Raw genomic sequence first — 55,392 nt, 5'->3', positions numbered from 1 at the left:
GTGGATCTTGTCGTACATCTCGAGGAACCGGTCGGTGTACTCACCGGCCGCTGCGAACGGTGCTGCCACCGGCGCCGCGCCGCCGTCGTCACCGGAGGTGTCGACGGGTGGGCCGGCGCTCGCGGGAGCCATCATGCCGATCGTCGCCAGTGCCCCGACGGCGAGTGTCGCGACTGTCGCGACTGCTCGCCGCCGTCCTGGACTCCTCGGGGAGACCTGTGTCCTGTGCATGGGGGTCCGCCTTCCTTGGTCGGGCACCTGGCCGACTCCACGGCGGGCCGGCACGCACCATGACGGTCAGGCCGGAGAGCAGGGCCGGGCAACGAACCTAAAGGATTAACACGGCCCTCCGGGCGGGCTCGGCCGCCCTGGACGCCCACCCGGCCCACACCGCCGTCGATGCCGACGGGGGCGCTCATGTGTCGGGGCGGGCGGACCCCATGGTCCGCCCGCCCCGACCTGGAGCCGTCGTCCGGTTACGGGGTGTGGATGTCCGGCCAGGGGTAGCTCGTGACCTCGCTGCCGATGTGGAAGCTCGGGTGCGGCGGCTGGTTGTAGCCGGTGTTCTGCCAGGCGATGGCGACGCGGTACTGGACGTCGTGCATCAGCGTCGCGATGCGCAGGTTCGTCCTGTGCGGCGTGGCATAGATGCGCAGCGCTGAGGAGTCACTGGTCCGCCAGATCACCTCTTCGCGCCAGTCGCCGAACAGGTCCGCCGAGAGCGCCGGGTTCGACTTGGTGCCGTTGTTCGACGCCACGCCCGACCCGGTCAACGCCGTCCCGGAGGGATAGTCGGTGATCCGGGTGCCGTCGAGCAGCTCGCGCTCGCCGTCGCCGTCCCACCAGGCCAGGAAGTTCGCCGAGGCCGGCTTGGCGCCGACGGAGCTCCCTGACGCGTTCCGCAGGTCTGACACGTTCGAGGACCAGAACTCGCCCCCGGGATTGGCGGTCGTGACGTTCGCGGCGACGCCGCGGCCGTTGTCGCCGCTGGGGCTGGTCTGGAACAGGACCGAGCCGTTGGAGCCGATGAGGCTGGACGACGGGTCGCTGCTGCTCTCGTGCACCATGAACACCTCTTGACCAGCACGGCTGGGCACGAAGTCCGAGACGTGGAGCGCGTCGCCGTGACCCATGCGGGAGTTCCACAGCGCGTTGCCGTCCGAGCCGATCGCCATCGCCCCGTAGACGACGTCCTGGCGACCGTCGCCGTTCAGGTCGGCGATGGACAGGCTGTGCGCACCCTGGCCGCGGTACTGCGAGCCCTTGACGTCGGAGTCGAAGATCCACCGTGTCGAGAGGTTCTGGCCGTCGAAGTCCACGGCCCAGATCACCGAGCGCGTGTAGTAGCCGCGCGCGAAGATCATCGACGGCGTGGCGCCGTCGAGGTAGGCGGTGCCGGCCAGGAAGCGGTCGACCCGGTTGCCGTAGTTGTCGCCCCAGCTCGACACGTTGCCGCGCGGGGGCTGGTAGTCGACGGTGTCGATCGCGCCGCCGGTGCGGCCGTCGAAGATGGTCAGGTACTCCGGTCCCGTCAGGATGTAGCCGCTGCTGTTGCGGTGGTCCGCGCTCGCGTTGCCGATGACGACGCCGCGGCCGTCGCGCGTGCCGTCGGCGGTCTTCATGGCGATCTCGGCATCGCCGTCACCGTCGTAGTCGTACACCTGGAACTGGGTGTAATGGGCACCGGAGCGGATGTTGCGCCCCAGGTCGATCCGCCACAGGCGGGTCCCCTGGAGGGTGTAGGCGTCGATGAAGGTGTTGTCGGTGACGCCGGACTGCGCGTTGTCCTTGGCGTTGGCGGGGTACCACTTGACGATGTACTCGTAGTCACCGTCGCCGTCCAGGTCGGCGACGCTGGTGTCGTTGGCCTCGTGGCTGCTCGAGGGCCGGCTGATCGGGACGTCGAGGTAGCCACCGGAGCCGAACCTGGCCTCGGTGCCCGAGCGCGTCCCCTCGGAGCCGCCGGTGACGGCAGCGACCGTGTAGGTCCCGCTGCCGCTGCTGTCGAGGTAGTTCGTCGCGCCGGTGATCGGCGACGAGTTGAGCTTCTGCCCGTCGCGGTAGACGTTGAAGGCCACGTTCTGGCTGTCGGTGCCCAGCAGGCGCCAGCTGACGAGGTTGCCGCTCCCCGAAGGCACGACGGTCACTCCGCGGGTGAGCGCCTCGACCTCGTAGGCGCCGTCGCCACCGGGTCCCCCGGTGTCGCCGGTCGTGACGTCCAGGTAATCGATGTTCGCCAGGCCGGTCGCACCGGTGGCCTGCAGGCGGACCGTGTTGACGCCCGCGTTGAGCTGAGCGGTGACGGTCTCGGTCACCCAGCTCGTCCACGCGCCGGTGGCGCCGAACTGCGCGGTCCGTACCGCGGCGCCGTTCACGACGACCTCGCCCGGCCTGCCGGCCGTTCCGCCGTTGGCATAGCCGAACGCCAGGGTCACCGTGCCCGCGGCGGCGGCATCGACCTTGAACTCGAGCGCGACGCCGACGGCATTGTCGGTGTTGCAGAATCCGCTGCCCGAGTGCCCGGCGTGGTTGGCCTCGACCACGCCACCGCAGACGGCCGGGGCGGCCTCGGCCTCATGGCGGACCGTCGCTGCGGACGCGGTGTTCAGTGCGACGACGCTCGACGCGACGACGGCGAGGCCCGAGAGCCCGGCCACCAGCGCCACCCTTGTTCTTCCTCTTCTTCGTACGGACATTGTTTCGCTCCTCTTTGAGCTGGCTCGACTGTGCTGCGGCGCGGCCGTTTCGGGCACGGCCGGGGATCTGGCGAGGCGCGACGAGGGAGACGGGCTCCCTTGCCGCGATGTCATCCGACACCGAACTTGAATCGATCCAATCGGCGTGGACGACCGTAAGGTAAGCGTTTGCCCGGCGTCAACGGATGCCGCTTTGTTAATCGATTAGGGCTGAGCGCGGCAGGAGTCGTCGCGCGCTGTGCCGAGGAGCCGGAACGACGTCCCGCCTGTTCCGACGCGGAAGACACCGGAGCGGCCACGCTCAAGGGTGAGGGCCGCCGGGCACGCAGCGATGGCGCTTCGCGTGGACCGATCTGGGCACCGGGCCCGGGCGCCGGTTACCCTACGGGGTGCCAACGAACGCGGGGATCGACCCGGACGAGCTCGCCACCACCCTTCGGGTGCTGGGGAGCCTCAAGGACCTCGACCCCAACCATCCCGACGTCCAGACGGTCAAACGGGCGACCGGTTACATGTGGAAGCTGCTCAAGAAGTCCCGCAAGGCCGCGGTCCGCGAGGAGCTTCAGGCGCACGACCGGAGCGTCATCGAGAAGACGGCGACCGGTTCGGCGGCGCGGATCGACGACGAGACCGCAGGCATCCCGCTGGTCTCGACCGCGCCGGGGACGTTCGCCGGGGAGCTGCGCACCGCTCGTGGCTGCTACATCTGCAAGACGGACTACACGCTGGTCGACTCGTTCTACCACGACCTCTGCCCGGACTGTGCCGCGAAGAGCCGCGCACGGCGCGACCAGCGCACGGACCTGACCGGCCGCCGCGCCCTGCTCACCGGGGGCCGCGCGAAGATCGGCATGTACATCGCGTTGCGCCTGCTGCGCGACGGCGCGCACCTCACCATCACCACCCGCTTCCCGAAGGACGCGGTGCGCCGCTTCTCGGCGATGCCCGACGCTGCCGACTGGCTGCACCGGCTCAAGATCGTCGGCATCGACCTGCGCGACCCCACCCAGGTGATCGCCCTGGCCGACGACGTCGCCGCGGCGGGCCCGCTCGACATCCTGGTCAACAACGCCTGCCAGACGGTCCGCCGGTCCCCGGGGTCCTACTCGCAGCTCGTCACGGGCGAGTCGGCGCCGGTCGCCCCGCTCCCCCACGGGCTGGAAGCGCCGGAGATGGTCACGTTCGACCGCATCTCGGAGGCGCACCCGGCCGCGATCGCGGGGGCCCTGACCGGCTTGTCGGTCGCCCACCACGAGGGGCAGTCGCAGGCCGACGCCGTCGCGATGCACAGCGCGGCGTCCCTGACGGCACTGGCACTCCGGGCGGGCTCGGCCTCCCTGGACGCCCACCTGGCCGGCACGGCCGTCGACGCCGGAGGGCTTCTCCCCGACCTCCAGACGACCAACTCGTGGACCCAGGTCGTGGACGAGGTGGATCCGCTGGAGCTCCTGGAGGTCCAGCTCTGCAACGCGATCGCGCCGTTCCTGCTCATCTCCCGGCTGCGGCCCGCGATGCGTGCCGCGACGTCCAAGACGCGACGCGGGTACGTCGTCAACGTCTCGGCGATGGAGGGGCAGTTCTCCCGCCGGTACAAGTCCGCGGGACACCCGCACACCAACATGGCCAAGGCCGCCCTCAACATGCTGACCCGGACCTCCGCGGCGGAGATGTTCGAGAAGGACCGGATCCTGATGACCGCGGTGGACACCGGGTGGATCACGGACGAGCGCCCGCACCAGGAGAAGCTGCGGCTCGCCGCCGAGGGCTGGCACGCGCCCCTCGACCTGGTCGACGGCGCCGCCCGCGTCTATGACCCGATCGTCCAGGGTGAGGCCGGGACCGACCTGTACGGCTGCTTCCTCAAGGACTACGAGCCGTCACCCTGGTAGAGCGGCCGGGTCGACCGTCACAGGTCCACGACTCGCCGGACGGTCAGCGGTCGCCGCCGGACCTGACCCGATCGATGATCGCGTCGATCCTGCGGCGCACCTCTGACCGGTCCGCCACCAGCATGCAGGACGGGCCCTCGTCGGTGGCGCCCCACGGTACGAGCACGTCGAAGTCGATCTCGCGCACGAGCGCGAGGCTGTCGAGGTAGTCGCGGCGAAGCTCAGGGCTCAGGACCACCGCCTTCCACTCGCCGTGCTCGATCCAGACGAAATCGCCCGTGAAGAGGAAGCGGTGGGCGCCGTTGTCCCAGAGGTAGGAGGCGGTCCCCGCGGTATGGCCGGGGGTAGGGATCACCTCGAGGTCGTCGTCGATCATCTCCCGGCCGCCGAAGGTACCCGCCACGTCGAGCGATCTCGCCACCTTGGCATGGTCGTCCTCGTGGACCCAGACGGGCACGTCCAGGTCCGGCTGCCCGTACATCGCTTCGTGGCCGTGGTTCACCAGGAGACGAGCCGGGGTGCCGAGAGCGCGGATCGCGTCCGCCGACTCGCTCACGCCGGGCGAGTTGTACACGATCAGGTTGCCCTGCGGCCGCTGCAGCACGTACGAGCGCAGCAGCACGTTGTGCTGGTACGGGAGCCGCGACGTCGGTGTGGCGAGCAGCCCTTCGATCGGCGTGCCCAGAGGGCTGTCTCCCGCGGATGCCATGTGTTCCTCCGATGAGTGGTGCGCGATGCGGCCTCCCCGACGCTAGGACCTCAACCGGACTTAAGGTCAAGCCCGGCGTGCGCCGGGCACCTTGAGCCGGGGGCACAGCAGGTCGCGAAGGAGGTCGAGCGTCGCGGTGAGAACGGCGCGGCGAGACTTCTCGTTGCGCGCGCGGGGTCGGGATTCGGCATGCGGCCACTACATCAACGCGAGACGAGACGTTGCGTATTGCAAAACGAGAGCGCCACTGCTATGGTCCTCGCAACGAGACGAACCGTCTCGTCTCATATCTCTGGGAGTGGCGATGCGACAGAGTTCCCTATCACCCCGTACGTGGTTCATCACGGGCGCCAGCCGAGGCGTGGGGCGCGCGCTCGCCCTGGCGGCGCTCGAGCGCGGAGATCGCGTGGTTGCCGCGGCACGGACCGCGACGACCGACGACTTCGACGCACGTCACCGCGACCGCGTCCTCGCGCTGAAGCTCGACGTGACCGACAAGAACGCGGTCGAAGCCGCCGTGGCGGACGCCGTCGCGCGCTTCGGCCGACGTCAAGGTCACCATCGTGCCGCCCGGCGGCTACTGGACCAACCTCTACTCCGGCATGGTCTCGACGACACCATCCGACGCGTACGGCCCACTGCGGGCCGTGCTCGAGCAGCAGTGGGTGGAGGGCTCGGTCGACAGCGACCCGCAGCTCGCCGCTGAGGCGATGCTCACTCTTGTCGACAGCGACGAACCGCCGCTGAGGCTCCTGCTCGGCAGCATGGTCTACGACCTGGCGCACCAACTCTCGCGTCAGCGGATCGAGACCTGGTCGTCTTGGGAGCAGGTCAGCCGAGCCGCAGAGCACGCCGTGCCGAATCCTGAACTCGCGGTCGGCCGACCGTAAGCAAGTACCGCACACTCCCAGCCCAGATGAGAGGAACCACCATGCAGGTGCGCGCCACAGCCCTATCCCTCAATGTCGCTGACGAGGCGGCATCCGCCGAGTTCGCGAAGACCCATCTCGGCTTCACCGAGGCGATGTCCGCCGACGGCTTCGTCTCGCTGCAGCATCCCGACGCAGGAATCAACGTGATCTTCCTGCGCACAGGGCTCGGCACGTTCAAGCCCGCCGAGATCGCCAGCTCTGCAGGGCAGGGCATGCTGCTCGCCTTCGTCGTCGACGACATCGACGCCGAGTACGCGCGCATGACGGCAGCCGGCGCCCGGGTGATCAGCGCGCCAGCGACCGAGCCCTGGGGTGAGCGTTACTGCCAGTTCGCCGACCCCAACGGGATCGTCTGGCAGCTCGTCACGTGGGTCACCCGCGCTGACTCCGACTCGTCACAGACGATCCCCGACCACGTTTTCCGATCTTGAAGAAGGAGACATCATGACCTCTGCGACCGCCCGCATCGCGGCATGGACCGGCATGGTCCCGATCGACGACACGGCCCTTGCCGTCACAGACACCGGTGGTCCGGGCACCCCCGTTGTCTACCTGAACGGCTCATACGCCTCCAAGCGGCACTGGCGGCGCGTCATCGCCGAGCTCGGGCCGGGTTACCGCCACATCACCTTCGATGAACGGGCCCGCGGGAAGTCGAAGCTCGCGACCGACTACTCGTTCGAGGCCTGCATGCGCGACATCGACGCCGTCCTCGATGCGAGGGGCGTGGACCGTCCACTGCTGGTCGGTTGGTCGTACGGAGCCCTGCTCGGTGTGCACTGGGCGAGTCGAAACCCAGCCCGCGCGCTGGGTGTGGTCGGTGTCGATGGCCCGTATCCGGTCGGCTGGACCGACGAGGCCGGCCACGACGAGATCCGGAAGGTGTTCAAGCGAATGAGGCCGCTGATGCCACTGGTGCGCCCGTTGGGTCTGGCCGCGCGGTTCTCCGCCGAGACCCATGCGGATCTCGCCATCGAGTCCCACCTGCTCCATGCCGCCCTCGAGCCCGTGGTCGTCGGCATGGCCGTGCCCGTCCGGTACGTCGTCGCCTCCGGTGAAGCGGTCGGAAGCCGCGACGACTTGCAGGAGCAGATGCGCAAGTCCATCGACCCGCTGCTGGTCCGCAACCCGAACCTGAAGGTGAGCGCGAAGGTAGGAAGCAACCATGGAAGCGTCCTGCGAAAGGATTCCCGGGCCGTGGCCGTCGCCGTGCGCGAGGTCGCTGCCCTCGGACGGCCGGGCCGATAGGGCAACAGACGACACAAGGTGATTTGCAACCGAGGTCTTCTCACCTCGTTCCGCGGCGTGGTGTGGCGCCGGTGATGGCTGAGCTTCCTGCGCGCGTAACGCGAGGGCTCAGGACGGTCCGCTGCGGTCAGCGTCCCTCAGCGGACCGTGCTGGCTCTCCCTTCCGGGCGCGCACCAGGAGACAAAGAGGCCCCGCGGACACCAAGTCCGCGGGGCCTCTCCAGTTCCTTAGGGCAGAGCAACGCCCACAGGACAGAACGTCACCAGCCGCGCTCCGCCAGCCGCACCGGCGCCGGCTCCTCCTCGACGTTGATGCCGTGGTCCAAGATTGTCGCGCACCCGAGCAGACCTCAGGTCACCAGGGAATCCAGTTAGAGCTCCCACAGGGAGGCGATGGGCAACCCGACGAGCTTTTCGCCGAACCGCACACCCTGGTCCGCAGTGCCGAGCACGATTCCCCCCAGGAACCGGTCGCCCAGACGCTCGGCAAGCCGCTGCAGACCACGGAAGTGCTCGGGCTTGTAGGTCTGCTTCGCTTTCACCTCGAGGCCGAGGACCCGGCCGTCGTCGAGCTCAAGGAGGACGTCCACCTCCACACCCGACGTCTCGCGGTAGTGGAAGACGGAGAACCGGGTATCGCTCCAGGTCTGCTGCTTGCGCAGCTCGGAGACCACGAGACCTTCCAGCAGAGGACCCAGCAGCTCGCCGCCGCCGACGAGTGCAGCAGCACGGGCCGGTGTGACGCCCGAGAGATGCATGGCGAGCGCGGAATCGGTGACGAGCCCCTTGGCCTTGCCAGCCTGGCGGGTCGTGAGGTTCCCCGTCCACGGTCGAATCCTCTCGACGAGATACAGCGTCTCGACGAGATCGAGGTAAGCGGTCATGGTCGTCTCGGGGACATCGGCGTCTCGCGAGAGGCGGGCGCGGACCACCTCACCGGCTTGGTTCGCCGCGACCAGGCGCAGGACCGTCGCCAAGCGGTTCCCGTCGACGAGGCGCCGGACATCGCGGGCGTCGCGCTGGACGATGCGGTCGATGTATCCATCGAACCAGGCTGCACGCAGTCGCGGTGACCGCCGGAAGACCTCCGGATATCCGCCTGCTGCGAGGAGGTTCGCGTAGTCCTCACGCGAGACTGTCGAGCGGACGTCAAAGGGATCCACCCCGGCAACGAAGCGGGTCACGAAGTCGTCGAGACGACCGTTGATCTCCCCCTGACTCAAGGTCCGCAGCGGCAATGTGACCGCTCGGCCCGCGAGAGAGTCCGGCGTTCGTTCGAGCCGCAGGAGGTCGGCCGACCCGGTGAGAAGGAACCGGCCCGCGGTGCGGTGCCGGTCGATGGACGCCTTGATCGGCAGCAACAGTTCGGGGGCACGCTGGATCTCGTCGATGACGAGCATCCCGTCGGGGATCTGATTCACGAAGGCCTGCGGGTCGTTCTGCGCGGCGGCGCGCATGACGTCGTCGTCCAGGGTGAGGTAACGCGCAGGGCGCTCCGAGCCCTCGACAAGCATCGTCGCGAGTGTGCTCTTGCCCACCTGTCGCGCACCCTCGACGACGACAGCAGGGAAGGAATCGACGAGCTCCTTGGCCCACGGGAGGGCATGGCGAGACAGGATATCGTTCGAGGTCACGACACTATGACACCTCGTAAGTCGCTGTTCTGCAAGCGTCAACCCGCTGTTCTGCAGAGCCCAAGTCGCTGTTCTGCAAAGAAAAAGTCGCTGATCCGCACGATGCGGGTCGCAGTCGAGTGCGTTCGGTCCGCGAGCATCTCCATGCTCTTGAACCGCGCTGACCTACGCCACTTGGTGGCTGGATCAGATCCCACGGCATCCGGTAGCGATGCCCGCGGAGCCTCGCGGTCAGCCCTCGGATCGGATGAAGCCCGCCACCGCGTCCAGAGGAAGCGTCTGGATCACCGTGTCGTCGTACGCCTCGACGTAGTAGGCATTCTGGTACGACGCCACAGGCCCGGAGATCTCGAACGTGTAGCCGTCCGGCGCGCCGTTCTCGCCCCACCCATGAGGGAGGGGGATGCGGTGGATGGCGCCGTTCGCGTGCACGACCAGGTCGGCCTTGAACGTACAGTGCTTCGTCGCTGCTACGAAGCGCACCGAGACCGCCCGGGCGTCACCCTTTTCCAGCGCGAGCTGGCCGGTCCAAGGGTCTCCCAACTCCTTCAGCCCGTCCCGCTCGCGGGTGACCGGCCGCGGCGCCTCAACATCCACCCCAAGGAGGATGGGCGGCGCGTCTTCTCCGGGGCCGCCCACATTGGGCATACCAAGAAAAGTCCCGTCCAGGGGTTCGACACACGTCCGGTCGCGTACCTCGACACCTTGCACCAGGACCGTTCCGGACGCTGTCGCCTCGACAACGACGTCCGACTCCCATGCGCTCGTCGGTACCCATGCGATCGGACCGCTCGCGAGCCACCGGTAACCCGGCTCTTGCGCAGGTGCACTCGAGTCCCACGGCAACCCGCCGAGATCCAACAGCGCGTCGGGAAAGGCGTAGCCCTTCGGCCCCATCCAGAAGGGGTACCCGGCGGACAGGCGAACGGGCCCCTCGGCTACGGTCGTCGACTCCGCTGCCCGCTGGGCTTCCTCGCGTTGCCAGTCGGCCCGCTCTCGCTCGTTGGCCTCGGTCGCCAGCTCAATCTGCTCGCGGTTGGCCGCACGGCTGTCCAGCCACGTGAGCGCCCCGAAAAGGACACCAAGCGCCGTGAGCACCGTGACTGGCGCTCGCCAGGACCAGCCCGACTCAGGTTCGCGGGAACCGTCCGCACTGATCGGCTTTCGCGCAGTCCGACCCGTGAGGAACCATCGACCGAACGACCTTAGCGCCTTAACCACAGACTGCACCGAGCCTCCGTAGACGAGACAGCGAGGCCCTGCAGAGGTGAAGTCTGCAGGGCCTCTTCAACCGCATTAGGGCAGATCAACGCCCTGGGAACAGAGCGTCACCAGCCGCGCTCCGCCAGCCGCACCGGCGCCGGCTCCTCCTCGACGTTGATGCCGACCATCGCCTCGCCGAGACCACGCGAGACCTTGGCGATCACGTCGGCGTCGTCGAAGAACGTGGTGGCCTGGACGATCGCCTTGGCGCGCTGGGCCGGGTTGCCCGACTTGAAGATGCCGGAGCCGACGAACACGCCCTCGGCACCGAGCTGCATCATCATCGCGGCGTCCGCCGGCGTGGCGATGCCGCCCGCCGTGAACAGCACGACCGGGAGCTTGCCCGTGGTCGCGACCTCCTTGACCAGCTCGTACGGCGCCTGCAGCTCCTTGGCGGCGACGAAGAGCTCGTCCTCCGGGAGCGACGTGAGGCGGCGGATCTGCTGGCGGATCTGGCGCATGTGCGTGGTCGCGTTCGACACGTCGCCCGTGCCGGCCTCACCCTTCGAGCGGATCATCGCCGCACCCTCGGTGATGCGGCGCAGCGCCTCACCCAGGTTCGTCGCACCGCACACGAACGGCACGGTGAAGTTCCACTTCTCGATGTGGTTGGTGTAGTCCGCCGGCGTCAGCACCTCGGACTCGTCGATGTAGTCGACACCGAGCGACTGCAGCACCTGCGCCTCGACGAAGTGCCCGATGCGCGCCTTCGCCATCACGGGGATCGAGACGGCCTCGATGATGCCGTCGATCATGTCGGGGTCGCTCATGCGCGACACGCCGCCCTGCGCACGGATGTCAGCAGGCACCCGCTCCAGCGCCATGACGGCCACCGCACCCGCGTCCTCGGCGATCTTCGCCTGGTCGGGCGTGACGACGTCCATGATGACGCCGCCCTTGAGCATCTCGGCCATACCGCGCTTCACGCGCGCGGTGCCGACCGTACCCACGGTGTTCTCGCCGGTCACGGATTCAGTCACGGTTACCTCGCAAAGTTCTCGCCGATGGGATCGACGCCGGTCGTTCCGGGCGCGGTCGGCGCCCTGCCTAGATCTTATCGTCCGCCCCGGCCCGCCCCGTCCGCCGTTCGCGGGGCGGTCATCCGCCGTTGGGCTCCAGGGCGTGCGGCAGGGCATCGTCCAGCTCGACGGTGCGCGGCATCGGCGCCCGGCCCGCCAGGTGGAACAGCCGGACGTACCAGAGCTTGCGCACCCTCCGCGTCTGCGCGACCGCCTCGTTGTGGAACCGGCGCGCCAGCGTCGCGCGGTACCAGGCGGCGGCGAGCGCCGCCACGACCTCGCCCGACGGCCCCGCCTGCAGGAGCTGTATCGACTCCGGCGACCCCATGGCCTCGCGCAGGGTCGCCGTGAGCCCGGACTCGGCCCGCTCCCGCTCCGGTCCCAGCCCGTCCATCTTCAACGCGGCGGCGGGCGAGGTCACCGGTCCGGCGTCCGACGCCGTGTACGCGGCGTCCGCCACCAGGATCGCGCTCGCGGGGTCCAGCGCGCCCGAGGCCGCGAGCTCGACCGCCGTCGAAGCCCTGCGCACGAGCTGCGCGTCGAGCGCGATCCGCGACGCGGCGACCTTGCGGTGCAGCCGGTCCAGCCGGGAGGCGCCCCGCCAGGCGAGCAGCAGGCCGACCGCGAGCGCCCCCAGCGCGATGAGCGCGATCTCGGACCAGGTCATGCGTCGCCTCCCACACGGCGTGGGAACAGCCCCATGACCCGTCCGACGACGTCGCCGCCGATCGCGTTGTCGGCGGCGAGCGTCATGTCGTACACGGCGAGCACCTGCTCGGTGACGCCGGACCAGTCGAACCGCTGGACCCACTCGGCGGCGTGGGCGCGGTAGGCCTCGCGCCGCGCCGGGTCGGCCAGCAGCGACAGCACCGTGTCGGCGAGGTCGGCGGGGTCGCCGTTGCGGAACAGGGCGCCCGCCGCGCCGTCGTCCAGGACGCGCTGGAAGGCGCCCAGGTCGCTGGCCACCACCACGGCACCGGCGGCCATGGCCTCGACGAGCACGATGCCGAAGCTCTCCCCGCCGGTCTGCGGCGCCACGTAGAGGTCGGCGGAGGCGAGCAGCTGGGCCTTCTCGGCGTCGGTGACTCCGCCGAGGAACTCGACGGACGAGGCCTGCTCCCCCAGCAGCTCGCGGGTCTCGGCGACGATGCCGTCGCCGCGGCCCGCCACCAGGAACCGGGCGCCGGGAATGCCGGCGAGGATGGTGGGGACGGCCTGCACGAGGAGGCTCAGTCCCTTGCGCGGCTCGTCGAGGCGGCCGAGGAACGCGACGGTCGGCGCGTCGGGGGTCCCGGTCCACTCGGGGCGGCGTGGGCTGCTCGAGAACACCTCGGTGTAGACGCCGTTCGGGATCACGACGGCGTCGCCACCGAGGTGGTCCACGAGGGTGCGGCGGGCGTCCTCGGAGACGGCGATGCGGGCGGCGATCTTCTCCAGGGACTGGCGCACGAGCGGGTAGGCGACCTGGAGCGCTCGCGAGCGCACCTGCGAGGTGTGGAAGGTGGCGACCACCGGCTCGGTCGCCTGCCACAGCGCGAGCATCGACAACGACGGCACCATCGGCTCGTGCAGGTGGACGATGTCGAAGGGGTGGCCCTCGATGCCGCCCTCCAGCCAGCGGCGGACGCGGGTCGCGGTGAGCGGCCCGAAGGTGAGCCGTGCGACCGACCCGTTGTAGGGCACGGGGACGGCGCGGCCGGCGGCGGTGACGACCCCGGGCAGGTTGATGTCGTCGCTGGACGGGGCGAGCACCGACACCTCGTGGCCGGCGGCCTGCAGCGCCTCGGCGAGGTCGCGCACGTGGAACTGGACGCCGCCGGGGGCGTCGAAGGAGTAGGGGCAGACGATGCCGACCCGCAGCGCGCGGTGACTGCGGCGCCGGGCGCCTCTCATCCGGTCTCCCGCGGGCGGGCGGCCTTCTGCCGGGCGGGCCCGAGGTCGGCGACGAACACGCGCTGCAGCATGTGCCAGTCGTGGGTGTGCTCGACGACCGTCTCTGCGAGCTGGTCGACCCAGCCCTGGGTGAGCAGGCGTGACCGCTCGTCGCGGGGCAGCGCGGCGTCGGGCACGGGCAGGGGCGGGTAGAACCGGATGACGATCCCCCACGGCGTCCGGGCGGCCCGACGCCGGGCGCCGTGCAGCCGCTCGTACGTGATGCCCACCGCGTGCACGGGGACGCCGGCCTCCAGGCCGAGCAGGGCCGGCCCCGCGGCCACGCGGGCCCGGTGGCCGGCGAGGTCCACCTCGATACCGGTCGAGGTGAGGTCGCGGTCGCTGAGCAGCGGGATGAGCTTGCTGCCCTCCTTGGCGCCGCGGATCAGGGCGCCGAGCACGTCGCCGTTGCCGAGGGCCAGCACGTCGATGCCGAGCGAGCCGCGGAACCGCACGAACTCCTCGAACAGCTCGTCGGGCTTGAGCCGCTCGGCGACCGTGAGCACGCTCGCGAGGTACTGGGAGCCGTACGCGCCGGCCAGGTCCCAGTTGCCGAGGTGGCCCAGCGCCAGCGAGACCGCTCCCCCGTCGTCGACCACCGGCCGGACGTGCTCGTCGTAGCCCTCCACGCGGACGCGTGCCCGCAGCTGCTCGGGGGTGATGCCCTGCAGGGTGAACGCCTCGCGGAAGTACCGCATGTAGCTGCGCATCCCGGCGCGGGACAGGCGGCGAATCGCGGCAGCGTCGAGGTCCGGCCGGACGCGGGCGTAGTTCTGCTCCATGCGCCGCACGCTCTTGCCGTGCCGCAGCCAGGTGACGTCGGCCACCACGGTGAACAGGGCCCGCAGGACGGGCTCGGGGATCTTCGTGGCGTTCCGCCAGGCGAACGTGTACGCCGACGCGACGTTCATCAGGCCCCCTGCTCGGCTCGGCGGGTGAGCTGTGCGCGCACCGTGGCCATGCGCTGGAGCACGGTCACGAGGCTCGCCAGCGCCAGCAGCGTCAGGACGACCTCCAGCACCACCACCGGCAGGCCGACCTGCATGAACGTGAACGGGACGAGTGCCAGCAGGAGCCGGTCGGCGCGCTCGGCGATGCCGACCTGCGCGGTGGCCCCGACGCTCTCGGCCCGGGCCCGGGCGTACGGCACCACGCTGCCGAGCACCAGGCAGGCCAGCGCGACGGCGATGCCCCACATGCCGTGGTGCTCGTCGGGGTGCAGGACGAACCAGAGCATGATGCCGCCGAACACCGCGCCGTCGGCCACGCGGTCCAGCGTGGAGTCGAGGAACGCGCCCCACGGGCCGGAGCGTCCGGACATGCGCGCCATCACCCCGTCGAGCGAGTCGAACAGGACGAAGAACCCGACCAGGAGGCCGCCCACGAGCGTGTGCCCCAGGGGGAACAGCGTCAGTGAGATCGCCGAGACGATCAGCGTGCCGGCGACGGTCACGGCGTCCGGTGAGACCCGCAGCGCGAGCAGCAGCCGGGCCAGGGGCGTGAACACCGTCGTCATGAGGGAGCGCAGGCTCCGTAACATTCAGTTCTCCTCTTGGTTGCCGCCCCCTGCGGTCACCCACGCCTCCGCGAGCCGGCGGCGAGTCTCTCCCAGCAGCTCGGGCAACGCCTTGGTCTGGCCGACGACGGGCAGGAAGTTCGCGTCGCCCAGCCAGCGCGGCACCACGTGCTGGTGCAGGTGCGCCGCGATGCCCGCGCCCGCCACCTCGCCCTGGTTGATACCAAGATTGAAGCCTGCGGGCGCGTACACGGCGCGCGACACGCGCATGGCCTGCTGAGTCATCTGTGCCAGCTCGACCGTCTCGTCCGCGTCGAGGTCCGTGTAGTCCGAGACGTGCCGGTACGGGAGCACCATCAGGTGCCCGGAGTTGTACGGGTAGAGGTTCAGCACGACGTAGCACCGCTGCCCGCGGGCGACGACGAGCCCCTGCTCGTCGTCGCCCTGCGGGATGCGGCAGAACGGACACTGCCCGACCGTCGAGTCGGCTGGCTTGTCCTGGCCGCCGATGTAGACCATGCGGTGCGGCGTCCACAGCCGCTGCTGGCCGTCGTCGGGCGGGCCGAAGTCCGCGGCGTCCTGGACGGTGGGCTCCATCAGGCCTGCTGGGACCGCTCGGCCACGGCCGCCACGATGCGCTCGACGGCGTCCGCCACGGGCACGCCGTTCTCCTGCGTCCCGTCGCGGAACCGGAAGGACACAGCACCGGCCTCGACGTCCTCACCGCCGGCGATGAGCGTGAACGGCACCTTCTCCTTGGACGCGTTCCGGATCTTCTTGCCGAACCGGTCGTCCGACAGGTCCAGCTCGACGCGGACGCCACGGGCCGTCAGCTGCGCGGCGACGTCCTTCACGTAGTCGTCGAACGCCTCGGCGACCGGGACGAGCTTGACCTGCACGGGCGCGAGCCAGGCCGGGAAGGCGCCCGCGTAGTGCTCGATGAGCACACCCATGAACCGCTCGATGGAGCCGAACTTGGCCGAGTGGATCATCACGGGCTGCTGGCGGGTACCGTCGGCAGCGGTGTACTCCAGCCCGAAGCCCTTGGGCTGGTTGAAGTCGTACTGCACGGTGCCCATCTGCCAGGTCCGCCCGATGGCGTCCTTGGCCTGCACCGAGATCTTCGGACCGTAGAACGCGGCGCCGCCCGGGTCGGCCACGAGCTCCAGGCCGGTCTCGCGGCCCACCTCCTCGAGGATCTTCGTGGCGGCGGCCCAGTCCTCGTCGGAGCCGACGAACTTGTCCGGCTTCGAGTCGTCCCGCGTGGACAGCTCCAGGTAGAAGTCGTCGAGGCCGAAGTCGCGCAGCACGCTGAGCATGAAGTCCAGCAGGTGCTTGACCTCGGACGGCGCCTGCTCGGGCGTCACGTAGGAGTGCGAGTCGTCCTGGGTCAGCCCGCGGACGCGCGTCAGGCCCTGCACGACGCCGGACTTCTCGTACCGGTACACCGAGCCGAACTCGAACAGGCGCAGCGGCAGCTCACGGTACGAGCGCCCGCGCGAGGCGAAGATCAGGTTGTGCATCGGGCAGTTCATGGCCTTGAGCCGGTACTTGGACCCCTCGAGGTCCATCTCCGGGAACATGGTGTCCGAGTAGTACGGCAGGTGCCCCGAGGTGTGGAACAGCCCGTCCTTGGTGATGTGCGGCGTACCGACGTAGGAGAAGCCCTCCTCGATGTGCCGCTGGCGGACGTAGTCCTCCATGACGCGCTTGATCACGCCACCCTTGGGGTGGAACAGCGGCAGGCCGGAGCCGACCTCGTCGTGGAAGCTGAACAGGTCCATCTCGGCGCCGATGCGCCGGTGGTCGCGCCGCTCGGCCTCGGCCAGCCGCTCCAGGTGCGCCTTGAGCTCGTCCTTGGTGGGCCACGCCGTGCCGTAGACACGCTGCAGCATGGGGTTCTTCTCGCTGCCGCGCCAGTAGGCCGCGGCCGAGCGCATGAGCTGCACCCCGTTGCCGATCAGGCGCGTGTTCGGCAGGTGCGGGCCGCGGCACAGGTCGCTCCAGACCACGGCCTCGGTCTCGCGACCCGCGCCGCGGACGTTGTCGTAGATCGTGAGCTCGGCGCCGCCGACCTCGACGTTCTCGCCGTTGTCCTCGGCACCGTCCGCGTCGCCCGAGCCTCCCTTGAGGCCGATCAGCTCCAGCTTGTACGGCTCGTTCGCCAGCTCCGCGCGCGCCTCGTCCTCGGTGACCACACGACGACGGAACGTCTGGCCCTCCTTGATGATGCGGCCCATGATCTTGTCGAGAGCCTTGAGGTCCTCGGGCGTGAACGGCGTCTCGACGTCGAAGTCGTAGTAGAAGCCGTCCGTCACGGGCGGGCCGATGCCCAGCTTCGCGTCCGGGTTGACCTGCTGCACCGCCTGGGCGAGCACGTGCGCGGCGCTGTGCCGCAGCACGGCCAGGCCGTCCGGCTCGCCGACGGTCACCGGCTCGACCTTGTGACCGGCCGGGATCTCCCGGTCGAGGTCCCACAGCTCGCCGTCCACCCGCACCACGACCACGTCGCGGCGCGCGCCGTACAGCTCGACGCCGGTCGTCGTGGCGGTGGTCGTCGTCGCCTCCGTGCCGGTGTCAGCCGGGTTGATTGCGGCAGGGCTGGGCGGCGATACGACGTCGGACACAGGGGTGCTCCTTGGAAATGCGAGAAGAAACGGATCGAGGGGCACCGTCCGCGGACGGTGCCCCTCGATCGTACCGATACAGCGGCGGTCCCGTGCCTGCAGTCACGCCGCAGGCCGACCGGTGGGTCAGCTCTGGCCGTAGTCCTTGGCCTTGTCGCCCAGCTGGTCGATCAGGCCGTCCGCCTGGTCGGGCGTGACTTCCTTCAGCTTGTCGGTGGCGGCGTCGACGTTGCCGTCGTTGAGCTGCTCCTTCGCCTTCTCGATGTTGTCCGGGTCGGTCGCGAACTTCTTGGCCTTGTCAAAAAGCCCCATGTTCGAATCCTCTCGACACAGGCACACGACTGTGCGCCCCCTGCTCGGCGACGGGGTCCCGCCGCCTGTCGAGAACCTACGCGTACCGAAGGGCGCCCGCACGGGTGGGTGCGGCAGATCGGTTATTCCGGGCCCAGCGGTCGGCGGGTGTCCCCCGCGTCTCGTACCGTCGGGCCGTGGAGTACGTCGAGTACCTGACCATCGCCGTCGCCGCGGCGGCCCTCATCATCGCCGTCACCGCGCTCGCGCCCCGGGCCGGTGTCGCGTCGCCGCTGGTCCTGGTGGTGCTCGGCGCCGGTGTGAGCCTGCTGCCCTGGGTGCCCGCGATCGAGGTGCCGCCCGAGCTGATCCTCGGCGGCGTGCTGCCCCCGCTGCTGTACTCCGCGGCGGTCGGCCTGCCGTCGATGGACTTCCGGCGCGACTTCACGGCTATCGGCGGCCTGTCCGTCACTCTCGTGGTGATCAGCTCGGTGCTGCTCGGGCTGCTGTTCCGGTGGCTGATCCCGGACATCGACCTGGCCACGGCCATCGCCCTGGGCGCGATCGTCAGCCCGACCGACGCCGTGGCGACCACCATCGTGAAGCGGCTCGGGGCGTCCCCGCGCAGCGTCACGATGCTCGAGGGCGAGTCCCTGCTCAACGACGCCTCCGCGCTGGTGCTGCTCCGGTCGGCGATCGCGGCGACGGCGGCGTCCGTCAGCCTGTGGGAGGTGGTCGGCAGCTTCGTGTACGCGGCGGGTGTCGCCGTCGTGGTCGGGGTCCCCGTCGGCTGGGTCGGCCTGCGCATCCGCAAGCGCCTGCAGCACGCCGCCCTGAGCACGGCCATGTCGTTCGTCGTCCCGTTCCTCGCGTACCTGCCCGCGGAGGAGCTGGGCGCGTCGGGGCTGGTGGCGGTCGTCGCGGCGGGCCTGGTGACCGGCAACGGCTCCGCGCGGCACCTGCGCCCGCAGGACCGGATCGCGGAGCGGTCCAACTGGCACACCGTCGAGCTGCTGCTCGAGGGCGCGGTCTTCCTCGCGATGGGCATCCAGCTCTTCGACCTGATCGAGGACGCGGAGCACGGCAGCGGCTCGGTCCTGCAGGCCGCCGGGGTCGCCGCGGTCGCGGGCGCCGCCGTCCTGGTGGTGCGCGCGGCCTTCGTCACGCCGCTGATCGGTATCCAGGCCCGCCGGGCACGCCGCGGCCAGGCGGTCCGGGAGACGCTCACGGGATTCCAGGACCGCATCGACCTGCGGGTCGCCGCCACCCCGCCCGCGACCGCCGAGAGCACGGAGCACACGGGCCGGCACTCGACGACCGCCCGCCTGCGGCGGATCCAGGGCACGCTGCGCCGCCGCACCGCCGACATCGACTACGTCCTCGCCAAGCCGCTCGGCTGGCGCGAGGGCACCCTCCTGGTGTGGGCGGGCATGCGCGGCGTCGTGACGCTCGCCGCGGCGCAGACGCTGCCGGCGGAGACGCCCGGCCGGTCCTTCCTGGTCCTCGTCGCGTTCGGTGTCGCGTTCGGCACGCTGCTGGTCCAGGGCAGCACGCTCCCGTGGGTGACCCGCCGGCTGGGACTGGTCGGGCAGGACACCACGGGCGACCTGCCCGCCCTGCGCCGCGAGACCGAGCAGGCCGCTCGGGCGTTCCTCGCCGACCCCCGACGCCCGGACGGCACACCGTACGACGACGGTGTGGTCGCCCGCGTACGCAAGGACATGTTCCGGGAGCACGAGTCGCAGGACGAGGACGCGGTCCTCTCCACGGAGCGCTTCGTCCAGTACCGGGAGCTGCGGCTGGCCACCATCGCCGCCCAGCGCGAGGAGCTGCTCGCCGCCCGGTCCGCCGGCACGTACGACTCGGCCCAGCTCGGGAACGCCCTGGACCTGCTGGACGCCGAGCAGATCGCCGTCGAGATGCGCAAGGGCAAGATCCCGATAGGCGAGGACGAGCCGGAGCGCTAATCTCACCCGCGTGACGGACTACACACCGCTCCACCTCGACTGGCCCGGCTGCCTCAACGTGCGTGACCTCGGTGGACTCCCGCTCACGGGCGGGGGCACCGTCCGCGAGCGCACCCTGGTCCGCTCGGAGTCGCCCAGCTTCCTGACCGACGACGGCGTCGTCGCCGCCACCGCCTACGGCTTCTCGCGGATCATCGACCTGCGCCGCCCGGAGGAGATCGAGCAGTACCCCAGCAGGCTCGCCGAGCTCCCGGCGCACCTGCACGTTCCGGTGCAGGCGGCCGGCGACCCGGAGGAAGGGCCGTGGGTGCACCTGTACACCGGCCTGCTGGACCGGCGTCCTGAGCTGTTCGCGCGCGCCGTCGGTGCCGTCGCGGACGCGCCCGAGGGGCCGGTGCTGGTGCACTGCGCCGCGGGCAAGGACCGCACGGGACTCGTGGTGGCGCTCGCGCTCAGCCTCGTCGGGGCGGACCTCGACGCGCTGGCCGACGACTACGAGATCACCAACCAGCGACTCGCGCCGCGGTACGCCGCGCGGGCCGCCGACCGCGAGGTGCTGGCCGGCCGCGAGATCCCGCCCACCCGCCACGTCATCGTCGGGGCCATGGAGCACCTGCGCACGCAGCACGGCTCGGTGGAGGCCTATCTGTCCCGCGGCGGGCTCACCCCTGGTCACATCCGGGCGCTGCGCTCCCGGCTCATCGGCTGAGCCGGGCCGCCGTGAGCAGGTCCCGCGCGGTGGCGAGCGCGCGGACCGCCTCGGACGGGGCGATCCGCACGAGCGCGAACGCGGCGATCGAGAGCCCGGTGACCGCGTCGGCGAGGCGCTCCTGCTCGACCGGCGTGGCGGCGTCGAGGTAGGCGGCGGCCCCACGGCCGATCGCCGCACGCAGCTCCGCACGGTAGTCGGAGACGACTCGCGCGACATCGTCGTCGCGCACGACCGGCGCGGTCGCCGTGTTGATGAGCAGGCATCCGTTGGCCGCGGACATCGACCCGGCTCTCGTGAACGCGTCCCGCAGCCCGTCCAGGTACGTGAGCACCGCCTCCGGGGCGACGACCTCGTCCTTCAGGGGACGCAGCCTGGGCCGGATCACCTCGTCGAGATAGCTCTGCACCGCGGCGTCGAACAGCCCTCGCTTGGAGCCGAAGGTGTTGTAGATGCTCGACCGGCTCAGCCCTGTCGCTTCCTCCAGTGCTGGGACCGAGGCTCCCTCGAACCCGGCACGCCAGAACAGGGCGCGTGCCGCGCGCACCACCACTTCCCGGTCGAACGCTTGCGTCCGAGCCATCCTCGCCTCCTCGGTTTTCTGAAACGCTCTGTCCAGTATATATTGGAAGAGTCATTACAGAAACAGTGGGTCCGCCCGAGGGAGCACATCGATGTCCGAGTTCATGAGCACACAGATCCAGCTCGCCTCCCGCCCGAGCGGATGGCCCGCCCACGAGAACTTCCGCACCGCGACCGTCGCCTACGGCGACCTTCGGCCCGGCCAGGTGCGCGTGCGCAACGCGTTCGTCTCGGTCGACCCGTACATGCGCGGCCGGATGAACGACGTGCGCAGCTACGTCGCCCCCTTCGCGCTCGGCGAGACCATCTCGGGCGGAGCGATCGGCCACGTGGTCGAGTCCGCCGCCGACGAGGTCCCCGTCGGGGCGATCGTGCTGCACCAGCACGGCTGGTCCGACACCGTGCAGGACGACGCCTCGACCTTCCGCGTCGTCCCCGACGTGCCGGGCGTGCCGCTGTCGCTGCGCCTGCACGTGCTCGGCATGACCGGGCTGACCGCGTACGTCGGGCTCACCGCGATCGCCGGGATGCGGGAGGGCGACACCGTCTTCATCTCCGGAGCGGCCGGCGCCGTCGGCACCGCCGCCGGCCAGATCGCCAAGCTCCTGGGAGCCGAGCGCGTCATCGGATCGGCTGGTTCACCCGAGAAGGTCGCGCTGCTGACCGAGAAGTACGGCTACGACGCCGCCTTCAACTACAAGGACGGCGACGTGCGCGCCCAGCTGGCCGAGGCCGCACCCGACGGGATCGACGTGTTCTTCGACAACGTCGGCGGCGACCACCTCGAAGCAGCCATCGACGCGTTCAACGACGGCGGACGCGCCGCGCTCTGCGGCGCCATCGCCAGCTACAACACGACCGAGAAGACCCCCGGACCCGACAACATGGGCAACATCATCACGCGCGGGCTCACCCTGCAAGGGTTCACCCTCGGCTCCTACCTCCACCTCGCCCCCGAGTTCCAGGAGCAGATGACGGCCTGGTTCGCGGCGGGCAAGATCGCCTACGACGAGACGGTCGTCGACGGCATCGAGAACACCGTCGACGCGTTCCTCGACATGATGCGCGGCGCCAACACCGGCAAGATGCTCGTCCGCGTCTGAGACCGGCGGCCCGGGCGCCGGGCGGGCAGGCGTGCAAAAGGGCCCTCTGGCCAGCGTTTCCGCTGGCCAGAGGGCCCTTTTTGCTGGTGGGCGATACTGGGATCGAACCAGTGACCTCTTCCGTGTCAGGGAAGCGCGCTACCGCTGCGCCAATCGCCCGAGGTGGGTACGGGATTCGAACCCGTGTGTACGGCTTTGCAGGCCGCTGCCTCGCCTCTCGGCCAACCCACCGTGCTCCCCACCAAAAAAGCGGGTTCGAGCGGATGACGGGACTTGAACCCGCGACCCTCACCTTGGCAAGGTGATGCTCTACCACTGAGCTACATCCGCGTTGCCACCAGCTCGGACCCCTTCGGGCCCCTGTGGTGACGCTCCGGAAGAGTAGTTCACAAACGGTGTGCCGGTCCAATCGAAATGAGCGTGTCACCTGCGACGCGTCCCCTGGAGACCGGCCCGCGGCTATGTTCGGCGGTATGAGTGCGACCGACGTCATCCCCGCCCACCTGATCCCGCTCCTGGAGGCGCCGAACTACGCGTTCCTCGGCACCATCCGCCCGGACGACACGGTCCAGGTCAACCCGATGTGGTTCGACTTCGACGGCGAGACGCTGCGCTTCACGCACACCACGAAGCGCGCCAAGTACCGCAACCTGCAGCACAACCCGTCGATGAGCCTCGCGATCATCAACGACGACAACGTGCTGAGCTACGTCGAGGTCCGCGGGAAGCTGATCGAGGTGATCCCGGACCCGACCGGCGCGTTCTACGTCCACCTCGCCGAGCGGTACGGCGCCCCCGACCAGCCCCCGCCGCCGGACAGCGCCGACCGCGTCATCCTGGTGATGAGCATCGAGCACTACACGACGCAGTAGCCGGGCACTCCATGGCAGCCTGACCCCGTGACCACACCCCACGACCGGCCGCGTCCGACGGTCGCGGCGCTCGCCGCCGCGTTCCTCGTCGCGGTCGCGTCGACCGCGTGTGCCGCCGCCGAAGGCCCCGCCACGGGCGCATCCCCGTCGGCCCGGACCGCCACCCCGTCCGAGCCCGCGCCGCCCCGTGCCGACGTGACCCCGGAGGCACCAGCACCCGAGGCCGAACCGACGCCCGAACCGACGCCCGACCTGCGCCCGACCGAAGCACCGGCCCGCTCGGTGGCGGCGGGCACCGTGGCGGAGGGTGCGCCCGCCGCGGCGGAAGGGCGGGGCAGCGCCGAGGTCACCTTCGAGCGGGACGGCGAGTTCGCTGTCGTCGTCCACCTCGACTGCTCGGCCTGCTCGGGGGCGACCGTCCTCACGGGTCCCGACCGTGGCACACCGTTCGGCGCGGCCGACGGCGCCCTGGCCGGCGACTACCTCATGGACGTGTTCAAGGGTGGTGACCCCGAGCAGGCCGTCTGGCTTGCCGCCGAAGGACCGTGGAGCCTGCGGTTCGAGTCGTGGAACGATCTGGCTCCCGTGACCGGCGAGCAGTCCGGCGACGGCTCGAAGGTGCTGGCGTTCGGCGACACAGCGACACGCCTCGACGTGGAGTTCGCCCCGGCAGGGCCCGACGACTCGTTCGCCGGCCGCTACTTCAGCGTCTCGGGCAGCCCTCGGGTGTTCGGGGACAGCGTGGCGTTCACCGACTCCTACGACGTCTCGCTGCCCGGGGTGCTCGCCATCACGACGAACGGATCATGGACCGTGACGCCCGGGTCGTAACCTCCCCCGCTCCGACAGCAGACGCCCCTAGCCGCCCGTAGCCGACAGTTGAGCTCTTAGCCGCCTGGGCAGCCGTCGGAGCCGCTGTAGCACGGCTCGTAGCCAGGACCGTAAGACTGCTCGACCGGCGGTGGGTCGATCAATGAGCGGAAGTCGATCGAGGGCACGGCGAACAGGAGTACGGCGGCGATCGCGACGAAGGCTGTGATCGCATGGCCGAGGAAGAGCCAGCGGGCGCGACGTCGGAACGCCGCGACAAGCATCACGAGCAGCGCCGCCGCCGTCACCGGTGCCCAGGCACGGTACGCCGAGATGGTGTCGGGATGAGGCCCCTCACTGACGGGGACGATGAACCCGGTGGCTTCGATGTGGTTGACGAAAAGGACGAAGACACCGAGCCACACCGCGAGTCCACAGAGGATCTCGATTGCGAGCAACCACCCGTGGGCCGTCTCGTGACTGCGTGGACCTGGCATGGCGCGGGACCTCCGGTGGGCATCCTGTCCCTGGGAGAGTATGGAGCGACCCGGGATGCGTCGAGGAAACACCGACGGAAGACCGCGCGACACGTACCGAGCCCTGCGACGCTAGGAGGCGACTCATGATCGATGCCTCCGCACCCGCCTGGCGGCCCACCGGGCTTGTCTGGACCGAGGCCGGCGCCAGGCTGGAGTGGCTCTCGCCGACCGGTGACGTACGCGCCAGCGCGGTCGAACCCGGGGCACGCCTGTCGCTCAGGGTCGGGTCGGACCGGCGCTGTACCGGGCTGCGGTGGGACGGCCGCCGAGTGCCCTGCACCGCGGCCGCACCGATCGACGCGGGTGCGAAGTCCGGGCAGTGCGTCTCCTGCGCAGCGATCGCTCGCACCCGGTCGGTCGCGACCGACACCGCCCTGGACGATCCCCGCGAGTTCACCGTCTATCTCGCCCATCACGGCAGCATCATCAAGACCGGGATCACGGCGACCGAACGCGGGCAAGCCCGGCTGCTGGAACAGGGCGCGCTGTCCTCGATGGTCCTGTCGGCCGGGTCCCTGTTGTCCGCCAGGCGGTGCGAAGCACTGCTCACCACCGCGCTCGGTATACCCCAGCAGGTCCGCACCGCCCGAAAGCGCGGCGCCCGGCTGGCGCCCGGAACAGCTCTGACCCGCGCAGCAGAGCTCGTCGCGGTCGCGGAACACGCCGCGGGTCTGGACTGGCCGTCCGGTCAGACCCGCACCACTACCGACCCCGTGGATCACACCCCGACCTACGGGTTGCCCCACGGCGGAATTGCCCCTGACCAGCAGATCGACCCCCTGCATGCCGAAGCCACGATCAACGGTGAGGTCGTGTGTCGGATCGGACGCGACCTGTACCTCGCCACGTCGGCCGGGCTCATGCTGCTGGACACCGGTCTGCTCCAGGGCTGGGCCCTGAGCCGAGCCCACGACGACGAACCCTTCACCGCGGGAGCAACCCTCGTCACCAAGCCCAGAGCGACCACGGAGACCCAGCATGACGTCCTCTTTTGAGCCGCGGGCCCCAGACATACAAAAGACCCCCTGGCCAGCGTTTCCGCTGGTGAGGGGGCCTGCCGTGCTGGTGGGCGATACTGGGATCGAACCAGTGACCTCTTCCGTGTCAGGGAAGCGCGCTACCGCTGCGCCAATCGCCCGTGCTGCAATGCGAGGTGGGTACGGGATTCGAACCCGTGTATACGGCTTTGCAGGCCGCTGCCTCGCCACTCGGCCAACCCACCGCTGGGTCAAACCTACAACCTTGGGTGCTCTCATCAGCCGAAGATCTACGAGAGCGGCGTTTCCGAGCGGATGACGGGACTTGAACCCGCGACCCTCACCTTGGCAAGGTGATGCTCTACCACTGAGCTACATCCGCGAAGCCGGGCATCCTGGGGTTTCCCCCGGTGTTCCGGCGCGTTCTGAACATTAATCGAACAGAGGGCGAACCGTCCAATCGCGCGCGCCGCCGTACGGTTGTCCCGTGTCCCGCAGCTCGGCTCATCCGCCCGCAAACCGCACGATTCCACCGGTTCCGTCCCGGCGGGGTTCCGTGACTCCCCCGCCCGACGTGACCGGGAACACCGGCTGGGCACGCTTCGCCGGACGCGTCGCGACGGACGCCGTCGAATGCATAGACGTCCTGGCCGAGCCCGAACGGCTCGCGACCGGCACGTGGTTCGTCGTCGCCGACTTCGAGGCAGGCTCCGGGACCCGCGCCGGCGGCCGTGCCCGTGCGTGGCGGTTCGCCCAGGTGCAGGACGCCGGTACACACGACGCCGGAGCGCCCTCCCCCACCGCCTGGACCGGCCCGCCCTCCGACGCCTGGACCTCGTCCATGGACCAGGCCGGCTACGAGGCCGCCGTCGGCCGGGTCCGCGAGCACGTGCGCGACGGCGACGTCTACCAGGCGAACATCTGCCGCGTGCTGTCCGCGCCGCTCGCCGCCGGGCCTACCGGCACCGAGCCCGACGCCCGGGCGCTCGCCGCCCGGCTCGCGGCCGGGAACCCTGCTCCGCACGCCGCTGCCGTCCACGTCCCTGCTGCCAGCGGGCTGGACCCGGTGTGGGTGGTGAGCGCCTCCCCCGAGCTCTACCTGGCCGTGCGGGAGGAGCCGGGGACGGGCACCGTCGTCGAGTCCGGCCCGATCAAGGGCACGGCGCGCACGCCCGACGGGCTCACCGAGAAGGACCGCGCCGAGAACGTGATGATCACGGACCTCGTGCGCAATGACCTGCAGATCGTCTGCCGCCCGGGCACCGTCGAGGTCACCGGACTGCTGGCGGTCGAGGAGCATCCCGGCCTGGTGCACCTCGTCTCTCGCGTGCGCGGCACCCTGTCCGACGACGTCGTCCGCTCCGGCGAGCTGTGGCGCCGTCTGCTGGCCGGCACGTTCCCGCCGGGGTCGGTCTCGGGTGCCCCGAAGTCGAGCGCGCTGCGGATCATCGGTGAGCTGGAGCCCGTGCCCCGCGGCCCGTACTGCGGCGCGGTGGGGTGGGTGGCCGACGGCGAGGCGTCGCTCGCCGTCGGCATCCGCACGTTCTGGTGGGCCGACCACGGAACCGGCGGGGTGCTCCGGTTCGGCACCGGCGCCGGCATCACCTGGGGCTCCGACCCGACGGCGGAGTGGCACGAGACCGAGCTGAAGGCGGAGCGGCTGGTCGCGCTGGCGTCGGAGCCCCGGTGACGGACTGCTGCGGGCTGGTGACGGGAGTGCCGACCGGTCAGTACATGAGTGTGCCGAACCCGAGCTGGTCGAACCCGCCCGACCCCGTGCCGTAGTCGCCGCCACCGCCCTCAGGACGGATCGACTCGGCGATCTGCCGCACCCAGCGCGCCTCCAGACCCTTCCTCCCCGAGTAGTGCGCCAGGATCATCGCCCACACCGGCCGCGCCTGCCCGCGGGACGCCGCACTGATCTGGGTGTGGGTCTGCCACCCGACGTGCGGGGCGGTCGTGTTCGGACCGGACTGCCAGGTGTAGTCGGCAAACGGCACGGCGTTGCCCAGGTTGTACTTGGCGACGTACTGCGCGCCCTTGAGGAACCGGTTGCTGTCGTAGCCGTAGCAGTCGATTCCCTGGTTCCAGGCCATCTCGCAGAACGCGGCCATGAGGCCGACGCCCATGATCGTGTGCGCCTGGTCGCGGCCCGACTCCTGCCACTGCCCGAGGCCGCCGTCCTCGGCGTGCAGGAACGGCACCGCGTTCCTGATCGAGCCGTTCCCCGCGCCGTCCTCGAAGTAGTCGACGGCGCGCCCGACCAGGTCCGCGCGGTCGGCGAAGATCCCGATAGCGAGGATCGACGCCATGTTGCACAGGTCCCAGTTGGCCCAGTAGTTCGTGATCACCGCGTCGTTGTGGTTGGTCAGGAAGTGCTCGTTCATCGGGTGGAAGATGCCGAGCAGCATGTTCCGGAACCGCCCGAGGTCGAAGTCCGACCGGTCACGGACGAGCTCGGCGGCGTTGGCGAACTGGTACCCGTAGATGCCGGAGGCCAGGAACCGGTCGGCGTTACCGCCGAGCGACCGCAGGGTGCCGGACCAGGCGTTGAGGATGCGCACCGCGGCGGCCCCGTGCGCCTCGTCGCCCGACACGCGCCACCGCAGGGCGTTCTGGTAGGCGGCGTGGATGTCGAGGTACATCTGGGCGTAGTTCTGGCCGTCGCCGCCGCGGATCACGTCCGCGAGCGGGCGCGGCTGCCACGTCGCGGACGAGCGGCCGTTCGCGACGAGGCGGTCCCACCCGCCCTTCCACGGCTGGGTGCCGGCCGCTACCCGGCGGGCGGCGGCGTCGAGCTGGGCCGCCGTGTGCTGCATGCCGGGGTGGGCGTAGGCGAGGGCGGACGCGCGCCGCGCCGCGCCGCCCGCCGCACCGCCGAGCGGGGCACCGTGCGGGTTCGCCGGGGCAGCTGCCGCCGCCTGTGCGGCCAGGGCGCTGCCGGAGATCCCGGCCAGGAGGGCCAGGGACGATCCGGCGAGGAAGGCCCGGCGCGAGGCGCCGTCCCGGCCGGTGTTCGGGTGCTCTTCACGTGAAGTCATCGCAGCTTCCGTTCTGTCGTCATCGACACGGGCATGGAGAGCGGACATCAAAGAGACGGCCAGGCTTCAGGCCGCTTCGAGCGCGGCCACGGCCGCGGCGAGCTCGTCGGTGGCGGTGTCCACCTCCTCCTGGTCGGGGTCGGCGCCGTCGGCCCGGAGGGCGATCCCCGCCTCGCGCGCGGCGGCGAGGCGCTCCCAGGACGCGGTGGTCCAGTCGCTCGCGGCCAGCTCCGCGGTCTCCGCCAGGTACAGGTCGAGCCCTGTGCGGTCCACGGTGCTGGTGACGAGCGCGACCTCGGCCAGATTGGTGTTGCCCGAGGAGGCCAGCACCCGGATCGCTGCCGTCTCGACCGGCTCGGGCAGGTCGATCTGGTTCCAGCCCGCCGTCGCGCCACCGATCGTGGCGAAGGTTTGCCAGGTCTGCCCGCCGTCGTCGGATCGCTGGAGTTGGACGCCGTCGGCGCGGCTCACGTGGGTGGAACGGGGCAGGTACCGCACGGCCTCGACGTGGAAGGTGGTGTCGTCGTCGGGAACGACCTGGACCCAGCCGTTGGCCTGCTTCGTATCGGTGAAGGTGCCCGGGTCACCGTCGAACATCGCCCAGCCGTTGGCCGCGGCGTCCCGGCTGCCGTCCCACGACGGCGTGCTCGCGGTGACCCACGCGTGCGCGACGTCGGCGAGCTCGGGTGCCGGCCGTTCCAGCAGGTCCCAGGCGGCAAGGACGCGCTGTGCGAGCGCCTTCGTGTCCGCCCCCTCCTCAGCGGAGGCGGTGCGGACCGCCTCGATCTCCCTCGTGAACAGCACTACTGACCCCCGCGACCAGCCCGACAGGTCCGCCGCCTGCGCCTCGGCGAGCAGCAGGTCCAGGTCCGCCTCGATCCGTTCGCCGTCGATCCGGAAGTCCGCGAGGGTCCAGATGACGACAGGCGAGGCGGGATCGGTCGGCGCGCCGGGCTCGTCGATCTGGAGCTTGAGGTATCGGAACACGCTGTCCCGCTCCGCCGCGCGCACCGCCACCTGCTCGATCTCGGTGTCGTCGCCCACGTTGGGGTGCTCGGTCAGCAGCGTCCAGTCCTCGCCGTCGGACGACCCGTAGACGTTCGTGCCCTCGGCCCGGTTGGGGAACGTGTCCCGGGCGAGGAACCCGAAGCCGTCGGCCCGGACGCGGTAGCCCGGCCCGAGGTCGAGCACGACGCTCGGCACCCGCAGGTCTCCCCAGGTGGTCTGGCTGTCCCCGTCCGTGAGGGCCAGGAGGGTCGTCGGCGTGATCCGTTCCGAGGAGACGATGCGGGAGAAGTCGAGCGTGCCGTCAGGTAGGCGCGGGTCGAGCAGCTCCAGGTCGGCGACGGCGAGCCGCAGACGCTCCAGCAGGGCACCGAACTCCGCCGCGCCCGAGCCGTCCACGCCGTCCAGCGCGGCCGCCCGCGCGTCGGCGAACGACCGCCAGCTGGCGGTCGTGTACGCCTCCGGCGCCTCCAGCCCGGCCTGGAGCGCGTCCACCGCGGCGGTACGGTCCGGTGCGACGGTGAGGGACACGGGCAACGCGGTGTCGGCCCGGTCGTCCGAGGCGACGACGACGAGGTCCTCGACGTCACGCCTGCCGTCCGGCGTCCACGTGAACGTGCCGTCGGCCGAGACCGTCGCCCCGCGCGGCGCGTCCTGGAGCGCCAGCGTGAAGTCGCCGTCGGGGTCGGTCACCCCGAGGTCCCGCGCATAGGGCTCGCCGGCCACCGCCACGGCGTCCAGGGAGGCGCCGTCACTGAACGTCGGCGGGGCGAGGGTCCCGTTGGCGTCGGCGAGCACGCTCTCGACGTCCACGTGGGTCCTGCCGCCGGTCGCACCGAGCACCACCAGGTTGGCTCCGGCTGACGGCACCTTCGCCGTGGCGACGTCGAACCAGACGTGCCGCCACCGTCCACCGGTGTCCGGGAGCTGGACGGTGGTGAACGGCTCGCCGTACGAGGTCCGGGAGACCTCGAGGGTCGCGGTGGCGTGGGTGCGGACCCGCACCCCGACCAGCGCGGTGCGGCTGCGGTCGGCGTAGACGACGCGGCGCACGGCGACCTGGGCGTCGTCCTTCCTGGCGTCGAGCCGGACGAAGCGCTCGCCTGCGTCGTCGGTCAGCTGCCTGGCGCCCTTGCCGAGGGTGTGGCCGAACTTCTCCAGGGGCAGCTCGGGCCCGTCGCCGACGGCGGGGACGGTGACGTCCTGGTCGGCGAGCTCCGGCGGGAACGCCACCCAGTACTCGGCGCCGGTGTAGTCCGAGCCGCTCTCGTTCCAGAAGTTCGAGACCCCGGTGCCGTAGCGGTACAGGGGCCCGTCGCCGTGCCGGTACATCTCGGCCACGAACGGCGCCTCCGCCTCGACGTCCACGCCCGCGACGTACTCGTACTGGTAGTAGAGCTCGTTGAGCGGCTCGCGCAGGCGTCCGCGGTAGGCCTCGGCGAGCTTGCCCGCTCCCCCGGACGTGTCGATGTAGGGCGGTTCCTCGCCCATCATGAAGGCCGCGAAGACGTCGCCGCCTTCGAGGATGCGGTTGTCCAGGAACGCGTACGGGCTGACGGCGTCCGACGCGGTCGAGACGGTGCCGGCGGCGGGGTCGACCCGCGTGCCCTGGTTGTGCACGATGCGGGCCAGGGCGGCCAGGAGGTCGACGTCGCCCTCGGCGTGCGCCTGGTCGCGGCCCATCTCCAGGTGCTGGACGAAGCTCTTGCCGTAGGGGTTGCGCGGGTCGTCCACCTCGATCTCGCGGAAGACGGCGGCCAGCGAACCGTTGACGTCCCCGCCGTTGATCGTGTGCTCGCTCTTGTAGCCGGCGTTCACGGTGAACCATTCGACGCGCTCGGCGTAGAGGTCGGCGTCGTCGAGGAAGATCGCCGCGGCCACCATGCCGATCACGCCGTACAGGTGCTGGTTCCACAGCCGGTTCTCGGAGAACAGGAACGTGTCGAGCACCGGGCGGACGAGGTTGCCCTCGATCCGCTGCTGGTCGCGCTCCGTCCAGCGCAGGTCGTACCCGTCGAGCTCGTCGTTCACCGGCTCGGTCGAGCGGATGATCTCGGCGGCGACCAGGGTCTGGTAGAGGGGGACGCCGGTGTGGATGTGGGCGTCGGGAAAGTACTTGTACCGGGCGGGGTCGAGGCTGCTCCAGGTGCGGATCACGTGCAGCGCGTTCGCCCGGTACAGCTCCTCGCCGGTGACCAGGTACATCAGTGCCTGCGTCATGGCGCCGAGGCTGTCGGTGTGCTGCCGTCCGCGCATGCTCGCCGTGTCGTACGCCGTGCTGGTCGGCTGCTCGTCGGTCGGGCCCTGGATCGACGCCTTGAAGGTGGCGGACGCGTACCTGGTCTGCGTCATGGCGTCGTAGTAGCTCGCCCACGGCTCCACGCCGGCGAGCACCTGGGTCCGCATGTTCTCGAGGTTGTCCGCGGTCAGGCCGACGCCGGGATGCGCGAACCCGGCGTCGCTCACGGTCTCGTGGATCTTGACGAGCGGGTCGGCCGGCAGCTCGGCCGTCCCGGCGTCAGCCGCGGCGGACGCCGGGACGAACCCGGCCACCACCAGGGCCACCGTGCTGATCAGTGCGGCCGCACTCGAACGCAGCCTGGACGTGCGTTGCCTCATCGGATTCCCTCCAGGGCCGCAGCACTGCGGCCGCACGCGACCGTGGTCGCGCGGTAGTCACCTCGTCGTGAGCGGGATATCGTTATCCCGGGAATACGTTATCCCGACGTACCGGACAACACAAGAGTCAGTCGGGGACTCAGTCGCCCGGCATCGTGCTTCTGTACCGAAGGGTCCAGTCGGAGAAGTCGGCGGTGAAGGCGCCGTCGACGAGGTCGACCGCGCTGATCCCCACGAAGGCGCCCGTGAATCGCAGGCGCGGGCCGAAGTCGTCGGAGAGCTCGCTGAAGTCCACGTCCGGGCCGATCTGCGCCCACGGCCCGCCGTCGCTCGCCGACCACAGCCGGGCCGTGACGTCGTCGATCTGCGCGCGCAGGCGGACCGGGCCGTCGACGAGGGCCACGGTATCCAGCACCCGGGCGCCGTCCGGGTGGCCGTGGGTCAGGACCAGCACGCGGCGGCCCTGGTTCCCCGCCCACTGCTGGCCGGCCTGGGGCTCGCCCTCGGGCTCCGTCCACGTGACGTGAAGCTGGTAGTACGACGTCGTGCTGTACCAGAGCACCAGCCCCGCCGACTGGGTGAACGTGGTGGGCTCGGCGTCGACGGTCACCTCCACCTCGGCGTGGTGCTCGGTCAGGCGCTGAGCCAGGAGCGACTGCTGCCACAGCGACTCGGCGGACTGCCGGCCGCGCAGCCGCAGCACGCCAGGCTGGTCGGGGACGGGCTGCACCCAGTCCCCTGCGGGCTCCCGCAGCGTCGACCAGGGCCAGGCTGGAGCGATCTCGAGACCACCGCGCTGTTCGACGCCGCCCAGCTCGGTCACGTCCGGGACCTCGACCTCCGTGGCCGGGTGCCAGCCGCCCTGGGCCAGCCGGGGCCAGCCGTCGACCCAGACCACGCGCTGCACCGCCGTCTCGCGGCCGAGCGTGCTGCGCGGCCCGGACGGCGTCTCCAGGGGCCGGGACGCCAGGTGCGTCAGGTACCACTCGCCCGACGGCGTCCGGACCAGCTCGCCGTGCCCGGCCTTCTGCAGCGGGACCGCCGGGTCGTCGCGGGACGTGAGCAGCGGGACGTCGTCGACCTCGTAGGGCCCGGTCAGCGACCGGCTCCGTGCGACGAGCACCCCGTGCTCGACGCCGGTGCCTCCCTCGGCCAGCAGCAGGTAGAACCAGCCGTCCTTGACGGTGATCTTGGGCCCCTCGACCAGGTTGTCGCGCTGCAGCAGCAGGCTGGTCGGGCCCACGGCGCGCACCCGAGCCGTGTCGGGCACGCCGCCGCCCGTCAGCGGTACCTCCAGCTCGGTGAGCACGATGCCGTCGAACCGTCGTCCGCCGACCCGCGAGTCGTTCTGCAGGTTGAGCAGGTAGTGCCGGCCGTCGTGGTGCAGCAGCGACGGGTCGAACCCGTGGCCGGGCAGGCGCACGGGCTCCGACCACGGGCCGCCGACGTCGGGTGCCGTGCAGAGGTAGGTCTCCAGGTCGAAGTGCCGGGTGCCGAGCGAGCGGACGATCGAGTACACGACCCAGAACACGCCGTCCGCGTGGCTGAGGGCGGGCGCCCAGATCCCGCCCGAGTCGGGCACCCCGAGAAGGGACCGGCCGGGAACCGCGGTGCCGACCGACCCGGCCGGCTCCCAGTCCGCGAGGTCCCGCGAGCGGTACAGCGGGATGGTCGGGAACCACTCGAACGAGCTGGTCGCGAGGTAGTACCAGTCCCCCACCCGGATCGCCGACGGGTCCGGGGCGAAGCCGCGCACCACCGGGTTGACCGCCCTGCGCACCGGGCCCTTCGGAGGGCCGACCGGACGGCCGCTCACGAGGCCGCTCACGAGGTCACCCGGACCCGCAGCAGCCGCGCCGAGGTCAGGGCCGGGAGCTTGAGCTCCAGCGCCCCGCCGTCGTCGACCACGGCGACGGACTCGCCGCCCCAGCGCGGGTACAGCACCTCCACGACCTCGTCCGTGACCCGGCCGGGCAGCGGCACCCGCAGGGTGTCGGGGGCGCCGTCGTCCGTGTCGCCCCGGCGCCAGACCGCGAGGTAGAGATGGTCGCCGTCGCGCGCGCCCTGGACGATCCAGGGGTCGCGCCAGCCGGGCAGGCCGAGCGGCCACACGGGGACCGAGCGCCCGACGGCGGACCGCAGGTCCCGGTACACCGCGAGCGCCTCCCGGACGACCGCCCGCTGGTCGGTGTCAAGGGTGTCGACGCGGCCGGTCAGGTGTACCCGGGCCAGGAGCGCCGTGACGAGGGAGAAGGCGAGCTGTTCGCGGTCCATGGTGCCGTCGACGCAGGCCCAGATCCCGGTCTGCTCGGGCGGGAGAGCGAGGGGGGCGGCCGCGGCGACGGGCGGGGTGGCGAGGTAGTCCTGCTGGTCGGTGACGGACTGGACGGGGAAGACGCGGCCGGTGGCCGCGTCGGTGCGCGACCCGCCGGCCGCGCAGGCCTCGATGACGAGGCCGGGGTGGCGGTCCATGACGGCGCCTGCCCAGTCGAGGAAGGCGCGGCCGTGCTCGAGCAGGCCGGTGCCTGGTGCCTCGCCGGTGCCTGCGTCGGTGCCGGGGCCGATGTCGACGTTGTGGTCGAGCTTGAGGTAGGCGAGGCCGAACGTGGTCACGAGCCGGTCGACCACCGTGTCGAGGTGCGCGCGTGCGGCGGGGTGGCGCAGGTCGAGCTGGTACCTGCCCCACTCGGCGACGCGGTGGCCGTGGCGCTGGAAGAACGCCGCGTCGGGGAGCGTGCGGGCGACGGGGCTGCGCACGCCGACCACCTCGGGTTCGAGCCAGAGGCCCGGGCGCATGCCGTGGGCACGGATGCGGTCGATGAGGCCGCCCAGGCCGCCGTCGGGGAACCGGGTGGTCGAGGGTTCCCACTGGCCCACGGAGTCCCACCAGCCGCCGTGCTCGTCGTCGTACCAGCCGGCGTCGATCACGTAGTACTCGGCGCCGAGGTCGGCGGCCGCCTCGATCAGAGGGAGCTCGCGCTCGGTGGTCGGGTCGGACATGAGGGTGTTCAGGAAGTCGTTGTAGACGACGGGCAGCGTGTCGTGGTCGGGGTGGGGCCGCCGGGTGCGGCGGCGGTGCGCGGTGAGCGCCGCGGCGACGGCGTCCAGGGTCGCCGCGGGTCCGGCGGCGGCACCGGGGACGATCGCGAGACTCACCGGGGCGCTGCTGAACCCGGTGCCGGCGTCGAGGCGGCCGGCCCACTGGTGCTCGTGCGCGGTCGGTCCCATGGCGGCGAGGTAGACGTCGCCGTACCGGTCGCCGAGCTCGGTGTGCCAGGCGCCGCTGGTCTCGACCTGCCAGGCGAGCAGCCGGCCGGTGCGGGTGTCCTCGACCAGGCCCATGGGCAGGTGCTCGGACGTGGACCAGGCACCGGTCGAGGTGAGGCTGATCCGGTTCTTCGACCCGACCTGGCCGAACCGCACCATGCCGACGTCGTACAGGCCGCGCTCGGCGAGCGTGGACCGGTGCCAGCGGAACTCGCCGCTCCAGGGGTTGGCCGCCTCCCACACGGCGAGCTCCGTCTCCCAGCGGGCGGCGTGCCCGAGCCCGGAGACGACGCCGGTGGTGACGTGGTCGAGCACGAGCTCGTGGTCGGCCGACAGCTCCGCCCAGGTCCGCAGCACGGGGACCGTGTCGGCGAGCTCGTAGTGCACGGTGGCACGCAGGCCGGACTCGGCGTCGGCGAGGTGCAGCAGGAGGCGGCGGACGGGGGCGGCCTTCCCGGCGGTGCCCTCCTCCGCGGTCTCGTCCAGCCCGACGAGCCGCATCCGCTGGGCCGCCGCGCCGTCGACGTGTCGTTTGCCCGACGTCCCGGAGCGGCCGTCGCCGAGCACCGTCACCTCCAGCACCGGGAGCGCCGAGCGGCGCAGACCTGCCAGGTCCGGCCGCTCCTCCGCCACGTGCCACAGCGCCACCAGCCGTGGCGCGGTGTGCGGGCCGTGGGCTATCGCCACGCGGAGGACGTCGTTGCCCCACTCGATCCGCAGCTCGGTGCTGTCCTCGAGCCCGGGAAGGGTGACGGTCATGCGATCACCCCCGTCCGGGGATCGATGGTCCAGGTGTCGCGCCACTCGAGCCGTGCGACGCCGTCGGCGATCCGCAGGGGGAGCCAGACGGGCGCGGAGTGGAACAGGTCGTCCCGGTCCCACCGGTCGCCGACGTACACGTGGCTCGTGGTCTCGGAGCCGTGCACGGTCACGACCGTCGAGGTCTGGGAGTCGCACGTGGCCGAGCCCGGGGGCGCGAAGTCGGCCCAGTCGCTCCACGGACCGGCGGGCGACGGCGCCGTCGCCACCTTGTTGTCGTTCGTGGACCAGCCCGACAGGTCGGAGCCGAACAGGTAGTAGAGGTCGTCCGCCTTGACGAGCGCCGGCGACTCGTACCCGTGCGGACCCGCCGGGTGGTCGCTGGGCGGTGTGAGCGTGGTCGCGACGATCTCCTCGACCGCCAGGTAGTCCGCGGACAGCCGGTAGACGTGCAGGCCGTGCTCCCGGTCCTCGGACAGCAGGTACCCGGTGCCGTCGTCGTCCGCGAACACGCCGATGTCCCGGCTGATGTTGCCGAGCGGGCGCTCGCTGCGCAGGTAGGTGTATGGGCCCTCGGGCCGGTCGGCGACCGCCCAGCCCACCCGGGCGTCGGCGTAGTCGCCGGAGTCGACGTGCAGGAACATCACGTACGTCCCGGCCGGGTTGCGCAGCACCTTGGGTCGTTCGATCACCCGGCCCGGGGCGAGGTCGGGGACGTCGGGCGAGACGGGCAGGGCGTGCCCGTGCGCGGTCCAGGTCGCGAGGTCGGGTGACGAGTAGCAGGCCACTCCCCCGAAGGTCCCGCCGTTCGTCTTGTCCTCGCCCCAGGCGTAGAACAGGTCGCCGAACCTCTGGATGCCGACGCCGTGCAGCTGGGCGACGGCACCCTGGTCGTCGGTGAAGAGCCGTCCTGGTGCGATGACGCCACGGGGGGCGCGCGGGTGGGTGGGCACTCAACTCTCCTCAGATGGGGAAAACGTTATCAGCTGTCGTATGCTCGGCTCATGGCCAGTCCGAAGTCGTACCGAGCCCCTGTCCTCGCCGATGTCGCCAGGGCGGCGGAGGTCTCGGTACCCACCGTCTCCCGGGTCCTGAACGGCTCGAAGTACGTGGCGCCCGAGCTCGCCCAGCGTGTGCACGAGGCGGTGCAGGCCCTCGGGTACCGCCCGAACGGCGCCGCCCGCTCGATGCGCTCGGGCCGGCGCACGCTCGTGTCCGTGCTCGCGGGCGCGACCGCCAACTACGGTTACGCCCGCACGCTGCAGGGGGTGGAGACGGCCGCCCGGCGGGCCGGCATGACCGTGTCGATCACCGTCGTGGAGTCCGGCGACGACGAGCACGTGCGCGCCGCCATCGATCTCACGCTGGCCCAGCCGACGGCGGGCGTGATCGTGCTCGAGTTCGACCGGGCGGGTATCAACGCCGCCAAGGCGCTGCCCGAGGGCCTGCCCGTGGTGGTCGCCGGCGGCGGCTCGCGCCGCACGGGCACGGTCCCGGCGGCGCTGATCGACGAGCGCACCGCGGGTCGCCAGGCGACCGACTACCTGCTCCATCTCGGGCACCGGACGGTCCACCACATCGCCGGCCCGACCGAGGGCAAGCACTCGGGCCGCACCGACGGCTGGCGTGCGGCCCTGGGCGCCGCCGGTGCGCCGGTCCCGCAGATCATGCGGGCCGACTGGGACGCGAGCTCCGGCTACCGCTGGGGCGAGCGGATCGCCGGGATGAACGACGTCACCGCGGTCTTCTGCGCCAACGACGACATCGCGCTGGGCCTCATGCGGGCACTGTCCGACCGCGGCCTCGACGTCCCGGGCGACATCTCCGTGATCGGCTTCGACGACCAGCCGCTCGTCGCCCTGTGGCAGCCGTCCCTGACCACCGTGGACCAGGACTTCGAGGACCTCGGTACCCGCGCGTTCGGCCTGCTCTCGCAGGTGATCGACGGCGACGGCGATGCTGCGTCGTCGGTCACGGCGCCGCAGCTGGTGGTGCGGGAGTCGACCGCCCCGCCGAAGGGCTGACCCGGGCACTACTTGAGGCTCCCGAGCGTGACGCCCGAACGCCAGTAGCGCTGCATCGCGATCATGAGCACCACCATCGGGATGGTCGAGACGAGCGACCCGGTGACCACGAGGCTGGTGAGGTCCACCGTGCTGTCCATCCCTCGCTGCAGCCACGAGTACATGCCGAGCATCACCGGCCACTTGTCGACCCCCTTGAGGAAGACCAGCGGCCACATGAACGTGTTCCACGAGGCCACGAAGTGCAGCAGGAAGATCGTCGCGCCCGCGGTCGACAGCAGGCGCAGCCCCATGGAGAAGAAGATCCGGTACTCCCCCGCGCCGTCGATGCGGGCGGCCTCCATGAGCTCGGACGGCACCGCGCCCTCCGCGTAGACCTTGGCCAGGTAGACGGAGAACGACCCGAACATGCCGGGCAGGATCATCGCCCAGATCGTGTCGTACATGCCCAGCTTCACGAAGAGGATGAAGCTCGGCACGATCATCAGCGAGCCGGGGATCAGGAAGGACGCGATGATCAGGCCCATCGTCAGCCCGCGCCCGCGGTACCGGTACTTGGCGATCCCGTAGCCGGCCGCGAGCGCGACGAACGTCAGCCCGAGCGAGCCGAGCCCCGCGTACACGACGGTGTTCCACAGCCACCGGCCGAAGATCCCGTCCTGGTAGGTGAACAGGGTGCTCAGGTTGTCCCACAGGTTGAGCTGGCTGAACCAGAGCCCGTGGGTGGTGTACAGCTCCCGCTGGTTCTTCGTCGCCGCGACGAGCAGCCACCACAGCGGCCCGACGGCGTACAGCGTCAGGGCGACCAGCACCCCGAGGACCACCCAGCGGGAGGAGCCGCGGGCTTCCGCCACGGAGGAACCCTCGTCGAGCCGGCGGCGACGTCGGCGTCCGGGTCGGGCGACGGGATCGGGGACGACGGCGGCGTCGGGCACGAGTGTCGTGTCGCTCATGGCTCTTCCCTGTTGATGAAGCGGTAGATGATCGCGGAGGCGACACCGACGACGAGGGCGAGGATGACCGACAGAGCCGTGGCGTAGTTGAGGTTGCCCACGTTGAACGCCTGGTCGTAGATCATCATGGCGGGCGTGAAGTCCCGGGTGATGGTCTCGGGCGTGACGGCCCGGAACAGCAGGGGCTGGTCGAAGAGCTGCAGCGTGCCGATGATCGAGAGCAGCGACGTCAGCACCAGCGACCCGCGGACGAAGGGCACCTTGATGGACAGCGCGATCCGCAGCTCGGACGCGCCGTCGAGCCGCGCCGCCTCGAAGATCTCGTGGGGTACCGACTGGAGCGCCCCGTAGAGGATCAGCATCGTGAACCCGAGCGCGCCCCAGATCGCGAGGTTGCCCATCGACACCCAGACCATCGAGCTGGAGAAGAAGTTCACGTCGAGGCCGAACGCCTCGAAGAACGGCGTCAGCGGCCCGACCGTCGGGCTGTACTGGAAGATCCAGACCATCGTCGCGACGATGCCCGGCACCATGTACGGGAGCAGCAGCGCGATCCGGAACCGGGCGGCGGTCCGGCGCCGCGCGGCGTCGAGCAGGAGAGCCAGGGCGAGGCTCAGCACCTGGGTCAGCGGGACGACGACCAGGGCGTACAGGAACACCCTGAGCATCCCCGCCCAGAAGCTGCCGTCGACGAGACCCGCGGCGAAGTTGTCCAGCCCGGCGAAGGACACGGTCTGGCCGCCGAAGCCCAGACCCCCCGCGGACCTCGTGGTGTAGACGCTCTCGCGCAGCGCCATCCCGACCGGCACGAGCACGAACAGCGTGAAGCCGGCCAGGAACGGGAAGGTGAGCGAGGCTCCCTTGACGCTCTGTGCGGTGCGCCAGTTCCAGCGCGGGGTGCGCCCACGAGGGGAGGAGCCGCTCCTGGGCTGCCCGCCGGGCGGCGAGCCGGGTACCGGTTCGCGCACGGCGGCGTGGTTGTCTTGCGTGTTGACGGACATCGACGTCCTCCCCTCGTGGGTCAGCGGCTCACTCGGCGACGGTGTAGGAGATGCCCTTGCTGTCCAGGTCGGACGCGACGAACTCCTGCACAGCGGTCAGCGCTTCCTCGAGCGTGATCTCGCCGGCGACGGCCTTGCCCCACTGGTCCTGCAGCTCCGGGAACCAGGCGTCGTAGTTCGGCCCGAGCTCGAACTTGCCGATCACGTTCTCCTGGGCGGCGATGATCTCCTCGCCCGCGGCCTTGTCGTCCACGAAGAGGCCCTCCGGGACCACCTCGTCGACGTAGTCCGAGGGGTCGGGGATCTGCGTCGGGAAGCTGACGGCGCCGGTCTCGGCGTTGCGGCCCGACTCGATCGCCTCGGGCGTGGTGAGCCAGTTCGAGTAGGCCACGGCGGCCTCGGGGTTCTCGCAGCCCGCGGGGACGAACGAGGGGAGCGTGCGGCCGGGCGTGACGGGCTCCGCCGCGTCCGAGAACTGCGGGATCGGGTGCGCCGACCAGTCGCCCGCCGAGTCGACCAGGCCGGTCTGCAGGCCCGTGAGCGACCACCACTGCGTGGTCGTCGATGCCATCTTGCCGGAGTCGAAGTACTCGTACAGGGCCGGCCGGTCCATGTAGGTCTGGTTGGACACCAGGTCCTCGTCGATGAGCGGCTGGTACACGTCGGCCGCGGCGAGCGTGGCGTCGTCCGTGAAGCTGACCACCCACTGGTCGCCGTCGATCCGGAACCACTCGGCACCCGCCTGCTGGGCCAGGGCCATCAGGCCGCTGGGGTCCTCACCGGCCATGTTGGTGATGTCGACGCCGTGCTTCTTGAGCTCGCGCCCGGTCTCGACGAACTCGTCCCAGGTGGCGGGGACCTCGACGTCGTACGTGTCGAACGTCTTCTGGTTCACGATGAAGAACTGGCCGTCGGAACCGCTCGGCAGGCCGTAGTACCGGCCGTCGACCTGGGCCGCGGCGAGCGAGCCCTCGTTGTAGAGGTCGGCGGAGCCCTCGACCTGCTCGGTGATGTCCTGCGCCCAGCCGTTGACGACCATGGTGGTCAGCGGCGCGAAGCCCTGCACCAGGCAGGGGACGCCGGAGCCTGCCTCCATGGCGTTCTGGAAGTTGGTCTGCGTGGCGGTGTTGCTGGCCTGCAGCACGTACTCCACCGTGACGTCGTCCTGTGCCTCGTTGAACGCCTCGACGATCTGCTTGCCGGTCTCGGCGTTCCACCCCCAGACCTCGATGGTCACCGGGCCCGCGGCCTCGGCGCCACCGCCCGTGGCGGTGGTGGGCGCGTCGGCAGCCGAGCAGGCACTCAGGCCCGTCAGCGCCGTGACGGCCAGCCCGGCGGTCGCCCAGCGGGCGCGTGATCTGATCATGGTTCTCCCCTTTGAGATGTACTCATCCTTGAGCTGCGCTCTGGTCGGCGCAGGAAAACGTTCTCAGATTAGCGGCCTGGTCCCGCGTGTCAAGTGACCGCGCCATTTCCAACCTCGCCGCACGTCGGGCTTCCCTCCGCAATGGGACAACGTTATCCTGCACACCGGACCAGGAGGTAGAGATGGAACCACTCGACGTAGTGCTCACCATGCGCCCGGCGGCGCTCGCGGACCGGCTCCTCGACGACGCGGCCCGCCGTCGGCTCGCGGCAGTGGCGAACGTGTGGCCACAGGTGCTCGAGGACCTCGCCGCACCGGAGGCGGCCACGGCGCTCGAGCGCTGCGACGTGCTCGTCACCGGCTGGGGCGCGGGCTTCCTCACCGACGCCGTGATGGCGGCAGCACCCCGGCTGCGCGCCGTCGTGCACACGGGCGGGAGCGCGACAGGCCTGCTGGGCCCCGCAGCCCGCGAGCGCCGGATGACGCTGACCGACGCCCGCGCCGCCAACGGGCGGCCGGTGGCCGAGCTGTCGCTCGCGCTCATCCTGCTGGCGGGCAAGCAGGCGCTGCCTTCCGCCCGGCTCTACGCCGAGCGGCGCGCGTTCATCGACCGGGAGCAGGCGTTCCCCCAGGCGGGCAACCACGGCCGCCGGGTGGGCCTCGTCGGCGCCTCGTGCATCGGCCGGCAGACCATCGAGCTGCTGCGCCCCTTCGACCTGGTCGTGTCGGTCTCGGACCCCTACCTGACCGACGACGACGCGCACCGGCTCGGCGTGCGCAAGGTCGAGCTCGACGAGCTCATGGCCACGTCCACGGTGGTCTCGGTCCACGCGCCCGACATCCCGGAGACCAGGCAGATGATCGACGCACGCCGCCTCGCCCTCCTGCCCGACGGCGCCACGCTGATCAACACCGCACGCGGGGCCCTGGTGGACACCGACGCGCTCGTCGCCGAGCTCTCCACCGGCCGGATCGACGCCGTCCTCGACGTCACCGAACCCGAGCCGCTGCCGGCTGACCACCCCCTGTGGAGCCTGCCGAACGTGCTGCTCACACCGCACGTCGCGGGGTCCATGGGCAACGAGCTGAGCCGGCTCGGCGACAGCGCGGTGGCGGAGATCGAGGCCCTGGCCCGGCGGTAGCGCGCGGCCGTGGGGTCGTCCGATGAGTTCTCGTGGCCTCCGTCGTCGGACACGACATGGGAATCGTGAAAGCAGACATGGCAGTCTCGCTCGACGGCTACTCCGCCGGGCACGACCAGTCGTTGGAGCACCCGTTCGGACCGCTCGCGGGCGAGCGCCTGCACACCTGGATGTTCGAGCACGGGGACGCGCACAAGACCGAGGTGGACGCCATCGTGGGCGCCGGCGCGTACATCATGGGCCGCAACATGTTCTCCCCCGGCCGCGGCGAGTGGGACCTGGACTGGACGGGCTGGTGGGGCGACAACCCGCCCTACCACGGCCCCGTCTTCGTCCTCACCCACCACGCACGCGACCCGATCCCGATGGAGGGCGGTACCACCTTCCACTTCGTCACCGGCGGCATCGAGAGCGCCCTGGAGCAGGCCCGGGCCGCCGCCGGGGACCGCGACATCTCCATCACCGGCGGGGCCACGACGCTCAACGAGTACCTCGCCGCCGGCCACGTCGACGAGCTGCGGCTGCACGTCGTACCGTTCACCCTCGGCTCCGGCACCCGCGTGTTCGACGGCGTACCGCCCATCGAGTTCTCCTCCACCTCCGTGCGGCACACGCCCGAGGTCACGCACGTGACCCTGCGCCGGTGACAGACTGGGCGCCATGACGGTCATCTGGGCAGAGGGGCGCATGGTCGCGCCCGACGAGGCCGCGCTCAGCGCGGTGGACCACGGCATCACTGTCGGCGACGGCGTCTTCGAGACCTGCGCGGTGCTCGACGGCCACGCGTTCGCCCTCACGCGACATCTCGCGCGCCTCGAGCGCTCGGCGGCAGGCATGGGCATGGCGCCCCTCGACCTGCGCAAGGTGCGCGACGGCGTCGACGCCGTCCTCTCCGCGGCACCCGACGCCGGGCGCCTGCGCATCACCGTGACCGACGGCGTCGGGCCGCTCGGCTCCGGGCGCTCCGACGGGCCGCAGACAGTGGTCGTGGCGGCGACATCCGCCGTCGTCGTGCCGACCGGGCGGGCCGCACGCTCCCCCTGGACCCGCAACGAGAACAGCGCCGTCGCGGGCCTGAAGACGACGTCCTACGCCGAGAACGTCGTGGCGCTCGCGGACGCGATCAGCAAGGGTGCCGACGAGTCGGTGTTCGCAAACACGCAGGGTGACCTGTGCGAGGGCACGGGCTCCAACGTCTTCCTGGAGCTCGACGCCGAGCTGGTCACTCCCCCGCTCAGCGTGGGCTGCCTGGCCGGCATCACCCGCGAGCTGCTGCTGGAGTGGGGCGCCGAGGCAGGGCTGCCCGTGCGCGAGGCCAAGGACGGCGAGCTCCCGTTCTCGGTGCTCGACCGGGTGGCCGCGGGCGAGGCGCGGATGCTCCTGACCGGGTCCGTGCGGAACGTGCAGCCGACGGTCTGGCTGGACGGCGTCGACCTGCAGATCGGCGAGCTGTCGGCCGCCGCGCGCGACCTGTTCGAGCGGAACATGCGGGAGCGGATCGATCCCTGACGCGGTCGGGGCCTCGAACTGGGGCCGAGCCGGCGATTGGATTTCGCATCCACGCTGGAAGCACGCTAATATCGTCCACGCACGCCCTAGCGGGTGAGCAGCACGGGCGATTGGCGCAGGGGTAGCGCGCTTCGTTCACACCGAAGAGGTCACTGGTTCGATCCCAGTATCGCCCACCGTGAGATAAGGCCCTCCGACCAGCGGAAACGCTGAGCCGGAGGGCCTTTCGCGTATCCCCTCCAGGGCGCCGAACCGCAAGCTGCACGTCCAGGTGAGGGCTCATTGACGTGTTTCCATCGACTCGACGCCCGAGTCCAGCGTCACGTTGCGGTTCGGCCTTGCGCGCTTGTATCCACCAACCTTCCGGTTGGTAAAGTTGTCCCATGAGTTCGAAGACTCTGATCCTCGACGGTGCCTTGGCCATGCTCCAGGACGGCTCCACGGTCTCCCTGGAGTCGGCGGCGCGAAAGGCAGGGCTGACCAAGCCGGGCGTCATGTACCACTTCCCCACCAAGGAAGCCCTGATGGTCGCCCTGCTCGACCGGGTGGTCGACGGCTGGGAACGGGACCTGGCCGCGCGCCTGCCCGGACCGGTCGAGACCGTCGCGCCCGGCGTCCGGACCCGTGCCTACCTGGGCTGGGCCCTGGACTGCGAGGTCGACCAGAGCGACCTCATCGTGTTCGCCGACCCGCGGCTGCGCGAGCAGCTCACCACCCGCTGGGTCGAGCGGATGCGCCCCTGGCTCGAGGTGCCGGACGACCTGCCGCCGGACGTGCGGGCGCGGCTCGTCGCCGTCCGCCTCATCGCCGACGGCATCTGGTTCGCCGAAGCGCTCTGCGCGTTCCCGCCCGAGGGCGAGTCGCGCGACCACGTGCGCGATCTCGCCCTGGACCTCCTGGAAGGCATCGAATGAACCTGAAACCATGGCTGCTGCTCGCCGGAGCGATCGGCAGCGAAGTCACCGGCTCCCTCTCGCTCAAGGCCGCGATCGACCAGCCCGCCTGGTACGGCCTGGTCGTCGTCGGCTTCCTGGCCGCCTTCGTCTTCCTGGCCCTGGTGCTGCGGGAAGGCATGGCACTCGGCGTCGCGTACGGCATCTGGGGTGCCCTCGGGGTGGCGCTCACGGCGGTCTTCGGGGCGGTCCTCTACGGCGAACCGCTGACGGCCCTCATGGGCGTCGGCATCGCGCTGATCATGGGCGGCGTCGTCACGATCGAGCTCGGGTCCCAGCGAGCTGCCGCCCGCGAACGACAGGAGGCGAACGCCTGATGGCCTGGGTGTTCTTGGCGGTCGCCATCGTCACGGAGGTGTCGGCGGCGCTGTCGCTGAAGGCCGCGCTGGAAGGCCGCAGACGCTGGTACGTCGTCGTCGTGGCCGGATACCTGACGGCGTTCACCGCCCTCACCCTGGTCCTCGACCTCGGGATGGGCATCGGCATGGCCTACGGGATCTGGGCCGCCTCCGGCGTCGCGCTCACCGCGATCGCGAGCAAGTATCTCTTCGAGGAGCCTTTCACGAAGGTCATGGCCGCAGGAATCGTCATGATCGCGGCCGGGGTCCTCCTGGTCGAGCTCGGCGCCCGCCACTGATCGAGTCAGCCGCGAGACGGCCCGACGGCGACGTCCCGGACGAACGCCGCCATCACTGCCGCGCACTCCGGCCAGTGGGTCTCCAGCAGCATGTGGCCGGCGTCGTACACGTGCATCTCCAGCTGGTCGAGCGTCCGGGCGTAGCCCATGATCTCGTCCAGGTCGTAGTACGTGTCGTGGCGGCCCCAGAGCACCAGGCAGGGCGGCTGGTGGGTCCGGTGGTAGTCGGCCAGCTCGTCGAAGCGGGCGACGTGGCTCGCGTAGTCGCGGAACAGCCGGAACTGGGCGTCGAGGTTGCCCGGCCGCGACATCCGCGACCAGTCCAGGTGCCACGACTCGGGCGGCTGGAGCGCGCGCACCCGGTCGGGCAGCCCGCTCGTGTACTCGTCGCGGACCCCCTCGACGTTGAGCCACTCGGGCAGCCGCGCCCGGTTCGCCTCCGTCGGCTCGGACCAGTACGCCCGGGCACTGTCCCACTGGCTGCCCAGACCGTCGTCGTGCGCGTTGCCGTTCTGCACGATCAGCCCGAGGATGCGCTCAGGGTGCCGGGTGGCGAGGTAGTAGCCCACCGGGGCGCCGAAGTCGTGCAGGTAGACGAAGAACTTCTCGACCCCGACCTGCGCCAGGAACGCCTCCACGGTGTCGGCCAGGCTCGCGAACGTGTACTCGTACTCGTCGACGCCGGGCGAGGCCGAGAACCCGAAGCCCGGCAGGTCAGGAGCCACCACGCGGGCCACCTCGGCCAGCGGCGACATCACGTGCCGAAAAAGGTGCGAGGAGCTCGGGAACCCGTGCAGGAGCAGTACGCAGGGCCGGTCCGGCGCACCCGCCTCCCGGTAGAAGATCTCGAGCCCGTCGACGTCGATGCTGCGGTGGCGCGGCTTGCTGGTCGCCTGCATGGGGACCATCTCCTCGGCTGGTCGGTGTCGCTGGTCGGAGTCCGCTGCTCCACTCCGTTCGACGGTAACCGGAGGCTCGTTGACTCACGAGATCGCGCCCGACTAGTGACATAGTCAGGATTCCTCACTAATATCCGTTTTGCTGACAGTCCAGTAAGTACAACGGCGTACCACCGGAACCGAGGAGATCTCCCTATGTCATCAGCACGGTCACGTACCCGAAGGCCCAGAATCCGCAGGCTGGTGAACGCGATCGCCGCGTTCGGCGCGCTCGCCATCACCGCGACCGCACTCGTCGTCACCCAGCCCACGCCCGCTACCGCGGTCCCCGCCACGATCCCCCTGACCATCACCAACGACTCCGGTCGCGGTGACCAGGTCTTCATCTACGTCCTCGGTGACCCGCACACGGGCCGGCTCGGCTGGTCCGACGCGGCGGGCACGTTCCACCCCTGGCCCACCGTGGGCGGGACGCCGGTGGACGCCCCCGACGCCGCGATCGCCGGTCCCGCGGACGGGCAGTCGAAGACCATCCAGCTGCCCAAGATGTCCGGCCGGGTCTACTTCTCCTACGGCAGCAAGCTCTCGTTCAAGATCGTGAACGACGGCCGCCTGGTCCAGCCCGCGGTGCAGAACCAGAACGACCCGAACCGCAACAAGCTGTTCGCCTGGACCGAGTTCACGCTCAACAACGACGGCCTCTGGATCAACAGCACCCAGGTCGACTTCCTCTCCGCCCCATACCAGACCGGGCTGCGCAAGGCCGACGGCACCGTGATCAGCACCGGCATGCTCAAGCCGGACGGCTACCAGAACGTCGTCAACGCGCTCGCCGGCACGCCCGGCTGGGGCAACCTGGCCCAGCGCGCGCCGGACGGCTCCCTGCTGCGCGTCCTGGCTCCCGGCCACGCCATCGGGACCGGACAGATCGATGCGAACATCCTGGCGGGCTACATCGACCGGGTGTGGGCCAAGTACGCCAACGAGCCCCTCACCGTCGCGCCGTACTCGTACGACCCGGCCGCCCGGTTCACGGGCCGTGTGGTGAACGGCGTCATGCGGTTCACCAACGCCTCGGGCGCCTACGTCACGGAGTTCCGCAAGCCGTCGAGCGACTCCGTCTTCGGCTGCTACAAGGACCTGGAGGCACCGAACAACGACATCGGCGCCATCGCCCGCACGCTGTGTGCCGGCTTCCACCGGTCGACGCTGCTGACCACCACCACGCAGCCCGGCACCAGCACCTCGGGCTTCTACCAGGACTCCGTGACGGACTACTACTCCAAGTACATCCACGAGCAGATGGCGAACGGCAAGGCCTACGGCTTCGCGTTCGACGACGTGCTGGCGCAGGAGTCGCTCGTGCACGACGGCAACCCGTCGGCTGCCTACATCCAGCTCGACCCGTTCCAGGGCGCGGCGACGCCCATCGCGGGGTCCGACGGCGACGGTGGCGGCGGTGACGGCGGCGGGGGCGACGGCGGCGGTTCCGCTCTCCCGCCGGGCACCGGACCGGTGCACGCGGCCAACGGCATGTGCGTCGACGTCCCGTGGGCCGACTCGGCCGACGGCAACCCGCTGCAGATCGTGAACTGCAGCGGCAACACCGCCCAGACGTGGGCACGGTCCGGGTCGACGCTGCGTGCGCTGGGCAAGTGCATGGACGTGTCGGGCGGCAGCACCGCCGACGGCGCCGTCGTGCAGCTGTGGACGTGTAACGGGACCGCGGCGCAGAACTGGACGTACCAGTCCGCCAGCCGGGCGCTCATGAACCCGCAGTCCGGCAAGTGCCTGACGGCGGTCGGGGGTGCTCCCCTGCGCGACGGCCAGCGGCTCGAGATCCGCGCCTGCTCCGGCGCGGAGACGCAGCGCTGGACCTTCTAGGCACGTCGCCGCTGGTCCAGCGGTTCCGTGGGTCGAGCTTGTCGAGAACTGGGTCTCGGCAAGCTCGACCAGCGGTTCAGCGCCGCACCGGATACCGCAGGTGCACCGCCCGGCGTCCCTGCACGACCGTCGGGTCCTCCAGGAGGTGCCGGCCGTCGAGGTTCGCGAAGTACGGGATCCCCGCACCGAGCAGCACGGGCGCGAGGCTGACGCACACCTCGTCCACCAGCCCGAGCGTGAGCGCCTGCTGGGCCACGCTCGCGCTCGCGACGGTGACGTCCTTGCCACCCGCTATCTCCGTGGCACGCTCGATCGCCGTGCCGACGTCGCCCACGAACGTCGTCCGCGGCCACCGGTCCGCGTCGTCGGGCGGGCGATGGGTGACCACGACGACCGGGACGCCCATCGGGTGGTTGTCGCCCCATCCGTCGGTGATGTCGAACAGGCGCCGGCCCGAGACGAGGGCACCCGCGCTCTCGATCAGGTCCCGCAGCACTGCCGCGCTGGCCTCGTCGACGGTGAGCGAGACACCCTCGTTGGCGCTGGGCACGCTCACGTCCCCTGCGCCGTACCAGTCGAAGATGTCCTCTATGCCGTCGTCCGGGTCCGCGATGAACCCGTCCAGCGACATCGTCATGTGTGTGAAGACCTTGCTCATCTGCCTCTCCCTCCGGTTTCCCTGTCCGACTGCGGAGAACTGCGGTACTCATCGGTGCGCGGCTCCCTACGCTGAGGACATGAACCGGTGGGACATGGTCGACGGCGTCGTCGAGCTGCCGGACGGCCGGCGAGTGCGCGGGACCGGGTTGCGCCGTCCGCGGCGGGACGCCCCTCCCCCGGACTTCGCCGTCTACCTGCTCGGCAAGGAGCCGCGGCCCGGGTGGGACCACGAGTGGGTCCGCTGGCGTGACTTCCGCCTGCCCGACTCGACGGACCATGCACTGGCCGTGCTGCGGCAGGCACACACGCGCGCGGCGGCCGAGCGGGTGGAGATCGCCTGCGGCGGCGGGGTCGGCAGGACCGGCACGGCGCTGGCGGTCCTCGCGATCATGAGCGGGGTAGCGCCCGACGACGCCGTGGCGTGGGTGCGCGCGCACTACAGGCCGCGCGCGGTGGAAACCAGGCAGCAGAAGCGGTGGGTAGGGCTTGTCGCCGTCGATGCGCGTGGTCGGTAGTCCGTCAGGTTGTCGGCAGCTCGAACTACCGATGACCTGACGGACTACCGACCACTCCATGGGTGTCCCGTCACGCGCGGGCGAGCAGCTCCAGCGTGTCGATCACGCGGTTGGAGAAGCCCCACTCGTTGTCGTACCAGGCCACGACCTTGACGTGCTTGCCCTCGACGCGGACCAGCGCGGCGTCGAAGATCGCGGACGCCGGCTCACCGGTGATGTCGCTGGAGACCAGCGGCTCGTCGGAGTAGTCGAGGATGCCCTGGAGCGGGCCGTCGGCGGCCGCCCGGTAGGCGGCGAGCACGTCGTCGCGCGTCACCTCGCGGGACACCGTCGTGTTCAGCTCCACCAGCGAGCCCACCGGGACAGGCACGCGGATCGAGTCACCGGACAGCTTGCCGTTCAGGTTCGGCAGCACCAGGCCGATCGCCTTCGCCGCACCGGTGGTGGTCGGCGCGATGTTGACGCCGGCGGCGCGGGCCCTGCGCAGGTCGCGGTGCGGCCCGTCCTGCAGGTTCTGCTCCTGGGTGTAGGCGTGCACGGTGGTCATGAAGCCGTGCTCGATGCCGGCCAGGTCGTCCAGGACGGAGGCCAGCGGGGCCAGCGCGTTCGTCGTGCACGAGGCGTTCGAGACGATCGTGTGCCGGGCGGGGTCATAGGTGCCGGTGTTCACGCCGTAGGCGAGCGTGACGTCCGCGCCGGCCGAGGGTGCGCTGACCAGCACCCGGCGCGCTCCGGCGTCGAGGTGCGCACGAGCCGCCTCGGCCGAGGTGAACCGGCCGGTCGCCTCGAGCACGATGTCGACGCCGAGCTCGGCCCACGGCAGCTTGGCGGGCTCGCGCTCACCGAGCACCGTGATGCGGCGGCCGTCCACGACGAGCTCGTCGCCGTCGACCTCCACGGTCCGGCCGAGGCGGCCGAGGGCGCTGTCGTACTTGAGCAGGTGGGCGAGTGCGTCAGGAGCGGTGAGGTCGTTGATCGCGACCACCTCGAGGTCGCTGTCGCGCTCGAGCAGGGCACGGAGGGAGTTGCGGCCGATACGGCCGAATCCGTTGATGGCTATGCGAGTCATGCCTCCATGCTCTGCCGACCGGCGCACCACCGACAGCGGCTGGAACGCCATGGTGCGCAAGGATCACGCCAGACATAACGCCACCACCCGCAAGGATCTCGCCACGCCTCTGCCGGCCGCCGCTCAGGCCGAGAACGTGTGCCGGTACTCCGTGGGCGACGTGCCGAGGATCCGGTGGAAGTGCAGGCGCAGGTTGGCCGCGGTACCCAGCCCCACGCGGTGCGCGATCTGCTCCACGCTCAGGTCGCTGCGCTCCAGCAGCTCCCGCGCCAGGTCCACGCGCGCCCGCAGGACCCACTGCATGGGTGTGTACCCGGTGTCCTCGACGAACCGGCGGGAGAACGTGCGCGCCGAGACCCGCGCGTTGCGGGCCAGCGCGTCGAGTGTCAGCGGCTCGGCCAGGTGCTCCAGTGCCCAGGCACGCGTCTCGGCGAAGACGTCGCCGAGCGGCTCGGGCACGCTGCGCGGCACGTACTGCGCCTGTCCCCCGCTGCGGTACGGCGCCGCCACCAGCCTGCGGGCCACGTGGTTGGACAGGCCGACGCCGTGGTCCCGCCGCACCAGGTGCAGGCACAGGTCGATGCCGGACGCCGCCCCCGCCGAGGTGAGCACCCCGCCCTCGTCGACGAACAGCACGTTCTCGTCGACCTGCACGAGCGGGTGCCGCTCGCGCAGGGCCTTCGTGTAGTGCCAGTGGGTGGTCGCCCGCTTGCCGTCGAGCAGCCCCGTCGCGGCCAGGGCGAACGCCCCGGTCGAGATGGCGGCCAGCCGGGCCCCGCGGGCGTGGGCGGTCTTGAGCGCATCGACGACGACGGCGGGCGGGTCGGCGGCCGCCGGCGTCCGGTAGCCGGGGACGAACACCGTGTCGGCGCGCTCCAGGGCGTCCAGCCCTTCGGCCACGTGGTACGAGAGGCCGTCGCCGCCGGTCACCAGCCCGGGCGCGGCGCCGCAGACCCGCACCTCGTAGGGCATGCTCGGCCGGTTCGAGAACACCTGCGCGGGGATGCCGACGTCGAGCGGCTTGGCGCCCTCGAGCACGAGCACGGCGATCTGGTGGTTCTTCCGGCGCGCAGCGGTCACGCCAGGAATCGTAAGCGGCAGGGAACGGACCACGACGTGGGTGTACTGGTCCGGACCCACTCTCCCTCCTGTACGTCGACGGAGCGCTCACGCCGTGGTGCGCCCGGAGCAGGTTCGTCCGACAGGTTCGTTCAAAGGAGACATCCATGAGGTTCAGCCGACCCGTAGCCGTCGTGATCAGCACGCTCGCCGCCATCACGCTCCTGGCGACGCCCGCGAGCGCCGAGTCGTTCGGCCCCATCAAGTCGTCGTGCTCCGGCACCAGGGTGGCGACGTGGCAGCTCAGCGACGGTGGCACGTCCCTGGGGCGCACCGAGCTCTGGTACTCGTCGGTGAGCGGTGGCCAGAACTGCGTCGTCACCTACAACTACCTGGCGGGCAGCGTGCCCACGGGGGTCTCGCTCTGGGTGGACGACAACAACAGCAGGACGCTGGACAGCGGCGACCGGAACTCGTACGACTTCGACGTCTACGCCTCGTACGCCGGCGCGTCGTACCGGAACAGCACCAACGGGCACTGCGTCAAGGTCAAGGGCGAGGTGTCGGGCCCCGGGGGTCTGTACGACAGCTTCGTGACCGGCTGGCGCAACTGCGGCTGAGGCCGCTCCCCTGCCTGACTGACCTCGACCACCGAGCGAGACCGGTGCCCGGACCCGGCGTACCCGGTACGCCGGGTCCGGGCGCCGGCCCGACTCACCGGCTCGCGGCAGCCACCAGCAGCAGCACGGGCGCGACCACGAGCAGGTACATCAGCCCGAAGAACAGCGTGTGCACGACGACGAAGCCGGCCAGCGTCCGCAGGTGGGCCGGCACCCGGAAGTGCTCGGCGAGCTTGCGCACGAACGATCCCGGATGCAGCAGGTCCCAGGAGTTGAACCGGACGTAGCGGCCCAGATAGATGCCGACGCTCACCAGCAGCAGCGTCACCGCCACCAGGACCCAGGAGTCGGGCTGTCGATACGGGTCGTCGTCGTTCGGCCGGACCAGCAGCACGAAGGCGAACTGCACCAGCAGCACGTTCATCAGCATGTTCAGCACACCGGACAGCGCCAGGGACAGCACCATCACGATGTCGTACCAGAGGGGCGCCGGGTCGTCCGTGGGCCGCCGGTGGGAGAAGTTCAGCTCGGTCACCAGGTAGGCGGAGTTCGGCAGCAGCAGCACCCAGACCACGAGCACCAGCGCCATCACCGCGAGCAGCAGCGCCTGGCTCGGCACGAGGCTCACCACCGCCATGACCACGGCCACGCCGATCCCCAGCACCACCGCCGGGGCGACCGACAGGCCGACGTTGAGCACCATCGGCCAGTAGACCGGCAGCCGGAACAAGGGCGCGCGCAGGAGCACCAGCGCGAGGGCGAAGACGTTCAGCAGGACGATGCCGACGGGGAGCAGCAGGATCGCGTTCATCACCGCTCATCCTCGCCGTGACCCCGCCGTCACGCTCGACGGACGTCGCCGACGTGCGTCCAGTAGAGGCAGGGGTCGCACCGCGCACGCCCTAGGCTGGTTGCGTGACCTCCAGCACGATGCTCCGCCCGGGCACGAGCCGGGCGATGTCTCCGCGCGAGCAGGACAACCGCCGGCTGCTGCGTGCCCGGGACGCCATCGACCGCGACTACGGCCGTCCGCTCGACGTGCCGACGCTGGCGCGCATCGCCCATGTCTCGCCGGCGCACTTCAGCCGCAGCTTCCGGGCCGCCTTCGGCGAGACACCGCACCGCTACCTGCAGCGGCGCCGGATCGAGCGTGCGATGGCGCTGCTGCGCGACACCGCGCACCCGGTGACCGACGTCGCGCTGATGGTCGGGTCCAACAGCCTCGGGACGTTCAGCCGCACCTTCCGCGACGTGGTCGGTGTGTCACCGTCCGAGTACCGGCGCCGGACGCGACTTGTCGTGGCCCCCGTCTGCTTCACGAAGAGCTGGCTGCGGCCCACGGGCTGACGACACCGAGCGACCCGGGGCCGAGCAGTTTCGGAGAAGCGCGCCGCACGAGGGCGCCCGTAGCGTGGTCGGCATGTTCAACAACATCTCGATCACCGCCGTGAACGTCATCGACCAGGACGAAGCCCTCGACTTCTACGTCGGCAAGCTCGGGTTCACCGTCAGCAACGACGTCGACCTGGGTTTCATGCGCTGGCTCACCGTGTCCCTGCCGAACGATCCCGACCGCCACCTGCTCCTCGAGGTGCCGGGACCGCCCTCGCTGAGCGAGGAGGTCGCCGCCCAGGTCCGGGACCTGCTGACCAAGGGAGCGCTCGGGGTCGCATGCATCCTCAACACCGACGACTGCCGCCGCACCTACGCCGAGCTCCGCGCGAAGGGCGTCGAGTTCACCGAGGAGCCGGTCGAGCAGCCGTACGGGATCGACTGCGCCCTGCGCGACCCGTTCGGCAACCACATCCGGATCACCCAGCCGGCCACCGGCCCGGTCGAGGTGACCGACGACGACATCGCCCGCTGGAGCGGCGCGAACCAGGACGGCTGAACCCGGGGGCCACGCGCAGCCGGAAGCTCGCAGGCCGACCTCGCAGACCGGACCTCAGGGACGCGGTGGCCCCGCCTCGATCCGACGCAGCACCGCGGCGCTGGAGTACAGGTCGGGTGACTCGTACCGCCCACGCTCGTCCCACCAGGTCGCTCCGGCCGCGGCCAGCGGCCCGACGACGTCGGCCGCCGCCTCCGGGGTCGTGAGCCCGCCGGCGACGAGGTCGAACCCGCCGCCGTCCGGGCGGTGCTCGGCGACGTACGCGGCGACGTCGCGCACCTCGTCCGGCGCCGGCGGGGCGCCGTGCCCGGAGGCGAACAGCGGCACGACGCCGTCCCAGCGCGCCGCGCGGCGGAACGGGCGGCGGTTGGGCCAGAACCCGCCCACCCAGACCGGGGGCCGCGGCTGCTGCGCGGTCGCGGGCAGGAGCTCGACGTCCCGCACCCGGTAGTGCGGCCCGTCGTGGTCGACACGCTCCCCCGCCCAGTAGCGGGCGAGGAGGCCGAGCCCTTCGTCGAGCTTCTCGGCGAGCACCACCGGGTCGGTCTCGTCGCCGAAGCTACCGAACTCGTCCTCGACCGGCCCGCCGAGGCCCGCGCCGAAGATCACCCGGCCACCACTGAGCACGTCGAGCGTCGCCACCTGCCGGGCGAGCTGTTCGGGACGTCGCCGGGCGACCGGCGTGACGAGGGTGCCCAGCCGGAGGCGCGACGTCGCGAGCGCCGCGGCGGTGAGCAGCATCCACGGGTCGCCGAACGGCAGGCCGCGGCGCATCTCCTTGCTGTGCACCACGTGGTCCCAGACGAACAGGCCGTCCCAGCCGGCGTCCTCGGCGGCGCGGGCCACCGTCGCGACGGTGCGGGGGTCGGCGAAGTCGCCGAAGTTGGGGATGTTCACGGAGCAGCGCATCTCAGGCCTCCCGCACGCAGGTCACGGGCCGGGGATCGAGCAGGGCTTCTGATCGCGGTTCGACAGGCACACCCCCACCTTGCCGTACTCCGCCCCTCCCGCGACGCGGCAGCCCGGCGTACGGTCGGAACATGTGCCGAAACATCACGACGCTACGCGGGCTCGAACCGCCCGCCACCGACGAAGAGATCACCGCCGCCGCCCTGCAGTTCGTGCGCAAGGTCACCGGCGTGACGAAGGTCAGCGACGCCACGCGCGAGCCCGTCGAGCAGGCCACGCAGGAGATCGCGGACAT

General features: G+C 70.8%; 53 protein-coding genes and 7 tRNA genes (2 of these 60 running past the window's edge). 25 read left to right on the top strand and 35 right to left on the bottom strand.

What is annotated here, in order from left to right; genetic code table 11:
• A protein-coding gene (locus LUM46_RS16460) for a glycoside hydrolase family 48 protein (protein ID WP_274995286.1) crosses the window boundary here: on the bottom strand, positions 1 to 231 show its beginning. Its footprint begins 2,466 nt before the window's first position; 231 of the gene's 2,697 nt are visible here — the first part of the coding sequence; it begins with the start codon at positions 229 to 231; the stop codon falls past the left edge of the window.
• 245 nt (positions 232 to 476) lie between these two features.
• A complete protein-coding gene (locus LUM46_RS16455) occupies positions 477 to 2,666 on the bottom strand; it encodes a rhamnogalacturonan lyase family protein (protein ID WP_274995285.1) in 2,190 nt (729 codons plus the stop codon).
• Positions 2,667 to 3,085: 419 nt separating this feature from the next.
• Between LUM46_RS16455 and LUM46_RS16450 the strand changes: the two genes are divergently transcribed.
• Positions 3,086 to 4,585 carry an SDR family NAD(P)-dependent oxidoreductase gene (locus tag LUM46_RS16450; RefSeq protein ID WP_310243134.1) on the top strand — a complete coding sequence of 500 codons (1,500 nt, stop codon included), beginning with the start codon at positions 3,086 to 3,088 and terminating at the stop codon, positions 4,583 to 4,585.
• Between the two features lie 43 nt (positions 4,586 to 4,628).
• On the opposite strand, the gene LUM46_RS16445 is transcribed toward LUM46_RS16450, so the two are convergent.
• Entirely contained in the window at positions 4,629 to 5,294 is a 666-nt protein-coding gene (locus tag LUM46_RS16445) for an MBL fold metallo-hydrolase (protein WP_274995284.1), read from the bottom strand.
• Positions 5,295 to 5,598: 304 nt separating this feature from the next.
• Here LUM46_RS16445 and LUM46_RS26700 point away from each other — a divergent pair, with 304 nt between their 5' ends.
• The 3 genes from LUM46_RS26700 (at position 5,599) to LUM46_RS16430 (ending at position 7,474) form a co-directional block, all read left to right on the top strand.
• Positions 5,599 to 6,000 (top strand): SDR family NAD(P)-dependent oxidoreductase, encoded by a 402-nt coding sequence (locus tag LUM46_RS26700; protein WP_274995283.1) that lies wholly within the window; start codon positions 5,599 to 5,601, stop codon positions 5,998 to 6,000.
• Between the two features lie 210 nt (positions 6,001 to 6,210).
• Complete coding sequence (locus LUM46_RS16435; RefSeq protein ID WP_274995281.1) at positions 6,211 to 6,657, top strand: VOC family protein; 447 nt, start codon at positions 6,211 to 6,213, stop codon at positions 6,655 to 6,657.
• A gap of 52 nt (positions 6,658 to 6,709) precedes the next feature.
• Positions 6,710 to 7,474, top strand: coding sequence for an alpha/beta fold hydrolase (locus LUM46_RS16430; protein ID WP_274995280.1), 765 nt, complete (start codon positions 6,710 to 6,712; stop codon positions 7,472 to 7,474).
• Positions 7,475 to 7,845: 371 nt separating this feature from the next.
• Here the strand turns inward: LUM46_RS16430 and LUM46_RS16425 are convergent, their stop codons facing one another.
• The 10 genes from LUM46_RS16425 to LUM46_RS16380 form a co-directional block, all read right to left on the bottom strand.
• Positions 7,846 to 9,108, bottom strand: coding sequence for an ATP-binding protein (locus tag LUM46_RS16425; protein WP_274995279.1), 1,263 nt, complete (start codon positions 9,106 to 9,108; stop codon positions 7,846 to 7,848).
• A gap of 231 nt (positions 9,109 to 9,339) precedes the next feature.
• Complete coding sequence (locus LUM46_RS16420) at positions 9,340 to 10,206, bottom strand: hypothetical protein (RefSeq protein ID WP_274995278.1); 867 nt, start codon at positions 10,204 to 10,206, stop codon at positions 9,340 to 9,342.
• Positions 10,207 to 10,436: 230 nt separating this feature from the next.
• Positions 10,437 to 11,351, bottom strand: a complete 915-nt coding sequence (gene pdxS, locus LUM46_RS16415) for a pyridoxal 5'-phosphate synthase lyase subunit PdxS (RefSeq protein WP_274995276.1) — start codon at positions 11,349 to 11,351, stop codon at positions 10,437 to 10,439.
• Positions 11,352 to 11,469: 118 nt separating this feature from the next.
• On the bottom strand, positions 11,470 to 12,057 hold the full coding sequence (locus LUM46_RS16410) for a hypothetical protein (protein ID WP_274995274.1): 588 nt from the start codon (positions 12,055 to 12,057) through the stop codon (positions 11,470 to 11,472).
• On the bottom strand, positions 12,054 to 13,250 hold the full coding sequence (locus LUM46_RS16405; protein ID WP_274995464.1) for a glycosyltransferase family 4 protein: 1,197 nt from the start codon (positions 13,248 to 13,250) through the stop codon (positions 12,054 to 12,056). The genes LUM46_RS16410 and LUM46_RS16405 overlap by 4 nt, the downstream gene beginning before the upstream one ends.
• 29 nt (positions 13,251 to 13,279) lie before the next feature.
• Entirely contained in the window at positions 13,280 to 14,233 is a 954-nt protein-coding gene (locus LUM46_RS16400) for a phosphatidylinositol mannoside acyltransferase (RefSeq protein WP_274995272.1), read from the bottom strand.
• Positions 14,233 to 14,862, bottom strand: coding sequence for a phosphatidylinositol phosphate synthase (gene pgsA / locus LUM46_RS16395; RefSeq protein WP_274995271.1), 630 nt, complete (start codon positions 14,860 to 14,862; stop codon positions 14,233 to 14,235). The genes LUM46_RS16400 and pgsA overlap by 1 nt, the downstream gene beginning before the upstream one ends.
• Positions 14,863 to 15,435, bottom strand: a complete 573-nt coding sequence (locus LUM46_RS16390; protein ID WP_274995270.1) for an HIT family protein — start codon at positions 15,433 to 15,435, stop codon at positions 14,863 to 14,865.
• Complete coding sequence (thrS, locus tag LUM46_RS16385; RefSeq protein WP_374726983.1) at positions 15,435 to 17,465, bottom strand: threonine--tRNA ligase; 2,031 nt, start codon at positions 17,463 to 17,465, stop codon at positions 15,435 to 15,437. The genes LUM46_RS16390 and thrS overlap by 1 nt, the downstream gene beginning before the upstream one ends.
• A 126-nt stretch (positions 17,466 to 17,591) precedes the next feature.
• Positions 17,592 to 17,777, bottom strand: a complete 186-nt coding sequence (locus LUM46_RS16380; protein WP_274995268.1) for a hypothetical protein — start codon at positions 17,775 to 17,777, stop codon at positions 17,592 to 17,594.
• Between the two features lie 176 nt (positions 17,778 to 17,953).
• On the opposite strand from LUM46_RS16380, the gene LUM46_RS16375 reads away from it, so the two are divergent.
• Both LUM46_RS16375 and LUM46_RS16370 read left to right on the top strand, forming a co-directional pair.
• A complete protein-coding gene (locus tag LUM46_RS16375) occupies positions 17,954 to 19,723 on the top strand; it encodes a cation:proton antiporter (RefSeq protein WP_274995267.1) in 1,770 nt (589 codons plus the stop codon).
• A 10-nt stretch (positions 19,724 to 19,733) separates the two neighbouring features.
• The gene (locus LUM46_RS16370; protein ID WP_274995265.1) at positions 19,734 to 20,432 is read left to right on the top strand and encodes a tyrosine-protein phosphatase; all 699 of its coding nucleotides are present in this window, start codon (positions 19,734 to 19,736) and stop codon (positions 20,430 to 20,432) included.
• On the opposite strand, the gene LUM46_RS16365 is transcribed toward LUM46_RS16370, so the two are convergent.
• The gene (locus LUM46_RS16365; protein WP_274995264.1) at positions 20,422 to 21,015 is read right to left on the bottom strand and encodes a TetR/AcrR family transcriptional regulator; all 594 of its coding nucleotides are present in this window, start codon (positions 21,013 to 21,015) and stop codon (positions 20,422 to 20,424) included. The genes LUM46_RS16370 and LUM46_RS16365 overlap by 11 nt on opposite strands.
• A 91-nt stretch (positions 21,016 to 21,106) precedes the next feature.
• Between LUM46_RS16365 and LUM46_RS16360 the strand changes: the two genes are divergently transcribed.
• Positions 21,107 to 22,117 (top strand): NADP-dependent oxidoreductase, encoded by a 1,011-nt coding sequence (locus LUM46_RS16360; RefSeq protein WP_274995263.1) that lies wholly within the window; start codon positions 21,107 to 21,109, stop codon positions 22,115 to 22,117.
• An 84-nt stretch (positions 22,118 to 22,201) separates the two neighbouring features.
• Here LUM46_RS16360 and LUM46_RS16355 read toward each other — a convergent pair.
• The 3 genes from LUM46_RS16355 to LUM46_RS16345 form a co-directional block, all read right to left on the bottom strand.
• Positions 22,202 to 22,276: transfer RNA gene (locus LUM46_RS16355), tRNA-Val, on the bottom strand.
• A 1-nt stretch (position 22,277) separates the two neighbouring features.
• A tRNA-Cys gene (locus LUM46_RS16350) sits at positions 22,278 to 22,348 on the bottom strand.
• A 27-nt stretch (positions 22,349 to 22,375) separates the two neighbouring features.
• A tRNA-Gly gene (locus LUM46_RS16345) sits at positions 22,376 to 22,447 on the bottom strand.
• 143 nt (positions 22,448 to 22,590) lie between these two features.
• On the opposite strand from LUM46_RS16345, the gene LUM46_RS16340 reads away from it, so the two are divergent.
• Positions 22,591 to 22,989 (top strand): PPOX class F420-dependent oxidoreductase, encoded by a 399-nt coding sequence (locus LUM46_RS16340; protein ID WP_274995261.1) that lies wholly within the window; start codon positions 22,591 to 22,593, stop codon positions 22,987 to 22,989.
• Positions 22,990 to 23,016: 27 nt separating this feature from the next.
• Positions 23,017 to 23,820, top strand: coding sequence for a hypothetical protein (locus LUM46_RS16335; protein WP_274995259.1), 804 nt, complete (start codon positions 23,017 to 23,019; stop codon positions 23,818 to 23,820).
• A 56-nt stretch (positions 23,821 to 23,876) separates the two neighbouring features.
• Here LUM46_RS16335 and LUM46_RS16330 read toward each other — a convergent pair whose 3' ends face one another.
• Complete coding sequence (locus LUM46_RS16330) at positions 23,877 to 24,296, bottom strand: DUF6234 family protein (protein WP_274995258.1); 420 nt, start codon at positions 24,294 to 24,296, stop codon at positions 23,877 to 23,879.
• A gap of 125 nt (positions 24,297 to 24,421) precedes the next feature.
• Between LUM46_RS16330 and LUM46_RS16325 the strand changes: the two genes are divergently transcribed.
• A complete protein-coding gene (locus LUM46_RS16325; RefSeq protein ID WP_274995257.1) occupies positions 24,422 to 25,333 on the top strand; it encodes a DUF2797 domain-containing protein in 912 nt (303 codons plus the stop codon).
• A gap of 68 nt (positions 25,334 to 25,401) precedes the next feature.
• Here LUM46_RS16325 and LUM46_RS16320 read toward each other — a convergent pair.
• From LUM46_RS16320 to LUM46_RS16310, 3 genes are all read right to left on the bottom strand, one after another.
• Positions 25,402 to 25,476, bottom strand: a tRNA-Val gene (locus LUM46_RS16320).
• Between the two features lie 13 nt (positions 25,477 to 25,489).
• Positions 25,490 to 25,560, bottom strand: a tRNA-Cys gene (locus LUM46_RS16315).
• Between the two features lie 65 nt (positions 25,561 to 25,625).
• Positions 25,626 to 25,697: transfer RNA gene (locus LUM46_RS16310), tRNA-Gly, on the bottom strand.
• 174 nt (positions 25,698 to 25,871) lie between these two features.
• On the opposite strand from LUM46_RS16310, the gene LUM46_RS16305 reads away from it, so the two are divergent.
• Complete coding sequence (locus LUM46_RS16305) at positions 25,872 to 27,005, top strand: chorismate-binding protein (protein WP_274995256.1); 1,134 nt, start codon at positions 25,872 to 25,874, stop codon at positions 27,003 to 27,005.
• Between the two features lie 37 nt (positions 27,006 to 27,042).
• On the opposite strand, the gene LUM46_RS16300 is transcribed toward LUM46_RS16305, so the two are convergent.
• The 5 genes from LUM46_RS16300 to LUM46_RS16280 all read right to left on the bottom strand — a co-directional run bounded on the left by LUM46_RS16300 (position 27,043) and on the right by LUM46_RS16280 (position 36,959).
• On the bottom strand, positions 27,043 to 28,356 hold the full coding sequence (locus LUM46_RS16300; RefSeq protein WP_274995254.1) for an alginate lyase family protein: 1,314 nt from the start codon (positions 28,354 to 28,356) through the stop codon (positions 27,043 to 27,045).
• Positions 28,357 to 28,422: 66 nt separating this feature from the next.
• Positions 28,423 to 31,980: a discoidin domain-containing protein gene (locus tag LUM46_RS16295; RefSeq protein WP_274995252.1), complete on the bottom strand. Its 3,558-nt coding sequence runs from the start codon at positions 31,978 to 31,980 to the stop codon at positions 28,423 to 28,425.
• Between the two features lie 139 nt (positions 31,981 to 32,119).
• Complete coding sequence (locus tag LUM46_RS16290) at positions 32,120 to 33,808, bottom strand: glycoside hydrolase family 43 protein (protein WP_274995250.1); 1,689 nt, start codon at positions 33,806 to 33,808, stop codon at positions 32,120 to 32,122.
• Positions 33,805 to 36,006, bottom strand: coding sequence for a glycoside hydrolase family 36 protein (locus LUM46_RS16285; RefSeq protein ID WP_274995247.1), 2,202 nt, complete (start codon positions 36,004 to 36,006; stop codon positions 33,805 to 33,807). The genes LUM46_RS16290 and LUM46_RS16285 overlap by 4 nt, the downstream gene beginning before the upstream one ends.
• Positions 36,003 to 36,959, bottom strand: coding sequence for a family 43 glycosylhydrolase (locus LUM46_RS16280; protein WP_274995246.1), 957 nt, complete (start codon positions 36,957 to 36,959; stop codon positions 36,003 to 36,005). The genes LUM46_RS16285 and LUM46_RS16280 overlap by 4 nt, the downstream gene beginning before the upstream one ends.
• Before the next feature lie 51 nt (positions 36,960 to 37,010).
• On the opposite strand from LUM46_RS16280, the gene LUM46_RS16275 reads away from it, so the two are divergent.
• Entirely contained in the window at positions 37,011 to 38,030 is a 1,020-nt protein-coding gene (locus tag LUM46_RS16275) for a LacI family DNA-binding transcriptional regulator (RefSeq protein ID WP_274995245.1), read from the top strand.
• Between the two features lie 8 nt (positions 38,031 to 38,038).
• Here LUM46_RS16275 and LUM46_RS16270 read toward each other — a convergent pair whose 3' ends face one another.
• From LUM46_RS16270 to LUM46_RS16260, 3 genes are read right to left on the bottom strand one after another with little or no spacing between them, the layout of a single operon-like run.
• Positions 38,039 to 38,983, bottom strand: coding sequence for a carbohydrate ABC transporter permease (locus LUM46_RS16270; protein WP_274995242.1), 945 nt, complete (start codon positions 38,981 to 38,983; stop codon positions 38,039 to 38,041).
• Positions 38,980 to 39,984, bottom strand: coding sequence for a carbohydrate ABC transporter permease (locus LUM46_RS16265; RefSeq protein WP_274995240.1), 1,005 nt, complete (start codon positions 39,982 to 39,984; stop codon positions 38,980 to 38,982). The genes LUM46_RS16270 and LUM46_RS16265 overlap by 4 nt, the downstream gene beginning before the upstream one ends.
• A gap of 28 nt (positions 39,985 to 40,012) precedes the next feature.
• Positions 40,013 to 41,350, bottom strand: a complete 1,338-nt coding sequence (locus LUM46_RS16260) for an ABC transporter substrate-binding protein (RefSeq protein ID WP_274995239.1) — start codon at positions 41,348 to 41,350, stop codon at positions 40,013 to 40,015.
• A gap of 182 nt (positions 41,351 to 41,532) precedes the next feature.
• Between LUM46_RS16260 and LUM46_RS16255 the strand changes: the two genes are divergently transcribed.
• The 7 genes from LUM46_RS16255 (at position 41,533) to LUM46_RS16225 (ending at position 45,591) form a co-directional block, all read left to right on the top strand.
• The gene (locus tag LUM46_RS16255) at positions 41,533 to 42,492 is read left to right on the top strand and encodes a hydroxyacid dehydrogenase (protein WP_274995237.1); all 960 of its coding nucleotides are present in this window, start codon (positions 41,533 to 41,535) and stop codon (positions 42,490 to 42,492) included.
• A 56-nt stretch (positions 42,493 to 42,548) separates the two neighbouring features.
• Positions 42,549 to 43,139, top strand: a complete 591-nt coding sequence (locus LUM46_RS16250) for a dihydrofolate reductase family protein (protein ID WP_274995462.1) — start codon at positions 42,549 to 42,551, stop codon at positions 43,137 to 43,139.
• 13 nt (positions 43,140 to 43,152) lie between these two features.
• Positions 43,153 to 44,001: an aminotransferase class IV gene (locus LUM46_RS16245; RefSeq protein ID WP_274995235.1), complete on the top strand. Its 849-nt coding sequence runs from the start codon at positions 43,153 to 43,155 to the stop codon at positions 43,999 to 44,001.
• 104 nt (positions 44,002 to 44,105) lie between these two features.
• Positions 44,106 to 44,177, top strand: a tRNA-Val gene (locus LUM46_RS16240).
• Positions 44,178 to 44,384: 207 nt separating this feature from the next.
• The gene (locus tag LUM46_RS16235; RefSeq protein WP_274995234.1) at positions 44,385 to 44,915 is read left to right on the top strand and encodes a TetR/AcrR family transcriptional regulator; all 531 of its coding nucleotides are present in this window, start codon (positions 44,385 to 44,387) and stop codon (positions 44,913 to 44,915) included.
• The gene (locus tag LUM46_RS16230) at positions 44,912 to 45,271 is read left to right on the top strand and encodes a DMT family transporter (protein ID WP_477742926.1); all 360 of its coding nucleotides are present in this window, start codon (positions 44,912 to 44,914) and stop codon (positions 45,269 to 45,271) included. Before LUM46_RS16235 ends, LUM46_RS16230 begins: the two co-directional genes overlap by 4 nt.
• Positions 45,271 to 45,591: a DMT family transporter gene (locus LUM46_RS16225; RefSeq protein WP_274995232.1), complete on the top strand. Its 321-nt coding sequence runs from the start codon at positions 45,271 to 45,273 to the stop codon at positions 45,589 to 45,591. The genes LUM46_RS16230 and LUM46_RS16225 overlap by 1 nt, the downstream gene beginning before the upstream one ends.
• Before the next feature lie 5 nt (positions 45,592 to 45,596).
• On the opposite strand, the gene LUM46_RS16220 is transcribed toward LUM46_RS16225, so the two are convergent.
• Positions 45,597 to 46,490: an alpha/beta fold hydrolase gene (locus LUM46_RS16220; RefSeq protein ID WP_274995231.1), complete on the bottom strand. Its 894-nt coding sequence runs from the start codon at positions 46,488 to 46,490 to the stop codon at positions 45,597 to 45,599.
• Positions 46,491 to 46,733: 243 nt separating this feature from the next.
• Between LUM46_RS16220 and LUM46_RS16215 the strand changes: the two genes are divergently transcribed.
• Complete coding sequence (locus tag LUM46_RS16215) at positions 46,734 to 48,374, top strand: beta-1,3-glucanase family protein (RefSeq protein WP_274995230.1); 1,641 nt, start codon at positions 46,734 to 46,736, stop codon at positions 48,372 to 48,374.
• A 76-nt stretch (positions 48,375 to 48,450) separates the two neighbouring features.
• On the opposite strand, the gene LUM46_RS16210 is transcribed toward LUM46_RS16215, so the two are convergent.
• Entirely contained in the window at positions 48,451 to 49,032 is a 582-nt protein-coding gene (locus LUM46_RS16210; RefSeq protein ID WP_274995229.1) for a dihydrofolate reductase family protein, read from the bottom strand.
• A gap of 79 nt (positions 49,033 to 49,111) precedes the next feature.
• Between LUM46_RS16210 and LUM46_RS16205 the strand changes: the two genes are divergently transcribed.
• Positions 49,112 to 49,549 (top strand): protein-tyrosine phosphatase family protein, encoded by a 438-nt coding sequence (locus tag LUM46_RS16205; RefSeq protein WP_274995228.1) that lies wholly within the window; start codon positions 49,112 to 49,114, stop codon positions 49,547 to 49,549.
• A 70-nt stretch (positions 49,550 to 49,619) separates the two neighbouring features.
• On the opposite strand, the gene gap is transcribed toward LUM46_RS16205, so the two are convergent.
• Both gap and LUM46_RS16195 read right to left on the bottom strand, forming a co-directional pair.
• Positions 49,620 to 50,618, bottom strand: coding sequence for a type I glyceraldehyde-3-phosphate dehydrogenase (gene gap / locus LUM46_RS16200; RefSeq protein ID WP_274995227.1), 999 nt, complete (start codon positions 50,616 to 50,618; stop codon positions 49,620 to 49,622).
• Between the two features lie 123 nt (positions 50,619 to 50,741).
• Positions 50,742 to 51,698 carry a GlxA family transcriptional regulator gene (locus tag LUM46_RS16195; protein WP_274995226.1) on the bottom strand — a complete coding sequence of 319 codons (957 nt, stop codon included), beginning with the start codon at positions 51,696 to 51,698 and terminating at the stop codon, positions 50,742 to 50,744.
• A gap of 146 nt (positions 51,699 to 51,844) precedes the next feature.
• On the opposite strand from LUM46_RS16195, the gene LUM46_RS16190 reads away from it, so the two are divergent.
• The gene (locus LUM46_RS16190) at positions 51,845 to 52,297 is read left to right on the top strand and encodes a hypothetical protein (RefSeq protein WP_274995225.1); all 453 of its coding nucleotides are present in this window, start codon (positions 51,845 to 51,847) and stop codon (positions 52,295 to 52,297) included.
• Between the two features lie 94 nt (positions 52,298 to 52,391).
• Here the strand turns inward: LUM46_RS16190 and LUM46_RS16185 are convergent, their stop codons facing one another.
• Positions 52,392 to 53,108 (bottom strand): DUF1361 domain-containing protein, encoded by a 717-nt coding sequence (locus LUM46_RS16185; protein ID WP_274995460.1) that lies wholly within the window; start codon positions 53,106 to 53,108, stop codon positions 52,392 to 52,394.
• A 146-nt stretch (positions 53,109 to 53,254) separates the two neighbouring features.
• On the opposite strand from LUM46_RS16185, the gene LUM46_RS16180 reads away from it, so the two are divergent.
• Positions 53,255 to 53,644 carry a helix-turn-helix domain-containing protein gene (locus tag LUM46_RS16180; RefSeq protein ID WP_274995459.1) on the top strand — a complete coding sequence of 130 codons (390 nt, stop codon included), beginning with the start codon at positions 53,255 to 53,257 and terminating at the stop codon, positions 53,642 to 53,644.
• 73 nt (positions 53,645 to 53,717) lie between these two features.
• Positions 53,718 to 54,188, top strand: a complete 471-nt coding sequence (locus tag LUM46_RS16175; protein WP_274995224.1) for a VOC family protein — start codon at positions 53,718 to 53,720, stop codon at positions 54,186 to 54,188.
• 54 nt (positions 54,189 to 54,242) lie between these two features.
• Here the strand turns inward: LUM46_RS16175 and LUM46_RS16170 are convergent, their stop codons facing one another.
• Positions 54,243 to 55,085 carry an LLM class flavin-dependent oxidoreductase gene (locus LUM46_RS16170; protein WP_274995223.1) on the bottom strand — a complete coding sequence of 281 codons (843 nt, stop codon included), beginning with the start codon at positions 55,083 to 55,085 and terminating at the stop codon, positions 54,243 to 54,245.
• Between the two features lie 143 nt (positions 55,086 to 55,228).
• Here LUM46_RS16170 and LUM46_RS16165 point away from each other — a divergent pair, with 143 nt between their 5' ends.
• A protein-coding gene (locus LUM46_RS16165; RefSeq protein WP_274995222.1) for a DUF2277 domain-containing protein crosses the window boundary here: on the top strand, positions 55,229 to 55,392 show its 5' portion. It continues 160 nt past the right edge of the window; the window shows 164 of its 324 coding nt (coding positions 1–164); its start codon is at positions 55,229 to 55,231; the stop codon falls past the right edge of the window.

The organism is Promicromonospora iranensis (assembly GCF_028994805.1).
GTDB classification, from domain to species: Bacteria; Actinomycetota; Actinomycetes; order Actinomycetales; family Cellulomonadaceae; genus Promicromonospora; species Promicromonospora iranensis.
Note: the sequence above shows the minus strand (reverse complement) of the source record. Positions and strands in the feature narration are given on the sequence as shown.

What these genes read in the sequence shown, in the direction of transcription:
- LUM46_RS16445 (WP_274995284.1), bottom strand. Translation starts at nt 5,294, where the DNA reads ATGGCATCCGCGGGAGACAGCCCTCTGGGCACGCCGATCGAAGGGCTG.
- LUM46_RS26700 (WP_274995283.1), top strand. Translation starts at nt 5,599, where the DNA reads ATGCGACAGAGTTCCCTATCACCCCGTACGTGGTTCATCACGGGCGCC.
- LUM46_RS16435 (WP_274995281.1), top strand. Translation starts at nt 6,211, where the DNA reads ATGAGAGGAACCACCATGCAGGTGCGCGCCACAGCCCTATCCCTCAAT.
- LUM46_RS16430 (WP_274995280.1), top strand. Translation starts at nt 6,710, where the DNA reads ATGGTCCCGATCGACGACACGGCCCTTGCCGTCACAGACACCGGTGGT.
- LUM46_RS16410 (WP_274995274.1), bottom strand. Translation starts at nt 12,057, where the DNA reads ATGACCTGGTCCGAGATCGCGCTCATCGCGCTGGGGGCGCTCGCGGTC.
- LUM46_RS16400 (WP_274995272.1), bottom strand. Translation starts at nt 14,233, where the DNA reads ATGAACGTCGCGTCGGCGTACACGTTCGCCTGGCGGAACGCCACGAAG.
- pgsA (WP_274995271.1), bottom strand. Translation starts at nt 14,862, where the DNA reads ATGTTACGGAGCCTGCGCTCCCTCATGACGACGGTGTTCACGCCCCTG.
- LUM46_RS16390 (WP_274995270.1), bottom strand. Translation starts at nt 15,435, where the DNA reads ATGGAGCCCACCGTCCAGGACGCCGCGGACTTCGGCCCGCCCGACGAC.
- LUM46_RS16380 (WP_274995268.1), bottom strand. Translation starts at nt 17,777, where the DNA reads ATGGGGCTTTTTGACAAGGCCAAGAAGTTCGCGACCGACCCGGACAAC.
- LUM46_RS16365 (WP_274995264.1), bottom strand. Translation starts at nt 21,015, where the DNA reads ATGGCTCGGACGCAAGCGTTCGACCGGGAAGTGGTGGTGCGCGCGGCA.
- LUM46_RS16360 (WP_274995263.1), top strand. Translation starts at nt 21,107, where the DNA reads ATGTCCGAGTTCATGAGCACACAGATCCAGCTCGCCTCCCGCCCGAGC.
- LUM46_RS16340 (WP_274995261.1), top strand. Translation starts at nt 22,591, where the DNA reads ATGAGTGCGACCGACGTCATCCCCGCCCACCTGATCCCGCTCCTGGAG.
- LUM46_RS16330 (WP_274995258.1), bottom strand. Translation starts at nt 24,296, where the DNA reads ATGCCAGGTCCACGCAGTCACGAGACGGCCCACGGGTGGTTGCTCGCA.
- LUM46_RS16325 (WP_274995257.1), top strand. Translation starts at nt 24,422, where the DNA reads ATGATCGATGCCTCCGCACCCGCCTGGCGGCCCACCGGGCTTGTCTGG.
- LUM46_RS16300 (WP_274995254.1), bottom strand. Translation starts at nt 28,356, where the DNA reads ATGACTTCACGTGAAGAGCACCCGAACACCGGCCGGGACGGCGCCTCG.
- LUM46_RS16295 (WP_274995252.1), bottom strand. Translation starts at nt 31,980, where the DNA reads ATGAGGCAACGCACGTCCAGGCTGCGTTCGAGTGCGGCCGCACTGATC.
- LUM46_RS16285 (WP_274995247.1), bottom strand. Translation starts at nt 36,006, where the DNA reads ATGACCGTCACCCTTCCCGGGCTCGAGGACAGCACCGAGCTGCGGATC.
- LUM46_RS16275 (WP_274995245.1), top strand. Translation starts at nt 37,011, where the DNA reads ATGGCCAGTCCGAAGTCGTACCGAGCCCCTGTCCTCGCCGATGTCGCC.
- LUM46_RS16270 (WP_274995242.1), bottom strand. Translation starts at nt 38,983, where the DNA reads ATGAGCGACACGACACTCGTGCCCGACGCCGCCGTCGTCCCCGATCCC.
- LUM46_RS16265 (WP_274995240.1), bottom strand. Translation starts at nt 39,984, where the DNA reads ATGTCCGTCAACACGCAAGACAACCACGCCGCCGTGCGCGAACCGGTA.
- LUM46_RS16260 (WP_274995239.1), bottom strand. Translation starts at nt 41,350, where the DNA reads ATGATCAGATCACGCGCCCGCTGGGCGACCGCCGGGCTGGCCGTCACG.
- LUM46_RS16255 (WP_274995237.1), top strand. Translation starts at nt 41,533, where the DNA reads ATGGAACCACTCGACGTAGTGCTCACCATGCGCCCGGCGGCGCTCGCG.
- LUM46_RS16250 (WP_274995462.1), top strand. Translation starts at nt 42,549, where the DNA reads ATGGGAATCGTGAAAGCAGACATGGCAGTCTCGCTCGACGGCTACTCC.
- LUM46_RS16245 (WP_274995235.1), top strand. Translation starts at nt 43,153, where the DNA reads ATGACGGTCATCTGGGCAGAGGGGCGCATGGTCGCGCCCGACGAGGCC.
- LUM46_RS16235 (WP_274995234.1), top strand. Translation starts at nt 44,385, where the DNA reads ATGAGTTCGAAGACTCTGATCCTCGACGGTGCCTTGGCCATGCTCCAG.
- LUM46_RS16230 (WP_477742926.1), top strand. Translation starts at nt 44,912, where the DNA reads ATGAACCTGAAACCATGGCTGCTGCTCGCCGGAGCGATCGGCAGCGAA.
- LUM46_RS16225 (WP_274995232.1), top strand. Translation starts at nt 45,271, where the DNA reads ATGGCCTGGGTGTTCTTGGCGGTCGCCATCGTCACGGAGGTGTCGGCG.
- LUM46_RS16220 (WP_274995231.1), bottom strand. Translation starts at nt 46,490, where the DNA reads ATGCAGGCGACCAGCAAGCCGCGCCACCGCAGCATCGACGTCGACGGG.
- LUM46_RS16210 (WP_274995229.1), bottom strand. Translation starts at nt 49,032, where the DNA reads ATGAGCAAGGTCTTCACACACATGACGATGTCGCTGGACGGGTTCATC.
- LUM46_RS16205 (WP_274995228.1), top strand. Translation starts at nt 49,112, where the DNA reads ATGAACCGGTGGGACATGGTCGACGGCGTCGTCGAGCTGCCGGACGGC.
- gap (WP_274995227.1), bottom strand. Translation starts at nt 50,618, where the DNA reads ATGACTCGCATAGCCATCAACGGATTCGGCCGTATCGGCCGCAACTCC.
- LUM46_RS16190 (WP_274995225.1), top strand. Translation starts at nt 51,845, where the DNA reads ATGAGGTTCAGCCGACCCGTAGCCGTCGTGATCAGCACGCTCGCCGCC.
- LUM46_RS16185 (WP_274995460.1), bottom strand. Translation starts at nt 53,108, where the DNA reads ATGAACGCGATCCTGCTGCTCCCCGTCGGCATCGTCCTGCTGAACGTC.
- LUM46_RS16180 (WP_274995459.1), top strand. Translation starts at nt 53,255, where the DNA reads ATGTCTCCGCGCGAGCAGGACAACCGCCGGCTGCTGCGTGCCCGGGAC.
- LUM46_RS16175 (WP_274995224.1), top strand. Translation starts at nt 53,718, where the DNA reads ATGTTCAACAACATCTCGATCACCGCCGTGAACGTCATCGACCAGGAC.